Genomic DNA, 55,653 nt, shown 5'->3' with positions numbered 1-55,653 from the left:
CTGCGCGACCAAGTTGGCTCGCCCAGCCGCTTCAGCAACTACGACTGACTGACACCGCCATGAACCACCGTGTATCCGCACTGGCACTTGCCTGCCTGACCAGCCTCGCCTGTGGGGGCGCATTCGCGCAGGGCCTGCGCATGCCGGGCAGCGCCGGGGCCGGCATCGGCCGTCCGGCCGCCGCCCCGGCCCTGAGCCTGCCGGCACCTGCAGCGGCGCAGGGACCGCAATCGGCCGACTTCATCGTGGCGGTGGTCAACTCCGAGCCCGTCACCAACAACGAAGTGCGCGCGCGCCTGGCGCGGGCCGAACAGCAGCTGGCCCAGCAGCAGGGCGGCAACCGCCCGCCGCGCGAGCTGCTGGCGCGCGAGGTGCTCGAACGCCTGATCATCGAGAAGGCCCAGATGCAGTTGGCCAAGGAAAGCGGCGTGAAAGTCGAGGATTTCGCCCTCAACCAGGCCGAGCAGAACATTGCCCAGCAGAACGGGATGACGCTGGACGACATGCACCGGCGCTTGGCCCGCGATGGCACGAGCAAGGAGCGCTTTCGCGAAGAGCTGCGCAGCCAGTTGCTGATACAGCGCCTGCGCGAGCGCGATGTGGACGCCAAGGTCAAGGTCAGCGACCAGGACATCGACCAGTTCCTGCGCGAGCAGCAATCGGGCGCCGATGCCTCGGCCATGGAAATCAACCTGGGCCACGTGCTTATCCTGGTGCCCGAGAACGCCACGCCCACCCAGGTGGCCCAGTTGCAGGCCCGCGCACAGAGCGCGGCCGACAAGGCGCGTGCAGCAGGCAGCGACTTTGCCGCCGTGGCGGCCGAGTTCTCCGACGCGCCCGAAGGCAAGCGCGCCGGCGGCCTGCTGGGCCTGCGTCCGGCCGACCGCTACCCCGATCTGTTCGTCAACTCCGTGCAGGGCCTGCCCGTGGGCGGCATCGTGGGCCCCGTGCGCTCGCCGGCGGGCTTTCACATCCTCAAGGTGGTGGAGCGCAATGTCGCCGGCCTGCCATCGACCGTGGTGCAGAACCATGCGCGCCACATCCTGCTGCGCCCGAGCGCGCAGCTGACTGAGGCGGCCGCCGCCGCCCGGCTGTCCGACTACCGCCGCCGCATTCTGGCCGGCCAGGCCGATTTTGCGACCCTGGCGCGCGACAACTCGGTGGATGGCAGCGCCAAGCAGGGCGGCGACCTGGGCTGGGCCAGCCCCGGCCGCTATGTGCCCGAATTCGAGCAGGCGCTCAGCACGCTCAAGCCGGGCGATATAAGCGAACCCCTGGTCTCGCGCTTTGGTGTGCACCTGATCCAGCTCATGGAACGCCGCGAAGCCAAGCTCACGCAGCGAGAACAGCGCGACATGGTGCGCGACGCCGTGCGCGAGAAGAAGCTGGAAGAGGCCTACGCCACCTGGGCGCAGGAACTGCGCGGCCGCGCCTATGTCGAGTACCGCGAACCACCGCAGTAGGGCCCCCACGCTCCCCGAGGGGGCTGGCCTTGCTTGGGGCGGCCCGGCGCTGCGGCCGTCCCGCCCTCGGACCACGCACTGTGGGTGATCGATCAGGTGAGCTCCGCCGGCAGGGTCTCGGGATCACTGGCCCAGCAGCCCCGCATCTGCGAATGGTGCATCATTCGCCGAAACGCGCTCAGCATCTGGGCGCTTTGCTTCTTTCCCCACGCGGGCCGATAGGTGCCACGTGCACCCTGCAGTTGATATGAAACACATTCCCCGCAAGCGCTTCGGCCAGCATTTCCTGTCCGACAAGGGCATCATCGATGGCATCGTGGACGCGATTGCGCCGCAGGCGGGCCAGCCCATGGTGGAGATCGGGCCGGGGCTGGCCGCGCTGACGCAGCCGCTGGTGGAGCGCCTGGGGCGCCTCACTGTGATCGAGCTCGACCGCGACCTGGCGCTGCGCCTGCGGCTGCACGGGCAGCTCGAAGTCATCGAGTCCGATGTGCTCAAGGTCGACTTCACGCAGCTGGCGCAGGACTGGCGCGCGCGCGTGGAACAGCCGGCCCTGAAGCTGCGGGTGGTGGGCAATCTGCCCTACAACATCTCCACGCCCATCCTGTTCCACCTGCTGGCGCACGTGGCGGTGATCGAAGACCAGCATTTCATGCTGCAAAAGGAAGTCATCGACCGCATGGTGGCCCATCCGTCCACCTCGGACTATGGCCGCCTGTCGGTGATGCTGCAGTGGCGTTACGCCATGGAGAACGTGCTGTTCGTGCCGCCCGAGAGCTTCGACCCGCCCCCGCGCGTGGACAGCGCCGTGGTGCGCATGGTGCCCCGGGAGGCTCCGGTCGCCCTGAACGAGCGCCTGCTGGAAGAACTGGTGCAGGTGGCCTTCAGCCAGCGCCGCAAGCTGCTGCGCCACACCCTGGGCCGCTGGCTCGAAGCCAAGGCTTACCCGGGCGTGTTCGACGTGCAGCGCCGCGCCGAAGAGGTGCCTGTGGCCGAGTATGTGGCCTTGGCTGCCGCGATGGGCCAGAGCACCTGATTGGAGACACCGCACCCAGGCCTGCCTTGCAGGCGTCGGGGTGGGGTGCTGAGGAACTGCCGCCTAAGGCGGCAGGATCATGCCGCGCTGAGCCAGTAGCCCGCGTTGAAGGGGCTGCTCATGCGCAGCGCCAGGGGGGACACGTCCACCAACTTGTCAGTGGGCATCTTTTCGGCGGCGGGGTCGGCGGGGATCTCGATGCCCTGGACCTTGGTCTGTGCTTCGTTAGCCTCGTTCGCCCGTTCTGCTTGGCTGGTGGATGCAGAACGGGCTACAGAAAAGAATAGAAACAGCGGAACGGGATCTTGCGGTCGCCCCAGTAGTCGGCAGCGTCGCGGAAGATGTCCAGAAGCTGCTCACGCGCTTCCTTGTCGAACTTGCCCGTGGCCGGGATCTGCTCCAGCACCACGATGAAGCCGGGCTGCGGGCCCGATTTGTGCAAGGGATCCGTCATGCAGTCGTACAACGCGTCGAAGTTCTTGCCGAAGTGCGACGGGAAGGTGAACTGTCCTGCAATCAGGTCCAGCACATCCTGCTTGGACTGCGCATGGGCCAGATTGGCATAAAGGAAATGTTGACCCAGGGAAGTGGCTGCATCCTGCAGGTCCTGCACGCGGAAGGCGCGAATGGACTGCACGATGTTGGTGCGCACGCCACGAAGTGGCGTTTCCAGGTCTTTACGAAGTGGCGTCTGCATCTCCGCTACTCTTTCTTTATAAAGTCCAAAAACTTCGGGTATCCGCCAGTCCACGGGGGCCGACTGCCGGTTGGGGGATTCAAGAGCGCGCACCGCTCACCGCCGGAAAGACCGGCCGGTACGTGGTGCGTCGGGCGTCATTTTTCGATGATTTCGCGAAAACTAGCGTAGTGGTCGCTGGTGTAGTAGCAGGCGTCCGGTACCCGGGGCTTGCCGCCACACACGATACGCCGGGCTCCCCGGTCGCGCGAACCTGGTGTTCTGACGGTGTACTCACGGTAGTGGCCACGCTTTTGGGCGGGCAACAGCCGTTCTCGATTGCCGAAAACCGATCCGTCCTTGTCGTACGGAAACGGGCCTCCTTCACGGATCAGCGCATACGTTGCACGCCCCTGGGGCGGCAACTCGGCCAGTGCGATAGGGGTGGTCGAACCGTGGGTGGAGGGGGATTGGCGGGCCTGCCCCACCACCGGGGAAAGAGCAAACGCAACACCCACCACACACAAAAACCCTGCTTTGCGCGCCCGGGTGGCTACAGCCTTCAGCATCAACAACACCTTTCAGAAACTACGGGTTAACCCGAAATTTCGAGCCCGTAGTGTGACTCAATGGTCCCCAAAAAGCAAGCGCCTGCACAAAGATTGGGCAGGCGCTGGGGGGTGTTGCAAGCAATATAAGTTAGTGCTTGCTATCTATCAATGGCTTATCGCGATGCGTTCGCATCGGCCACGGTAAGGGCTGTCATGTTCACGATACGGCGCACGGTGGCGCTTGCCGTCAGGATGTGCACCGGCTGCGCCGCACCCAGCAGCACGGGGCCGATGGCGATGTTGCCACCCGCAGCCGTCTTGAGCAGGTTGTAGGAAATATTGGCTGCATCAATATTGGGCAGCACGAGCAGATTGGCGTCGCCAATGAGATCGCTGTGCGGCATGATGGCCGCGCGGGCCTTGCCGTCGAGGGCCACGTCGCCATGCATCTCGCCATCGACTTCGAGCCAGGGGGCCTGCACGCGCAGCAGCTCCAGGGTCTGGCGCATCTTCACCGCGCTGGGCTGGTTGCTGCTGCCGAAGTTGGAGTGCGACAGCAGGGCGGCGCGCGGCTTGATGCCAAAGCGCATCATCTCTTCGGCCGCCATCACGGTGATCTCGGCCAGTTGCTCGGCCGTGGGGTCGTAGTTGACGTGCGTGTCCACCAGGAACACCTGGCGATCGGGCAGCAACAGGCCGTTCATGCAGGCATAGGTGCACACGCCGGCGCGCTTGCCGATCACCTGGTCGATGTAGTTCAGGTGCAGCGATGTGTGGCCCCAGGTGCCCACGATCAGGCCGTCGACCTCACCCTTGTGCAGCAGCATGGAACCGATCAGCGCCAGGCGCCGGCGCATCTCGATCTTGGCGATCTGCACCGTCACGCCCTTGCGCTCGGTCATGCGGTGGTAGGTCTGCCAGAAGTCGCGGTAGCGGTGGTCCTGCTCGACGTTGACGATGTCGTAGTCCGTCCCTTCGCGCAGGCGCAGGCCGAACTTCTCGATGCGCTCGGCGATCACCGCTGGGCGGCCGATCAGCGTGGGGCGTGCGATGCGCTCGTCGACCACGATCTGGGCGGCACGCAACACGCGCTCTTCCTCGCCTTCGGCATACGCCACGCGCTTCTTCGTGGCAGCCTTGGCGGCAGCGAAGATCGGCTTCATCATCGTGCCCGAGGCATAGACGAAGCTTTGCAGCTGGTCGCGGTAGGCGTCCATGTCGGTGATGGGGCGCAGGGCCACGCCGCTGTCGGCGGCGGCCTGGGCCACGGCCGGCGCGATCATCATCATCAGCCGCGGATCGAAGGGCTTGGGGATCAGGTACTCGGGGCCGAAGGCCAGTTGCTCACCCACATAGGCAGCGGCCACCACTTCGCTCTGCTCGGCCTGTGCCAGCTGGGCGATGGCGTGCACCGCCGCGATCTCCATCTCCAGCGTGATGGTGGTGGCGCCGCTGTCCAGGGCCCCGCGGAAGATGTAGGGGAAGCACAGGACGTTGTTGACCTGGTTGGGGTAGTCCGTACGGCCCGTGGCCATGATGGCGTCGTCGCGCACGGCCTTCACGTCTTCCGGCTGGATCTCGGGGTTGGGGTTGGCCAGCGCAAAGATCAGCGGGCGCGGGGCCATCTTGCGCACCATGTCCTGCTTGAGCACACCGCCGGCGGACAGGCCCAGGAACACGTCGGCGTTCTCGATCACCTCGGAGAGCGTGCGCGCCGAGGTCTTCTGCACGAACTGGATCTTGTCCTCGTCCATGAGTTCGGTGCGGCCGTCGTAGACCACGCCGGCCAGGTCGGTCACCCAGATGTTTTCGCGCCGGATACCCAGCTTGACCAGCAGGCCCAGGCACGCCAGGGCGGCAGCACCGGCGCCCGACGTCACGAGCTTGACGTCCTCGGGGTTCTTGCCGGCCACCTTCAGGCCGTTGAGGATGGCCGCGCCCACCACGATGGCCGTGCCGTGCTGGTCGTCGTGGAAGACCGGGATCTTCATGCGCTCGCGCAGCTTGCGCTCGACGTAAAAGCAGTCGGGCGCCTTGATGTCTTCGAGGTTGATGCCGCCGAAGGTCGGCTCCAGGCTGGCGATGATCTCGACCAGCTTCTCGGGGTCCTTCTCGTTGATCTCGATGTCAAACACGTCAATGCCCGAGAACTTCTTGAACAGGACGGCCTTGCCCTCCATCACCGGCTTGCCCGCCAGCGCTCCGATGTCACCCAGGCCCAGCACGGCCGTGCCGTTGGTCACCACGCCGACGAGGTTGCCGCGTGCGGTGTACTTGAAGGCAGCGTTGGGGTCCTTGACGATCTCCTCGCAGGGCGCGGCCACGCCGGGCGAGTAGGCCAGCGCGAGGTCGTGCTGGTTGATCATCTGCTTGGTGGCAGCGATCGCGATCTTGCCGGGCTTGGGAAACTCGTGGTACTCGAGAGCGGCACGGCGCAGCTGGGCGCGCTTGTCCGGATGGTTGTTGTTGTTCTCGGCCGTGGTGTTCTCGGGCATTCAATTGTCTCCAGCTTGGGGGGTGCGCAAGGGGTCAGTCAGCTCTTGTAGGAACATGCTTACACGTTCCGGGGGAAGGGATTGTAGGCCGCGTTCGGTAAAAACCCTAGTAAGCGAATCTGCTTAGTTGGGTGAGACAGCTTTGCGATCCAGGTTGGAAAGCGGCGGTCCCCCACGGGCGCAGGATCACCCAAATCCCTGCACGCCGTTGGGACAAGACCGCGCGCCATGGCCCCGGCGTCTAGCCGAACAGCGCCTCATAGCGCGCCACGTTCGGCGTCCTGGTATCGGGCATGACCGGCACCAGCATCCACTGCACGCGGCCCAGTTCAGAGTGGTCCAGGGTGTAGGTGTCCTGCGACAGCCTGGGCTGGTCGGGGCCATGGAACAGCAGGGAGAATGGGGTGCGAAACTGCTCGGGCAGATGGCCACGTTCACGCTCCGTGGCCTCTGTCAGGACCAGTTCCACGGGACCATGCTGGGTATGCGCGACGAAGCGGCTGCCCACCACAGCGCTGACAGGTTCAAAAGTGGTACTCATCGGTTGCGTTCGTAGGAGAGTGATTCAAAATTTGGACACCGCCCATTCCCTTGCCAGAATGGGCAGGTTTCCACGATCTGCCCAAACATCGTACCGCCGGTAATCCACTGTGTACCTATTGCCAGAACCATTTGCCCTGCGAGAGAGGACCGATGCGGACCACGGGTTCCTGCAGGCGCTGTACTTTTCGAGCCGCGAGGACCTGCAGCAGGCCATGGCGGACACCGCGCTGCTGCAGCAGTTGATGGCCATGCAGCAGAACGCACAGGAGATGGGATTTCGCCAGCACTTCCCCCAGGCCCGCCAGTGGCTGCTGCTGCAATCGGGCCATCCCATCGGCCGCATGGTGGTGGATGCCTCGCCCGCGCAATTGCACCTGGTCGACATCGCCGTGCTGCCAGAGGCCCGCCGCAGCGGCGCGGCGACGGCCGCGCTGTCCGCTCTGCAGGCGCACGCCCTGGCGCGCGGGCTGCCGCTCAGCCTGAGCGTCAGCCACACCAACCAGGCAGCGCGGCGCCTTTATGCGAAGCTCGGGTTCACCACCACCTCGCAGGACGATATGCTCGCGCGGATGGTCTGGCACGGCGATTGCACATGAACACTGTCACGGCACCCACCCCTTACCTGAAGCTGCCTTTTTCCTTCGACTTGGCACGCCTGCAGGAGGACCTGCGCCGCGTGGCCGCGTCCGAATGGATCGGCCACTTCAACACCTCCGCCTACGAAAAGGGCTGGAGCTGTGCGCCGCTGCGCTCCGTGGATGGCCGCACGGACCACATCATGCCGGTGGAAAGCGGCCACTTCGAGGACACCTCGATCCTGGAGCGCTGCCCGTACTTCCGCCATGCCATAGACCAGTTTCACTGTGACAAGACTTCCATCCGCCTGATGTCGCTGGAGGCGGGGGGTGTCATCCACGAGCACCGGGACGAAGGTGGAGCGCTCGAAGACGGCCTGACGCGCCTGCACATCCCCGTGCAGACCTCGCCGCTGGCCACCTTCCGCATCGACGGGGAGGAAATCCATTTCTCCGCAGGCAGCGCCTGGTACCTCAATGCCAGCTGCCTGCACGGCGCGGAGAACCGCAGCCCGCAGGCCCGCATCCACCTCATGATCGACTGCGTGACCAACCCCTGGCTGGCGCAGATTTTTCAGGCGGCCGGCGGGGTCCAGCGGGACCCGCCCCCGTACGGCGACCCGTCCATCAACGATGGCAACGTGCTGCAGATCATTGCCGCACTGCGCGCTGGGAGCCATGCGACCAGCATCCAATTGGCCGACCGACTGCAGGAAACCCATGCTCGAAGAACAGGCGCTGCTGCGCGGCCGTGAGGTAGCGCCGGGACAACTGGCGTCGTTGCATGGCTGGTTTCCCGTCAGCCTGGGCCACGGTCCCGCCACCGTCTCGTGGCGATTCCTCGGAGACAGGCGGTTCGTGGAGCCGTTCTTCGAAGACAGCATCCTGTCGCAGGCGCCGCAAGACCGCAAGGTGTGCACCACCCCCCTGTCCGCGCTGGACGATCTGCCCGAGAGCGTGCCACCGGCGGCCTTCATCTTCCACGTCTCGCGCTGCGGCTCCACGCTGCTCACGCAGGCGCTGGCCACCTTGCCACAGTGCATCGTGATGTCGGAGCCCCCAGCGCTCGATGCCTTCTTCCGGCTGCACCACCGGCACCCGGAGCAAAGCGGCGGCTCTCATACCTTCAGGCGACTGGTGGCTGCCCTGGGGCAGCGGCGCAGCCCCGCCGAACGGCAACTGGTCATCAAGCTCGACTGCTGGCACCTGCCCTGGATTCCCTTCGTGCAGGCCGCGTTTCCGGCCACCCCCATCGTGTTTTTGTACCGCCAGCCCGATGAAGTGCTGGCGTCCCATCGGCGCCAGCGTGGCCGGCAGATGGTGCCGGGACTGATCGACCTGTCGCGGTTGGCGGACCTGGTGCACAGGCCCGGCGCGCCGCAACTGGCTCCCGGCGACCTGGACGGCCATGCGATCCGGGTGCTCGAAAGCCTGTACCGCTGCGGGCTGGAGATGGCAGCCGCCTCAGACCTGGTCCTGATGGACTATGGGCAGCTTCCCCAAGTGATCTGGAACGGGCTGCTGGACACCCTGGGGATGGAGTGCACCCCCACTGAACTGGCCACGCTGCAGGCGCGCTCAGGCTTTCACTCCAAACATTCGGGCAGCCGGTTCCAGGGAGACCCTGCGCCAGCGAGCGCCGCACCGAGCCCGCCAACCCCCGAGCGCCTGGACGACGCGAACCGGTGCTACCGGCAACTGGAGCAGTGGCGGCTGGCGCGCAGCTCGGGCTAATGCCGGGCCTGGCGCCAGTTGTCCTCAGTTGCGAGACGGGAAGATGCCTTCCACGCAGATGATGTAGTTGAGACCCAGGTAGGGCTGCATGATGGATGCCGTTGCGGTCGTCTGCACGGGTACCTGCAGTGGCTGGCCGCCCCCCGTGGTACCCACGGTCACAGCGCCCGTCTCGGCCGCTGTGCTGACGCCACCCAGGTTGACCGGCCCGGTCACCGTAGGGCAGTAAATGGAGGCACTGCCGGGGCCGCCGGGCGACGCACTCAGGTAGGAGCCATTGGCCGGAGAGGTGCTGGTACCGGTCGTGCCGGTGGATGCCTGCAAGGTGGTTTTGATCGCTGTCGGATTCACGGTGGCCGTATGGTCGTGGGCAGGCAGATTGGCAATGGCCAACGTCACCGTCGCCGCGCCCGTGGCAATTACGGTGACATTGTTGGTTCCCGCCTTTTCGCCCTGGGCGACGGTGGCGATGCCCGGTCCGGGGCCCTGGGAGCCGACAGGAACCCTCCCCCGCAGATCCGGCAGGCCAAAAGTGTTCTGACCATCACCGCCATACATCGTCCCCAGCAGTGAAAACAGTGCGGAATTCTGGGCAATGGGCAGCGTTTGGCCATTGCAGAACATCCAGCCGCGCGGCGCGTATTGGAACGCGACCGGCATGATCGTGCCCATAAATGCATCCATGAAGGCTCCTTCAATAAAGTGGGTGAGAGGCGCCGGATGCTATGGCGCTGGCGTGCGTACGGTCAACGAAGAAATTGCCAAATTGCAATGCATGCATTCGACCGTGCAAAGGCCCATGCCCCCCACGCCGGTGAACCGCGAAGGAGGGTCGGGGTGCTCTCGCCCACCATGCATAGCCGGCCATCCCCGCCCATTGACCTTANCCCCCCCCCCCGCAGATCGCCGACGAAAGCTGATACAAAGATTTTTGCGACAGATGAGGGGAGCAGCCCCTGCACGAAAGCACCCCAAAGCCCGCGAGATGCAGTTGTCACATATGTATGTATTTTTGTGATTTGCATCCAGACGTTCTTTTGACCTCATGGATATTGTGTTTTTCTTTCATTTTGTTGCATATGTTTCAACGCAAATGCGGCGTATCGACTGATTTCGAGAAGTTTTCCGCAAATAGAGGGACTTCTGCGAAAACCACGCGAATTTAATGAATTTGTCACGAACGGGATTGAAACTGCCCTTGGACATGAACAAATCAAAAAGTTCCTTGTTAATCTTCGTCCAACGAATCGCAAACACAGCGCGGCACAAAACAGGCAGCGACCTGAATGCGATTAACAGCAAGCAGAACATCAGTGGATTGGACATCTGGAATGAAGCATCTGATTTCTCCCTGGATCGCGGCAGTGGCATTGGCCCCCGCATTCGCCCACAGTGGCGGCAATCAACAGACCGTCGAACTGAGCGGCGGCGCCGCGAACGTGGCCGCCACGGGCGGCACCGCGGTGATGAATATCTCGTCCACCCAGGGCGCCCAGGTCATCAGCGGCAATTCGCAGCAGGTGGTGGTGCGTGGCACCGTGCTCAACGCTGCCACCTTCGGCGCCCACAGCGAATTGAATATCGCCTCCCGCACAGGGCCCGGCGCCGGCTCGGGCAGCCAGGTCATATCGGTCCAGGGCCCTGTCGTCAACCAGGCCACTGGCAAGGGCGTGAAAAGTGTCGTGAATATTGGCGGGAGGTAATCCCGCCAAAAATCTCCGGTCGGTTATTGAAAATCAACCGGATTTCCCCGTGGTAGCCATTATCGATTTGGCGCCTTTCTTTTATCGTTATCAATGGAGTTCATTATGCAAAAGACTTTCGCACTGGCTATTTCCGCTCTGGTACTCGTCGCTGGCGCTGCCCACGCAGAAGTGAAAATCGGCGGCAATAACAACCAGAAGGTGACCGTGCAAAACGGCGCCGTGGCCAACATGGCCTTCGGTGCTTCCACTGCCAAGCAGAACCTGGCTTCCAACAAGGGCAACGTCAAGATCGGCGGCAACAACAACCAGGAAGTCTCCGTGAAGAACGGCGCCGTCGCCAACATGGCCTTCGGTGCTTCCAAGGCCGAACAGAACCTCGCCTCCAACGACGGCAAGTAATTCAGTGGCGCGTTCTGCGCCCTGACCTTCAAGACAGAAGAACAAGGCGTGCAGTAGCGCTGCTGCGCGCCCTGGAAGTACCTGTCCAAAACCTTTTGCGGATCCATCCGGCAGAAGGCTTTGAACAGGTTCTAAAGAGGAGAAGCACCCATGAAAACCCACTGTCTCGCCGCGCTGTGCCTGGCCGGCGCCTGCGCCGCTGCCGCGTCTTCGTCCGTTCTGGCCCAGACGCCCGTCCAGAAGGCCCCGGCCGGGCGCAGCGGGCTCGACCCCGCCTCGCGCACCAAGGTCACCAATGTGCTCTCGCGCACCCGCATCGACGCCGAGGACACCCTGGCCACGGTGGACCGCAAGCTCGTCACCGGCCCCAGCGGCAGCAGCTGCGCCACCAACATCGGCGCGCCCAAGGTGCCCGAGGGCGACAGCGGCATCGGCAACCGCTTCGGCACTGCCAACAACGACCAGGTCATCGTGGTGCAGGGCCCCGTGATCAATCTCTGCAAATAACCCCACCACCATCGGTTTCCAGCATGAAGAACAACAACAGCACCCACCACCCGCGCCGCCCGCGCCACCTTCTGGCCCTGTCGGGCCTGGCGCTACTGATGTCTGGCTGCGCCATACAGCCCAATGTGAGCGACCGCGTGAACATCATCGAGCAGGGCACCGTGGAGCAGGCCCCCCTGGTCACGCCGAGCAAATCGGGCTCCGTGCTGCGCGAAGGCCTGGCCTGCATGGACCGTATGCTGGCCGCCGAGAACACGCCCACCACGCTGATCGCCGTCAAATCCATCCCCGACCCCTCGGGCCTGTTCAGCACGGGCACCAAGGAGATGCTGATCACGGCCCTGTCGCGCATGTCGCGCACCAGCCAGGCCTTTCGCGTGGTGGACTACGAGGTGGACGCCCTGCGCCAAGACACGGTGCAGACCCTCACCAGCCTGCTGCTCAACAACAACCAGATGGAGCTGCGCAAGCCGCAGATCTACATCTCGGGCGCCATCAGCTTCGGCGACAAGACGGTGGTCTCCAAGCGCCAGAGCCTGGGGATTTCCACCGCCGCTACCGACACCGGCTACAGCTGGGACGTGCTGGGCAGCGCAGTCGGGCTGGACCTGCACCTGGGGGACATGAACACGCGCACGCTGTACTCGGGCATCGAGTCGGCCAACGAGCTCATTGTGGCAACCGGCGGCAAGGCGGTGGAGATCGGCGCCAAGGCCACGGGCCTGCCCAAGCACATCTACCGCGTGGGTGTGCAGTACGAAGTGGCGGCCGACAACAACCAGGGCGCGGGCGCCGCCATCCGCCTGCTGGTGGACCTGGCCGCCATCGAACTGGTGGGCAAGTGGGCCAAGGTGCCGTACTGGGATTGCATCGACTACGAGCAGAACCACCCCGAGTTCCTGCGCCAGATGCGCGCCTGGTTCGACGAGGCCAGCGTGGCCGAGCGCTGGACCCTGGCGCAGCGCGTGCTGCAGACCCATGGCATCTGGAACGGCACGGCCGACGGCACGGATTCGCCTGCCTTCCGCAAGGCTGTCACCCAGTACCAGGCCTCGCAGGACCTGACCCCCGTGGGCGTGGTCAATTTCGAGACCTACACCCGGCTGATGCGCAGCTTCGTGGGCATGTCGGCCGAAGGCAAGCTGCGCAAGCCCGAGTACGCCGATGACAAGCTGGTGGCACGCCCCAGCGGCCTGCCGGCCAACGAACCCGACCCGCGCAGCATTGCGCTGAGCATGGTGGGCCGCAAGGACCGCGACCTCAAGGTAGGCGAATCCATCGTGGTGCGAGTGGTGCCGCCGCGCACCGGCTACCTGTACTGCTACTACCAGGACGCGGGCGGCTCCATCAGCCAGGTCTACCCGAACCCGATGCAGCCATCGGCCACCGTGCAGGGGCGCACCAGCGTGCTGATCCCCGACATCAGCAAGCCCAACTCCTTCCTGATCGAGACGGCACGCGGCGGCACCGAAAACATGTTCTGCGCCATGACGGCCCAGCCGCTCAAGGGCCAGATCCCTGCCGCCCTGACCAGCGCCAACCTGGAGCCGATCAAGAGCGTGACCAGCCTGGCCCAGGTGCAGGGCGCCTTCGAGCAGGCCGGCGTCGGCGTGATGAGCACCTCGCTCGACTGGAACGTGCAGGCCCCGGCCGCAGAGCCCATCCGCGGCAATACCCCCAACCGGCCCCGCAAATGAAAACCGCCCCACTGCAACCCCAGGGCGCGCCCGCCGACCGGGCACGCAGGACGGCCCTGCGCTGGTCCCTGGCCGCCTGCTGCGCGGTCGCCGCAGGTGCCGCCCAGGCCGTGATCCAGTTGCCCTCGCAGCCGGCCTCGGCCCCCCAGGGCAGTGCGGCCCGCACGCCCCAGACGCCCGGCGGCTCCCTGCGTCTGCCCTCGGCCAACACCGAGCAGGTGCTCAACAGCCTGATCGAGGCAGCCAACGCCGGCGATGCCGACGCCATGGTGCAGGTCGGCATGTATTACCACACCAACCCCGGCCTGCCCCAGGCCGCAACCACCGCGCGCCGCTGGTGGAGCCGCGCCGCCGATGCCGGCGACGTGCGCGGCATGGCCGGCTATGGCTACCTGCTGGGCGTGGACAATGCCGGCGGCCAGCGCGACCTGTCGGTGGCCCGCGAATGGCTGCAGAAGGCCCGCGCGGCCGGCCTGGTGCGCGCCACCTATGTCGAATCGCTGCTCGAAGGCCAGATCACCGGCCCGCGCAAGCTGCGCGACGCGCGCCGCCTGCTGGAGCAGGCCGCCCAGGACGGGGACCCCCTGGCCATGAACGACCTGGCCGTGGCCTGGGAGCTCGACGGCAGCGTCGAGCGGGCGCGCGAGATGTATGTGCTGTCGGCGGCACAGGGGTACAACCCGGCCCGCGCCAACTACCTGCGCCTGGAGCGCCAGAACCGCTCCAGCGAATCGGCCACCCTGGCCCGGCTGCGCACCCTGTCGGACGACGGCAACGCCGATGCCACCTTGCAACTGGCGCAGCTGTACCACCAGGGCAAGGGCGGCGTGCAGCGTGATTTCGCCCAGGCCATCCAGCTGTACCGGCGCGCAGCCGACGGCGGATCGCGCAGCGCACGCGAATTCCTGGCGCTGATCTTCAGCCGCTCGTCGCGCGACAACTCGGCGCGCGGCGTGGACGCCGCCTGGATGGAAGAGCTGGCTGCGCGCATCAGCGCCAGGACCGATGGCGCGGGCGGCAAGGAAGGCCGGGATCTGATGTCCGACCGCCCCCGGCGCAGCGAAGACCCGCTGTGGAATCTCACCAGCTTACGTTGGACACCGCCTGTTACCGACGCCAGCGCCACACCCCCTTAAAGTCCAGCCCGCGCTCCTGGGTAGGAGCGGGCCTGGACACCGGCCCATCGAACAACCGACGGAAGGAAACCGACACATGACGAACAACACCTTTGCCAGCGCACTGGTCGGCCTGGCCGCCCTGGCCGCCTGCATGCCCATGGCCCATGCCCAGCGCAACCTGGCCTCCAATGGCTCTGGTACGGTGATCGCCGGCGACAACAACGCCTCGGTGATCGTCAACGGCCAGCAGATCATCACCGCCACGGACGGCAATGCCCGCGTGGAAACCACCATCGGCGGCGGCAGCGGCCGCGTGGTGGTGCAGGGCGCGTCGACCACGGTGACCAACTCCTCCAATGCCAAGCCCGGCAAGGGCGGCAAGAGCGGGGACTACGTGAACAGCGACCTCTCGGGCCGCAACTTCGCAGGCGCCCAGCTGGCCGGCCGCAAGTTCACCAACGTGGACCTGTCGCGCGCCAACCTCTCGGGCGCCGACCTGCGCGGCGCCGAGCTGGTCAACGTGAACCTGGAGCAGGCCGACCTGCGCGGCGCCAACCTCTCGGGCGCGAAGATGGTCAACGTGGACCTGGATGCGGCACAGCTCGAAGGCGCGACCTGGACCGACGGAAGGCGCTGCCGCGCCGCCTGTTGAACCAGGCCAGCGCATGAAAAACGGCCCCGAAGGGCCGTTCTTGCGTGGGCACGCCGGGATCAGCGGCTGCTGGGGAAGCTGAACACCGCGCCTTCGCGCACGCCGGCCGAGGGCCAGCGCTGGGTGATGGTCTTGCGCTTGGTGTAAAAGCGCACGGCGTCAGGCCCGTAGGCGTGCAGGTCGCCGAACAGGCTGCGCTTCCAGCCGCCGAACGAATGGTAGGCCACCGGCACGGGCAGGGGCACGTTCACGCCCACCATGCCGACCTGGATGTGGTCGGTGAAATAGCGCGCGGCCTCGCCGTCGCGCGTGAAGATGCAGGTGCCGTTGCCGTACTCGTGGTCGTCGATGAGCTTCATGGCTTCCTGCAGCGTCTTGACGCGCACCACGCCGAGCACGGGGCCGAAGATCTCTTCCTGGTAGATCTTCATGCCGGGCTTGACGTTGTCGAACAGGCAGGCACCGAGGAAGTAGCCCTCCTCGTGGCCGGGCACGGTCACGCCGCGGCCGTCCACCACCAGCGTGGCGCCCTCGGCCACGCCGCTGTCCACATAGGCCTTGACCTTCTCGAAGTGGGGCTTGGTCACCAGAGGGCCCATGTCGTTGCCGTTGTCGGTGCCGGGGCCGACCTTCATCTTGGCGATTTCGACCTTGAGGCCCGCCACCACGGCATCACCGGCCTCGTCGCCCACGGCCACCACCAGCGGGATGGCCATGCAGCGCTCGCCGCAGCTGCCGTAGGCGGCGCCCATGAGGGCGCTCACGGCATTGCCGATGTCGGCGTCGGGCATAACGATGGCGTGGTTCTTGGCGCCGCCCAGGGCCTGCACGCGCTTTCCGTTCTTGCAGCCTTCGGCGTAGATGTACTCGGCGATGGGGGTGGAACCGACGAAGCTCACGGCCTTGACGCGCGCGTCCTGCAGCAGCGTGTCCACAGCCAGCTTGTCACCGTTGACGACGTTGAGCACGCCAGGCGGCAGGCCGGCTTCCAGCGCCAGCTGGGCGATGAACAGCGTGCTGCTCGGGTCGCGCTCGGAGGGCTTGAGCACGAAGGTGTTGCCGCAGGCCACGGCCATGGGCCACATCCACAGCGGCACCATGGCCGGGAAGTTGAAGGGCGTGATGCCCGCCGCCACGCCCAGCGCCTGGAACTCGCTCCACGAGTCGATGCCGGGGCCGACGTTGCGGCTGTGTTCGCCCTTGAGCAGCTCCGGCGCATAGCTGGCGTACTCCACGTTCTCGATGCCGCGCTGCAGCTCGCCGTGCGCATCGCTGAGCACCTTGCCGTGCTCGGCCGTGATCATGGCGGCGATCTTGTCGGCGTTTTCTTCGAGCAGTACCTTGAGCTTGCCCATGACGCGGGCACGCTTGAGCGGCGGCGTGTTGCGCCAGGCCGGGAAGGCCGCCTCGGCCGAGGCGATGGCGCGCTCCACCGTGGCCTTGCTGGCCAGGGCGACGTTGGAGGTGGACTGGCCCGTGGCCGGGTTGAAGACCGGCTGCGTGCGCTCCGTGTCGGCAACGATCTGGCCGTCGATCAGGTGGCCGATGGTGGTGGTAACGTTCTTGTCGTGGTTCATGGCAACAATATTGGAATGGAAAATGGCGGGCTCAAGCGGTCTCTGCCAGGGCATCGCCCAGGGCGTTGACCAGGCGGTCGATCTCGACCTTCTCGCTGATGAAGGGGGGTGCCAGCTGGATGGTGTCGCCACCGTAGCGCACGTAAAAGCCCTTCTTCCAGCAGTTCATTGCAATCTCGTAGGGGCGGCGGGCCGGCTCGCCCGGCAGCGGGGCGATGGTGATGCCCGCGGCCAGGCCGTAGTTGCGGATGTCGAGCACGTGCTTGCTGCCCTTGAGGCTGTGCACGGCCTGCTCGAAATGCGGGCTCAGCGCGTTCACGCGGCCGATGGCGTCTTCGCTCTGCAGCAGGTCCAGCGCGGCGATGCCGGCGGCGCAGGCCACAGGGTGGGCCGAGTAGGTGTAGCCGTGCGGAAACTCCAGCATGTACTCGGGGCCACCCGCGGCCATGAAGGTGTCGTAGATGTCCTTGCTGGCGACCACGCCGCCCAGGGGCTGCGCGCCGTTGGTGACCTGCTTGGCGAAGTTCAGGATGTCGGGCGTCACGCCGAAGGCCTCGGCGCCGGTCCAGGCGCCCGAGCGGCCGAAGGCGGTGATGACCTCGTCGAAGATCAGCAGGATGTTGTTCTGCGTGCAGATCTCGCGCAGGCGCTGCAGGTAGCCCACGGGCGGGATCACCACGCCGGCCGAGCCCGAGAAGGGCTCGACGATCACGGCCGCGATGTTCGAGGCATCGTGCAGCGCGATCACGTCCAGCAGGCGGTCGGCCAGTTCCTTGCCGGTGGGCGGCATGCCCTTGTGGAAGGAGCCAGCGGCCGGCTGGGTGTGGGGCAGGTGGTCGGCTTCGACGCCCTGGCCGAAGAGCTTGCGGTTGGCCGCGATGCCGCCCACCGAGATGCCGCCGAAGTTCACGCCGTGGTAGCCCTTTTCGCGGCCGATCAGGCGCGTCTTGCTGGCCTGGCCCTTGGCGCGCCAGTAGGCACGTGCCATCTTCAGCGAAGTGTCGGCCGCTTCCGAGCCCGAGCCGGTGAAGAACACGTAATCGAGGCCGTCGGGCGTGATGGCCTTGATGCGGTTGGCCAGTTCGAACGAGAGCGGGTGGCCGAACTGGAAGGCCGGCGCGTAGTCGAGCTTCATCGCCTGCTTGCCAATGGCCTCGGCGATCTCGCGGCGGCCGTGGCCCAGGCCGGTGCACCACAGGCCCGACAGGCCGTCGAAGATCTTGCGGCCGTCCGAATCGGTGTAATAGGCACCGCTGCCCTCCACGATCATGCGCGGAGCCGCCTTGAACTGGCGGTTGGCGGTGTAGGGCATCCAGTGGGCGTCGAGCCAGGCGGCGTCCAGGCGGTCACCGCCGGCGTCGGAAGCGGGTTTTTCGATGTTGACGAAGCTCATGGGAATCTCCAGTGCAAAAAACGGCCGCTAAAGCAGGAGCAGGCCGGGCAAAAAAGCAGGTCTCGGTGCGGATTGTTGTCCCCGGTGTTAATCTCTCAAAGAGAGCAATATCAATGTTTACTTGCGGATTTATGCAAGTAAATGGCATTCCCGATGACCACCACCAAAAACCGCGCCGTGCTCGGCCAGCTCAGCGACATGGACCTGCGCCTGTTGCAGGTGTTCAAGGCCGTGGCCGAGTGCGGGGGCATGTCGGCCGCCGAGCTGGAACTGAACATCGGCACCAGCACCGTGAGCCGCCACGTCAAGGACCTGGAGACCCGGCTGGGCCTGACTCTGTGCCGGCGCGGACGCGCCGGTTTCGCCCTCACCCCCGAGGGCCAGCGCGTCTACGACGAGACGCTGCGCCTGCTGGCCTCGGTGCAGGGCTTTCGCAATGCGGTGGACGACATCCATGCGCGCATGGGCGGGCAGCTCGCCGTAGCCGTGTTCGACAAGACGGCCACCAACCCGGCTGCGCGCATCGGCCAGGCCATCGCCGCATTTGCGCAGCAAGCGCCCGGCGTGCACCTGCAGATGCACGTGGGCACCATCAACGCCATCGAGCGCGGGGTGATCGACGGCACCTACCAGGTCGGCATCATCCCGGCGCACCGCGCCTCGCAAAGCCTGCTGTACACCGACCTGTTCACCGAGACCATGCTGCTGTACTGCGGCGTCGGCCACCCACTGTTCGGCACCAGCGATGCGTCGCTCGACTGGGAGGCACTGCGCAACCAGCCCTTCGCCGGCCTGGGCTACCACTCGCCCAACATGGAGTTGAGCCACCAGGCGCGCCTGTCGCGCACCGCCACGGGCTTCGACCAGGAGTCGATCGCCACGCTGATCCTTTCGGGCCGCTACCTGGGTTTTCTGCCCGACCACTATGCCGAGGTCTATGAGCGGCGCGGCCTGATGCAGGCCGTGCAGCCCGCGCTGCTGCGCTACAGCTGCCAGTTCGTGGGCCTGCTGCGCCGCTCCCCCGAGCCTTCGCGCGCGGCGCAGGCCTTCCAGCAATGCCTGGCACAGGCCCACGGTGTGGGCTGACTGCTGGCTTTCCAAGGCTCCGCCATCAAACCACTTGCTGCCGGCGGAACTCCGCCGGGGTGCAGCCCGTTTCGCGCCGGAAGAACTTGCTGAAATTGGTTGCCTCGCCGAAGCCCAGGCGCTCGGCGATGCGTGCCACGGGCACGCCGGTGTGCAACAGCAGGCGCTTGGCTTCCAGGCAGATGCGCGCGGCGATGAAGGCCTTGGCGCTGGTGCCGGCCGCAGCGCTGGTGGCGCGCGCCAGGCTCTTTTCCGTGCACCCCAGCGGGCCGGCGTAGTCCGCCACCTGGTGCCATTCGGCGAACCGCTGCTCCAGCAATTGCCGAAAACGCTCGAAACGCCGCATGGCGCGGTGGTTCGCAGGCTCCCGGTTGTCACCACGCTGGCTGCGCTGGTGGTGGGCGATGGCCAGCCGCGTGAGCAGGGCATAGAGCTGGTAGCGCAGCAGCGCGTGCAGGTCCTGCGCAGGCGCATCGGCCGCCGCGTCCGTGCGCATCTGCACGATGGCATCCGCCACCGTGCGGGCCTCCCCGTCGGCCAGGGCCAGGTGCACGGGAAACCGCTCCAGCCCGACCACCAGGCGCAGGTCGCTGGCCGGCGCAGCACCGGCCGCGAGCAGGAATTCCGGGCGCAGCAGCATGACCCACCCCTCCCAATCCTCTGCCAGCCCGAAGTTGTGGGCCTGCCCGGGCCGGATGGCCAGCAGCGATCCGGATGCGCAGGGCACGGGTTCGAAATCGACCACTTGCGTGCAGCTTCCCCGGGTGACCAGCACCAGCATGTGGAAGGCATAACGGTGGGTGCGGTGGACCTCGCCCTCGGGGCCGCGCTGGCGCAGATCGGACATCGGGAAGACCTCCAGGTCCAGCCCGTAGGCCCCGGGCGGCCGGTAGTCGAACCGTTCGATGTCGGCGTTCCATGCCTGCTTCGGGGCCATACGTTCCTTGGTTGTGTGCTCACTGCATTTTGTCCGATAAGTATCTTTCTATGGCTTGGAGCTATCGTGCTTTCTCGCACCAAGAGTCCAATAATTACCCCATCTTCAACACCTGCAGAGAGCCCCCATGTCCGCCATCGACATCGCCAAGAACTACATCCGAGCCGCCCAGACGGGCGATCAGGCCCTGCTGGCCAGTACCGTATCGCCCACCGTGGTCTGGCACCAGCCCGGCACCAACCGGTTTTCCGGCACCCACCAGGGCCTGGCCGCCGTGGGGGCGATGATCGGCAAGATGATGGAAGTCTCCCAAGGGACGTTTGCCATCACGGAGGCGCGGCACTACATGCAAAACGGGGACTGGGTTGCCGTCACCATCACCTTCCGGGGCGAGCGTGCAGGCGCAAGCCTGGACCAGACCGGTGTGGACTTGCTGCGCATCGCGGATGGCAAGATTGCCGAGGTCTTTCTTTTCTCCAGCGACCCGGCGCAGGAGGACCGCTTCTGGGGCCAGTGACCATTCCGGCAGGATGGGTGGTCTCGCGTGAAATCCGCCAGCGCGGGATAATCCGGCCATCCTTCGCCACCGCGAGCACTCCACCATGGCCTCCATTTCCTCGATCGGCTCTTCCGGCATGCAGGCCGCCCAGTTGCGGCTGGATGCCTCGGCCAACAACGTGGCCAACATGAATACGCCTCGCTACAAAAGCGAGGTGGTGGACCAGCAAGCCGCCCCGGGCGGTGCCGGCGTGACCGGATCCGTGCGCCGCAGCCAGGAAGAGGGCGTGGCGCTGGAGAAGGAAGCCGTGGAGCAGATCTCGGCCACCTACGCCTTCAAGGCCAACCTGCAGGTGGTGAAGACCCAGGACCAGATGATGGGCTCGCTGCTCGACGTGAAGGCTTAATCACCCCCTGAGTCGCTTCGCGCCTTCACCCCTCTCTCGACCCGCTGCGCGAGTCGGGAGGGGGACGCCCCCAGCGCGGCGGGGCGGCCCTTGCGCGGGGGCACTGGCTTGGGCCGCGCCGGTTTCATGCGCGGCGTCCCGGATAGCAGAAATGAAAAAGGCGGCCTCGAAGGCCGCCTTTGTTTTTCCGCTGCGCGGAAGGTCCTCAGCGCAATTCACCGTACTGCGTGCTGCTCAGGTCCGGGCCGCGCTCTTCGGCGCCGGGCATTTCCGTGTCCTCGAAGCCCGTCGCATTGGGCGGCCGGGGGCGGATGGGGCCCGAACGCACCGGGGCGCCGCCGGGGCGTGCCGGAACGACGGGCGCAGGGTTGGTACCAGCGGCATCGGCCAGGGCGCGCTTGAAGGCGGCCACTTCGTCGGCCTCGATGGGCTCGAAGCGCGGCACGGGGCGCGTGGCTTCGTAGTCCACCGGCGCGGGGGGGCGCGGTGCGATCGTTCCCGTCAGCGGGGCCGGGGCTGTTGCCACGGGGGCTGCGGGCCGCAAGGGCGCCGGGCGCGAGAGGGGAGCTGCAGGCGTGGCGGTCAGCGGGGCGGGGGCCGATACCGGCGGCAGCGGGCGCCGCACGGCAGCAGCAGGGGCCTGCTGCGTACCCAGAGGCAGGGCCGCACCCAGCGGGGCAATGCCCTTTTGTGGAATGCCCACCGCCACATGGTCATTGATGCGCCAGTACACGGCGGTCACCAGGATGTCGTAGCGCGTCTTGGCGGTCTGGGCGATCAGCGCCTCGATCTCGGACAGGCGCACGGTCTCGCCGCCGTACTCGCGCGCCAGGTCCATCATCACCAGGAACTGGCGGCCGCGCTGGTCCAGCGAAAGCACCTTGAACTTGTAGCTGGCCGAAAGCACGCCGGCACGCACCATGGCATCGCGCACCACCGTGTACAGCAGCTCGCGCCGCTCCATGCGCTCGTTCTTGCGGTTGGCGGCATGCTCGGGCGGCAAGGGGTCGAGCATGGGCTTGCCCTGGCGGCCTGCGGCCAAAGGCACAGTGGCGTCGGCGTTGAGCAGACCCGAAGTCTCCGATGCCGCATTGGGCCGGGGCTTGGTCGGTGCCGGTTTGCGGCTGAACCAGCTGAACAGTGACATGGCTTGCTTTCCTCGGGGTGCGCCTGCAGTGGGTTGTGCGATTCGAGTGTACCGCGAGCCCTGCGCCCCCAACGATGCCACCGGTCCCGAAAGGGCTGCCGGCCGACAGGGGTGTCAGGTCGCCGCAACGCGACGGCGGCGATTGCCCAGGCGCTTGGCCAGTACCGACCCTGCCGCCATGGCCAGGCCCAACGCAATCGCAGGCTGCCGGTTGGTCAGCTCGGTGAAGCGGATGGCCGTCAGGCTCCACAGCTTGCACGGCCCGCTGGCCTGCACCGTGGCGCTGCGGGCCCGGTGCGAAAAGAAGGCGCCTTCGCCCAGCACCGAACCGGGGCCCACGATGGCCAGGCGCAGGCGCTCTTTTTCGTCCTGGAAGTGCACGCTCAGGCTGCCGCTTTCCACGAAGTACAGGGTGCGGTCGGTCGTGCCCTGGGTGAACAGCACGTGGCCCATGGGGATGATGCAGGGCAGCAGGTAAGAGGCGACGACATCCCACTGCGCGGGCGTCAGCGGGTTGGTCATGCTGTCGTCTGCGCTGGCCTGGGCGATGGCATCGATCAGGCCCTGCAGATCGGCTTTGGTGGCAGCGGGGGAAAGGACATTCATGGTCACCTTAAAGTAACCTTGTTACAGGTTGCGCACAAGCACTGTTTACGTCCGTTTACAACAAAAGAAGGTGCCCGGTACACCGCACCCCGCTACTTGCCGATGCAAAAGCTCGAAAAAATCACGCCCAGCAGGTCATCGGACGTGAACTCGCCGGTAATGGCGCCCAGCGCGTTCTGGGCCAGGCGCAGTTCCTCGGCCAGGATGTCCAGTGCGGGGGCTTTCGCCTGTAACTGCGCATGCGCTTCGTCCAGGTGGGCGGCCACTGCCTGCAGCGCCTGCACGTGGCGGGCGCGGGCAATGTACACGCCCTCGGGTGCCGACTGCCAGCCCGCCACTTCCAGCAGCGTGCGGCGCAATTCTTCCAGGCCCGCTCCCGTGCGCGCCGACAGCCGTACCGAGCGGCCCTCGCCCTGCAGCCGGGCCACCGTGGCCGCGTCCACGCAGTCGGTCTTGTTCCACACGTCGATCACCGGCACCGAAGCGGGCAGCCGCCCGGCCATGTCCCTGGCAATCGCCGCATCGCTGGCCGCGTAGTCCGCCGTGTCGGCGCGCGACAGATCGTGCAGGAACAGCACCGCATCGGCCCCGGCGATCTCGTCCCAGGCGCGGGCGATGCCGATGCGCTCCACCTCGTCCTCGCTGTCGCGCAGGCCCGCGGTGTCGATCACGTGCAGCGGCACGCCCTCAATCTGGATGGTCTGCTGCACCTTGTCACGCGTGGTGCCGGCAATCGGGGTGACGATGGCCAGCTCCGCCCCCGCCAGCGCGTTGAGCAGCGAGCTCTTGCCCGCATTAGGCTGGCCGGCGATCACCACCTTGATGCCCTCGCGCAGCAGCGCGCCCTGCTGCGCGCGCTGGCGCACGCGGGCCAGGGTCTGCTGCAGGCGGTCGAGCTGGCCCTGGGCGTCGGCCTGTTTCAAGAAGTCGATGTCCTCCTCGGGGAAATCGAGCGTCGCCTCCACCAGCATGCGCAGGTGGATCAGCGCATCGCGCAGCGCATGGATCTCGTTCGAGAAGGCGCCCGTGAGCGAGCGGCTCGCACTGCGCGCCGCGGCCGAGGTCGAGGCGTCGATCAAATCGGCAATCGCCTCGGCCTGGGCCAGGTCGATCTTGTCGTTGAGGAAGGCGCGCTCGGTGAATTCACCCGGCTCGGCCACGCGCAGGCCGGCCAGCACCGCCGCGCCCCCCTCGGCCTGCACCGCGGCCGCCGCCTCCAGGCAGCGCGCCACGAGCAGCTGCAGTACCACCGGGCCGCCATGGGCCTGCAGCTCCAGCACGTCTTCGCCGGTATAGGAATGCGGCGCGGGGAAGTACAGCGCCAGCCCCTGGTCGATGGCCTGGCCGTCGGCATCGCGAAACGGCAGGTAGTGCGCCTCGCGCGGGCGCAGGTCGCGCCCGCAGAGGGCCTGCACCAGGGGGGCGACGCCCTTGCCGGACACGCGCACGATGCCCACGGCGCCGCGCCCCGGGGCAGTGGCAATGGCAACGATGGGGTCGGCGTGGCGGGCAAGCATGGGGGTGACTTTAGCGGTAGGGATTGAAAAAGGCCGCTTGCGCGGCCTTTCGGGTTGCTCAGCGATCAGGCAGTGGTGATCACCTGAACTTGGGCAGGTTGAACTGCGGTGGCACGCCCATGCGGGTGTTGATGAGCCACTGCTGCGCGATGGACAGAATGTTGTTCGTCAGCCAGTACAGCACCAGGCCGGCCGGGAAGAAGAAGAACATCACGCTGAAGATCAGCGGCATGAACCACATCATCTTGGCCTGCAGCGGGTCGGGTGGTGCAGGGTTCAGGGCCGTCTGCAGCAGCGAACTGGCCGTCATCAGAAGGGGCAGGATGAAGAACGGGTCCGGTGCCGAGAGGTCGCGGATCCAGAGAATCCACGGTGCGTTGCGCATTTCCACGCTCGACAGCAGCACCCAGTACAGCGCAATGAACACGGGGATCTGGATCATGATGGGGAAGCAACCGCCCATGGGGTTGACCTTCTCCTCGCGGTAGATGCGCATCATCTCCTGCTGCATCTGCTGCGGCTTGTCCTTCAGGCGCTCGCGCATCTCCATGATCTTGGGGTTGATCGACTTCATCTTGGCCATGCTCGAATAGGCCTTGGCGTTGAGCCAGTAGAAGGCGATCTTCAGCAGCAGCACCAGCGCCACGATGGCCCAGCCCCAGTTGCCCAGGATCTTGTGCAGTTGGTCCAGCAGCCAGTACAGCGGCTTCGACAGAATGGTCAGCCAGCCATAGTCCTTGACCAGCTCCAGGCCAGGGCTCAGGGCTTCCAGTGTCTTCTCGACCTGGGGGCCGGCGAACAGGCGTGCGTCCAGCGTCTTGCTGGCGCCGGGGGCAATGGCGCCCAACTGGGTGATCATGCCCACCGAGTACAGGTTGGTGTCCACCTTGCGCATGAACAGGTTGCGCTGCACGCCGTCGGCCAGCAGCCAGGCGGTGGCGAAGTAATGCTGCACCATGGCGGCGTAGCCGTTGGTCGCATCCTTCTGGATGTCGACCTTGCCGGCCTCGATGTCCTTGAACTCGACCTTCTGGTACTTCTTGGCCTCGGTGTAGACCGCAGGGCCGGTGAAGGTGGAGTAGAACGACGACTCGCCTGGCGGCTTGTTGCCGTCGCGCACCAGCTGCAGGTACAGCTCGGGCGACACGGGGGCCGTGCCGGTGTTCACCACTTCATGCTTCACGGCGATGTCGTAGGCGCCGCGCTTCACCGTCCAGGTCTTGACCAGCTTCACGCCGCCCTGCTCGGGCGACTCGAAGCGGATGGTCAGCTCGTCCTGTCCGTCCGTCAGCTCGCGCGGGCCGGGCACGGCCGTCATCAGCGTCTTGTGCGTGGGGAAGTTGCCGCCGATCAGGCCGGTCTGCGCCACGTACACGCGGTTTGCGCTTTCGTCGAGCAGCAGGAAGTTCTTGCCGCTCTTGTCGCCGATGTCGGCGTGCTTGAGCAGCTCGGCGTGCGTCAGCGAGCCGCCCTCGCTGTCGAAGGTCAGGCGGTAGACGTCGGTCGTCACCTGCACGCGCTCACGGGCAGCGGGTGCAGCCGTGGGGGCGGGTTGGCCGGGCACGGCCGATGCGCCCTGGGCCGATGCGGTGGCGGGCGCCGACGCATTGGTGGTGGCAGGCACGCTCGCAGCGCCTGCCGAAGCGGCAGAGGCGGTGCCCACAGGTGCAGGCGCGACCACGGGGGCTGCGGTGGGGAAGAAGGTGGCCTTGTTGCCGTTGTGCAACTGCCACTTGTCCCACAGCAGAACCATGGAAAAGCCAAAAATCACCCACAGTATGGTGCGGCGAATGTCGTTCATGAAGACTTCTTTGGTGAAGATGATGTGGAAGGTTGAAGCCGCGAGAACAACCGCATGCTGCGCGGCAATTCCTGCGGGACCGGGTCATGGCCCCCGTCACACCAGGGGTGGCAGCGTACCAGCCTGCGCACCGTGAGATAGCTGCCGGCCGCCGCACCGTACTGCTCCAGCGCCTGCAGCGAGTAGACAGAGCAGGTCGGCTCGAAGCGGCAGGCCGAGCCCAGCCAGGGGCTCAGAAACAGGCGGTAGCCCTTGACCACCCCGATGAGCAGCGCACGCATCATGGCGCAGTCACCGACACCCGTGGCGCGCTGGGGCTTTTGTCGGTTCTGCTACCGCCGCTGGCTTTGCCCGCCTCGCCACCGATGCCCTGGCCCTTGTTCTGGCCAGGGCCCGAACGCTTGGCGGCGTAGCCGAACAACTGCAGCAACTCGGCCCGCACCGCCTCTTTGAGCTGGTCGGACGTGGCGCTGATGAACTGCTTGCGGTCGAACGTGCTGCGCAGGCGCACCACGTGCGCGGCCTGGGGCAGGCGCTCCTCGAAGGTGGCGCCCACGGTGTAGATCTGCCGCTTGATGGCGTTGCGCGTGACCGCACGGCGCGCCCAGCGCTTGGGCACCATGGCGCCCAGCCACACGTCAGGAACGGCAAACAGGGCCTGCGGCGAAGCGCCGGGCCCTGAAGGGGGTTCCGTCTTTGCGGCTTTCGCTGCTGGCGCATCGGTAACCGGAGCCACCGATGCCGCACTGGTATCGCCAGACGCAACAACGGCACCGCCAGTCGTGGCAGTGCCGTCGGCGCCCAACACCAGGCGGTGCAGCGCAAAATGGGCGGTACGGGAAACGGTGCCCCCCGCCATGGCGGCCTGGAACTGCGGACGGGTTTTCAGCCGTTGCATGCAAACGCCCCGTTTGGTACCTGACGGTGCAAACCGGGGTGCAGCGAAGTGCAGACCCAGACCTGGCCGGCCTTAGACGGCCAGGCGCTTGCGGCCCTTGGCGCGGCGTGCGTTGATAACGGCACGGCCACCGCGGGTCTTCATGCGAACGAGGAAGCCGTGGGTGCGCGCGCGGCGGGTCTTGGAGGGTTGGTAAGTACGTTTCATGGTGCTCTATTCCTTGAGGTTCAGTTCCGGACTGTTGCGCAGAAATAGCGGCACGCCGGGTCAAATCACCCTGAACACATTCAGGGAAACCCAAAATTATCGCAGGCTTCTGTGGTGCTGGCAATGCCCCTCTGCGGGAAGACCCTGTGGCGTGCCCGAATCAGGGGTTCAAAATGTACTTTCGGCCCGCCTCCCCCAGGCCCTGATCCCCTCTGTCAGGGGGCCTTTCCAAATTGTGGATAACTCCTTGACAAGCTACAATGCGAGGCCAAGCTCCGTTCCTCCTATCCACAACAAGAATCCGCCTATAAATGACCGAGGAACCCTCCAGCAGCTCCGCATCCAACCCCGGGGCTGACGCCGGCCAGGGCCTGTGGCAGGCCTGTATCGAACAACTGGCGCAAGACCTGCCCGAGCAGCAGTTCAACACCTGGATCAAGCCCCTGGTGGCCCAGGTGACCGAAGACTTCTCCAAGGTGACGCTGTTCGTCGCCAACCGCTTCAAGCTCGACTGGATCCGCGCGCAGTACGGCAAGCGCATCTCGCTGCTGCTCGAAGACCTGTACGGCCAGCCCGTCACGTTGGAGTTAGCGCTCGCTCAGCGTGAAGCCGTTACCCGCACTTATGTGCGCCCCAACGCAGCGGGCACGCAAACCCCTGTTTCCCACAATGACCAGCAGGGCCAGGGGCAGGGCAGCCATGGCAACAACAACAGCTCCGGCAATGGCAACAGCAGCAACAGCGGCAGCAGCACCTCCGACGAATCGGCCGGTGCCTTCCGCAACCGCCTGAACGCCGGCCTGACCTTCGAGACCCTGGTGGAGGGCACGGCCAACCGCATGGCGCGCTCGGCGGCCATGCACGTGGCGGGCATGCCCGGCCACCTGTACAACCCGCTGTTCATCTACGGCGGCGTCGGCCTGGGCAAGACCCACCTCGTGCACGCTGTGGGCAACCGCCTGCTGGCCGACAAGCCCGACGCCAAAATTCTCTACATCCACGCCGAGCAATTCGTGTCGGATGTGGTCAAGGCCTACCAGCGCCGCACCTTCGACGAATTCAAGGAGCGCTACCACTCGTTGGACCTGCTGCTCATCGACGACGTGCAGTTCTTTGCCAACAAAGACCGCACGCAGGAAGAATTCTTCAACGCCTTCGAAGCCCTGCTGGCCAAGAAGAGCCACATCGTGATGACCAGCGACACCTACCCCAAGGGCCTGGCCAACATCCACGAGCGGCTGGTTTCGCGCTTCGACTCGGGCCTCACCGTGGCCATCGAGCCGCCCGAGCTCGAGATGCGCGTGGCCATTTTGATCAACAAGGCCCGCGTCGAAGGCACCGAGATGCCCGAGGAGGTCGCCTTCTTCGTGGCCAAGAACGTGCGCTCCAACGTGCGCGAGCTCGAAGGCGCGCTGCGCAAGATCCTGGCGTACTCGCGCTTCAACCAGAAAGAGATTTCCATCCAGTTGGCCCGCGAGGCGCTGCGCGACCTGCTGTCCATCCAGAACCGCCAGATCTCTGTGGAAAACATCCAGAAGACCGTTGCCGACTACTACAAGATCAAGGTGGCGGACATGTACAGCAAGAAGCGCCCGGCCAGCATTGCCCGCCCGCGCCAGATTGCCATGTACCTGGCCAAGGAACTGACGCAAAAGAGCCTGCCCGAGATCGGCGAGCTGTTCGGCGGCCGCGACCACACCACCGTGCTGCACGCCGTGCGCAAGATTTCGGGCGAGCGCCAGCAGCTCACCGAGCTGAACCAGCAGCTGCACGTGCTGGAACAGACCCTCAAGGGCTGATGACCGTGCAATACGACCAGCCCGTTTTTGTAAGAACCTGTTCCGCGCCACACGGACAAATAGAACACGTCCTTACAAGGCAAAATGGGGGTTTATGGGCAGCAGGGGGGCACAACCCGTGCCGCTGCCCGCACCGTTCCAAAAAAGATCCACAAGCAAGGGGTTGATGACATGATCGTCCTGAAGGCAACACAAGACAAGGTACTCGCGGTTCTGCAATCGGTGGCTGGCATCGTGGAGCGCCGCCACACCTTGCCCATTTTGGCCAACGTGCTGATCCGCAAGACCGGCAACGCGCTGCAGCTGACGACCAGCGACCTCGAGATCCAGATCCGCACCACCGCAGAGCTGGGTGGCGACACGGGCGACTTCACCACCACCGTGGGTGCGCGCAAGCTCATCGACATCCTGCGCACCATGCCCAGCGACCAGACGGTGAGCCTCGAATCCGCCCAGTCCAAGCTGATCCTCAAGGGTGGCAAGAGCCGCTTCACCCTGCAAAGCCTGCCGGCCGAGGACTTCCCGCTGGTGCAGGAGTCGGCCGCCTTCGGCCCCGTGTTCGCCGTGCCGCAAAAGACGCTGAAAGACCTGCTGGGCCAGGTGTCGTTTGCCATGGCGGTGCAGGACATCCGCTACTACCTCAACGGCATCCTGTTCGTGGCCGAGGGCAAACAGCTCAGCCTGGTGGCCACCGACGGCCACCGCCTGGCCTTTGCCAGCGCCACGCTGGATGTGGAAGTGCCCAAGCAGGAAGTCATCCTGCCGCGCAAGACCGTGATCGAGTTGCAGCGCCTGCTGTCCGACGCCGGCGGCGAGAACCAGCCCCACATCGAGATGCAGTTCGCCAACAACCAGGCCAAGTTCACCTTCGGCGGCATGGAGTTCGTGACCAAGCTGGTCGAGGGCAAGTTCCCCGACTACAACCGCGTCATCCCCAAGAACCACAAGAACAGCATCACCCTGGGCCGCGCCCCGCTGCTGGCCAGCCTGCAGCGCACGGCCATCATGACCAGCGACAAGTTCAAGGGCGTGCGCCTGAACCTGGAGCCCGGCACCCTGCGCGTGGCGTCGAACAACGCCGAGCAGGAAGAGGCCGTGGACGAGCTCGACATCGACTACGGTGGCGACACCATCGAGATCGGCTTCAACGTGACCTACCTGATCGACGCCCTGGCCAACATGGGCCAGGACATGGTGAAGGTGGAGCTCTCGGACGGCAACAGCTCCGCGCTGCTGACCATCCCCGACAACGAAAGCTTCAAGTACGTGGTGATGCCGATGCGCATCTAGCCCTGCGCCGTGCCCCCGCCATGCGCACCGGGCACCCCGCATGAGCTATTGATTTGATAGCTGCTCGCCCCCATATGATGGGGACCAGAGCCCTATTTGAACCTTTTTCGACAGACACATTGGAAGCCGACCCCGGCTTCCCCGGATCCCAAGGCCCACCATGACCGCTGACAACAACCTGCCCGAGCAAGAAGAACCTACCGGCACTGGTGAGCCCGTTCCGCACAAGATCGACACCAACCAGGCTGGCGCCAGCGAAAGCTACGGCGAAGGCTCCATCACCATCCTCGAAGGCCTGGAGGCCGTGCGCAAGCGCCCCGGCATGTACATCGGCGATACGTCCGACGGCACCGGCCTGCACCACCTGGTGTTCGAGGTGGTCGACAACTCCATCGACGAGGCCCTGGCCGGCCACTGCGATGACATCGTCGTCACCATCCACTCCGACAACTCCATCAGCGTGACCGACAACGGCCGCGGCATCCCCACCGGGGTGAAGATGGACGACAAGCACGAGCCCAAGCGCAGCGCCGCCGAGATCGCGCTGACCGAGCTGCACGCCGGTGGCAAGTTCAACCAGAACAGCTACAAGGTATCGGGCGGCCTGCACGGCGTGGGCGTGAGCTGCGTGAACGCTCTCAGCATATGGCTGCGCCTGACCGTGCGCCGCGAAGGCAAGGTGCACCAGATCGAGTTTTCGCGCGGCTTTGTGCAAGACCGCCTGCTCGACAAAATTGACGGCGTCGAAGTGTCGCCCATGCGGGTGACGGGCGACACCGAAAAGCGCGGCACCGAGGTGCACTTTCTGCCCGACACCGAGATCTTCAAAGAGAACAACGACTACCACTACGAGATCCTGGCCAAGCGCCTGCGCGAACTCTCGTTTTTGAACAACGGCGTGCGCATCCGCTTGAAGGACGAGCGCACCGGCAAGGAAGACGACTTCTCGGGCGCCGGCGGCGTGCGCGGTTTCGTCGAGTTCATCAACAAGGGCAAGACGGTACTGCACCCCAACTCGTTCTACGCCGCAGGCGAGCGCCCGGCCGAGACCTACGGCGGCATCCCCGGCACGCACATCGGCGTGGAAGTGGCCATGCAGTGGAACAGCGCCTACAGCGAGCAGGTGCTGTGCTTCACCAACAACATCCCCCAGCGTGACGGCGGCACCCACCTGACCGGCCTGCGCGCCGCGATGACCCGAGTCATCAACAAGTACATCGAAGAGCACGAGTTCGCCAAGAAGGCCAAGGTCGAAGTCACCGGCGATGACATGCGCGAAGGCCTGTGCTGCGTGCTGAGCGTGAAGGTGCCCGAGCCCAAGTTCAGCAGCCAGACCAAGGATAAGCTGGTGTCGAGCGAAGTGCGCGCCCCCGTGGAAGACATCGTGGGCAAGCTGCTCACCGACTACCTGCAGGAGCGCCCGGCCGACGCCAAAATCATCTGCGGCAAGATCGTGGAGGCCGCCCGCGCCCGCGAAGCCGCCCGCAAGGCCCGCGAAATGACCCGCCGCAAGGGCGTGCTCGACGGCATGGGCCTGCCCGGCAAGCTGGCCGACTGCCAGGAAAAAGACCCCTCGCTGTGCGAAATCTACATCGTCGAGGGTGACTCCGCCGGTGGCTCTGCCAAGCAAGGGCGCGACCGCAAGTTCCAGGCGATCTTGCCGCTGCGCGGCAAGATCTTGAACGTGGAAAAGGCCCGCTACGAAAAGCTGCTGACCAGCAACGAAATTTTGACGCTGATCACCGCCCTGGGCACCGGCATCGGCAAGGCCGGCGGCACCACCGGGGGCGATGACTTCGACGTGGCCAAGCTGCGCTACCACCGCATCATCATCATGACCGACGCCGACGTTGACGGCGCCCACATCCGCACCCTGCTGCTCACCTTCTTCTACCGCCAGATGCCCGAGCTGGTGGAGCGAGGCCACATCTACATTGCCCAGCCACCGCTGTACAAGGTCAAGGCCGGCAAGGAAGAGCTGTACCTGAAGGACGCGCCCGCGCTCGACGGCTTCTTGCTGCGCATTGCGCTGAACCACGCCAGCGTGAGCACCGGCGGCGACAACCCGCAAACGCTGAGCGGCGACACCCTGACCGACCTGGCCACCAAGCACCAGGTGGCCGAGAGCGTGATTGCGCGCCTGAGCAACTTCATGGACCCCGAGGCCCTGCGCGCCATTGCCGACGGCGTGGCCTTGAACCTGGACGCCGCCGCCGAATCCGAAGCCAGCGCCGTGGCCCTGCAAGCCAAGCTGCGCGAGCTGAACACCACCGGTGCCCCGGCCGAAGTGGCCAGCGAGTTCGACGAACGCACCGACAAGCATGTGCTGCGCATCAGCCGCCGCCACCACGGCAACATTAAGAGCAGCGTGATCACGCAAGACTTTGTGCACGGCGCTGACTATGGCGCCCTGGCACTGGCCGCCAACACCTTCCGCGGCCTGCTGGGCGAGGGCGCCAAGGCCCTGCGCGGCGAAGGCGAAAAGCGCAAGGAAGAAAAAGTGGGCGACTTCCGCCAGGCCATGAAGTGGCTGATCAGCGAAGCCGAACGCAGCACCAGCCGCCAGCGCTACAAGGGCCTGGGCGAGATGAACCCCGAGCAGCTGTGGGAAACGACCATGGACCCCAACGTGCGCCGCCTGCTGCGCGTGCAGATCGACGACGCCATCGAGGCCGACCGCGTGTTCACCATGCTGATGGGCGACGAGGTGGAGCCGCGCCGGGACTTCATCGAAACCAACGCGCTGCGCGCGGGCAATATCGACGTGTAAACCCGCCAAATTGTAGTGACGAACGAACAAACGCCCGGCCAACACCCGGGCGTTTTTTTATAAGGCCGTTCATGTCCCAAGACCCCATCGCACCACCAACTTCAGCCGCAGGAACGGAAGCTGAAGCACCCGCCACCACGCTGCAGCAACTGGCCCTGCGCCTGCAGGAGTTCGCGGAGCAGCGCGACTGGGGCCAGTTCCATTCGCCCAAGAACCTGGCCTCGGCCCTGATCGTGGAGGCCGGCGAGCTGCTGGAGCATTTTCAGTGGCTGACCGAAGAACAGAGCCGGAATCTGCCTGCGGACAAGAAGCAGGCGGTTGCGCATGAGATGGCGGATGTGCTGCTGTACCTGGTGCAGATGGCTACGGCGCTGGATGTGGATCTGATTGAAGCGGCGAATGCCAAGGTGGGGATCAATGCGGAGAAGTATCCGATCTGAGTAACCATCCCCCGGCAAAGCCGCGGGCTTTCGAGATGTGAGCCGCTCAAAGCGGCTAAACGGGGTCGCTAACGCGGCCCCAACTCTTTGCGCCACCTATTCGGTGGCCTCTACATCCACAACCCAAGCTGTTCCAATCTCGCCTCCTCCTCCTCTTGGTGCCTTATGTAGTTTCGGATCACCTCTTCGTCTCGTCCCACCGTCGAAACAAAGTGCCCTCGCGCCCAAAAGTGTTGGCCTACATAATTCCTTCTGCGCTCTGCGTACACCCTGGCCAGATGGATCGCGCTCTTGCCCTTGATGTACCCCACCACCTGCGACACCGCGTATTTCGGCGGTATCGACAGCATCATGTGCACGTGGTCCGGCATCAGATGCCCCTCTTCTATCTGGCTCTCTTATTGACTCGCCAATGTCCGAAACACCTCCCCCAGGTGCTTTCGCAGCTCCAGGTACAGCGTCTTTCTTCGACATTTCGGTATGAACACCACGTGGTACTTGCAGTCCCATTTCGTGTGATTTAGGCTTTCTATCTTGTCCATCCAGTTCTTCCTTTCGTTTGCTTGGCGGCTCACGATTGGCAGTTTCTGCGATGGACATCCACACCTACGAATACGTCAAACTTCTACTGCCTCCCCGGCAGAGCCGGGGGGTCTCCCAACGGACTAGCCCGGTAGTGCGGTGAGTTCAACATATTGCTGGGCCTCGATCAGGACCAGCGTCAGACAAATGCAGTCCAATTGGACGTTAAGTTCTCACAGTACCTTTCGGCCGTTGAGCCACCATTCACGATGCGCCTGCTGCCTTGCAGTCCGCTGTTCTGAATCATCAAAAAAGGCCAAAAATTTCGTGCGCATCTCGCGTAGCTCTGCAACGGCTCGCCTCCGCTCATCAATCCCTGATCGGCATGCCTGCTGCTCAACGAGTTCGCCCATGGTACTTGCTAGTTGATTGCGCTCGCTCTGCAAATGCGCTTCTTGTTGAACGCACTCTGATAGCTCTGCCTCAAGACTATGGCACCGATAACCTTGGTCTTTTAGGTCGAACATGCGCTGTCTCCCTTCTTTGACCGAATTTATGGACGCGAAAACACTGCTCAAGGCCGTTTGATTCTCGTCCCGGAGGAGTTTGTTAGTGCTTTGTTTGGCCACAATCTTTGCGAGAGCAGCCTTGCACGTTCCAACTTCCTTAAAAGCACGTTCGCGGTCAGCCTTGAGACTTTCGAGATCGCCAAAGCTCTGTCCAAACAGGGCTCGATCAGGCAGACGCTTTCCGCCATTGCCAAAAAGCCATGGTGTCCGCTTAGACTTCTCGTACCAGCTGTCGATCAACGATTTTGCTTCTCTTAAGTCCCCATGGGCCACATCAAGCTCTTCTCGAGCTATGGACCGCTCCTTCTTCAAGGCTCTCATCTGATCAAGCAGCACCTCCTTCGCGTCAAGCAGGCTTGCCTTCTTTTCGTGGAGCTGGCTAAGCTCCTGTCCGAAATCTCGGGCCATAAGCTCAACCCGCGTACGGACTTGGCTTGTTGCCAGATGGAGCGAGCTGATCGAAGACTCTAGCAAACCGATGCGAGCGCCATAGACCGCACATCCTTCGGCTTCTGCCGCTCGCAGAATCGCCGTAATCTCGTGATCGAGCTGCGAGGTATCAAAACGCCGTCTCGCGCTCGCCTCGTGAGCTGAACGCGCTTCCAATTCGTAGCGCGGGAAATCGGCGTTGATACGGATGTCTTGGACAAAGCGCTGAACACCTCGCCATTTTTCCCCAAGGAACGTCACAATCGCTGGTCCTTAACTTGACTATCAAATTCCCCACCTATGCGCGGGAAGCCTAGACGCCTCAAGAAGAGCATGTTTAGGCGAGACAACTGCCAAGCCGTTGTCAAACTTGTCGCTTGAGCCTCTGCCGGTTTTGCCCGTCTCGACCAGAGAGCACAGGCAGTACTTGCTGAGGGACTGGGCAATTGAAAATTCGCCGAACTTCAATCTGAGCAAATAGATGACTACTACGGGTAGTGCAAGGCAGAGATCTTCCGAGAAAATTGATGGGCTATGGCGCTTGGAGTCGCGCGGTCGCTGGGTCATAAACCATATCGGTGATGGTCCCGTCCAGCAAGCGACACACCGCCTCATCTATGACGTGGAGAGGCACCAAAAACCACTCCCTTGGTTTGACCGGATTCCCGAAACGATCTTCAATCATTAGATCAAGCTGAGCAGCACCAAAAAGGCGATGGAAGATATTTTCGAGCCTGGTGCGATTCAAGTTGTGCAACTTGTAGGTTGCGACAACTTCGACGTCTGCCAGTAGGTACGTGGCGTCCTTATCGGCACCGGCAATGCGCGCTTCCACCTTGCCACCGGTCACCCCGATTTTATGGATCAGTTCACGATGCTCCACCACGAACGGATGGTTGGACTTGCTTCGTAACACATAGATCATGCCTGACTCAATGTCGTCAGGTTCAGCTTCGCCACCGAACAGCGGGCCCATGTCAGGGTCGGAAAGCCGCCGCCCTGTCTCGTCCTTGTAGAGGGCTCGTTGCAGTGAGCGGCGGAGAAGATTGCTTTCGGTGCCGTTCGCGTAGATAACGCGCAAGCGCGCGTCGCTTTCACCATTCGGGGCTTTGATCGGGTCACCCACCTCGGCCACGTAGGCGAGTTGACCGCCCAGAATGAAGTAGTTGCCATTGAACACACTGGCATCGCGCCCAAAGGGTAAGGCTTTGCGAGCGCCCGATTGCAGCTCACGCTCAACCTGCTCGAACAAAGGTTGGAAGCGCTCAAAGTCCTCGCAAGGCGTGCGGTCTGCAACTACCTCGGCAGCCTGCCTGTCGACACTGGGCCGGACATGCCGCAGTACAGTTATGTCGTCGTTGGTAGCCTCAGTGCCAAGGCCCAGTTCCGCCAGCAGGGCGTCTTCGTCCAAAGCATCAACGTCGGTACTCGTGTGCTTGGCACCTTCCAGCAGCCCTGGTGTATCCAGTTCCGCCAGAAGGGTTAGAGCTTCCGGCAACTTGCGCAATTGATCGAGTCTCACCGCGTAAAGCCGCTCGAAAATGTCTCCGGCTTCACCATGCTGGGGTGCCCGTCCGTGCGCTTGGTAAAAGCGCAAGATATCCTCGAAGCCCGCGATGATGCGTTCTTCGCGAGGCGTGCGACTTGAAGCCTTGAGTGGGGTGAGTTCAATCCCCAAGGCACCCAGCAGTTCGTCGTCGTCGAGCTCAGCCATTGCCAGACTCCCCTTGAACCTGCGCAGCTTTGGCCTGCGCGCGGTAACGCGCGAAAGCAGCCACGCCTTCAGCCATGCGCTTTTCCCAAGCGTCGGCCGAATTGATGTCGGGCAGGCGGCCACGTTCGTTCTTGAACTGCAAGGCCCGCTTCGAAAGATCGCGCGCTTCCTCCTCGGGGATGCTCACTTTCTTGGCCGCGATGGCGGCCTGCACCTGGCGCAGCGACTTCTCATCCATCGCCTTGGCCAGCACCGAATAGGCAGCATCAAAGGGATTGATGCTGTCGATCAAGTCGATGTCCAGGTCACGAACGTTGACGAACTTGCGCACACCGACCAGCAATGCCATGCTGCCTTGCGCTGGCCCGCTGCCACTAGCATCCGCCTGAGCCAGCGCCAGCTTCGCCTGCTGGGTGATGTTCATCGCCGCAATGGCATGTTGACGAATGGCTTCTTGGTCGCCTTCGCTCAGATTTGGGTAGCGCTCGCGCACGATCTTGCCCATGCGCAGCTGCGTCAGCTCTTCGGGTACGGTGTTTTCCTTGTCGAACAGGCCGCGTTCCAGCGCGGTCTTGTCCTGCAAAAAACTGGTCACCACCTCGTTCAAATCTTCCTTGCAGATGCGGGTTGCCTCTGGCGTCTCAGGCTTCGCCAGGCCATTGATCTCGACGTGGTACTGGCCTGTAGCCTCGTTCACCCCTACGTTGGTGCCGCCTTCCTGATAGCCCTCGCCGCCGTTGTAGACAAAGCCATCCTGGGCGCCCGCATTCTTGGGCGTGAACTCGTAGCGCGGCGCCAGCACCTGCTCCATCAGTAGGCTTGCAGAAATTGCCTTGAGCATGTCGTTCACGGCCTCGGTCACGGCGGATTGCTCGGCCGTGGGCTCGGCGATCAGGTTGGTGAAGCGCGAGCGCTCCTTGCCCTTGGCGTCACGCGTGGCGCGGCCGATGATCTGCACGATCTCGGTCAGGCTGCTGCGGTATCCGATGGTCAGCGCATGTTCGCACCAGATCCAGTCGAAGCCTTCCTTGGCCATGCCCAGCGCGATGATCACGTCCACGTGGTCGCGGTTGTCCTTTTGTGCCGGGTCTTTCAGCGCGCCCAGCACCCGCGTGCGCTTGGCGGCGTCGCTGTCATCCACCAGGTCAGCCACCTTCAGCACGCGGCCCTCAATGCTCTGTACAAGATGAAAGCCTGTGGTGGGGTCTACGCCCGTCCATGTGCCCAGGCCGTGCATGATCTCGTCGACTTCGCGCTGCTTGTCCTTCAGGCTTTCGCGCGCGTTGACGTTGGGGATGTGGACGATGGTCTTCAGCGCCGGGTCCAACACCTTGGTGACGGCATCTACATACGGCCCGGTATAGAAGAAGTAGCCAATGTCCAGCGACTTGAGCCACTGGTAGCCATTGAGCTGTTCGTAGTAGGTATAGGTGATGGTTTCGAACCGCGATTCGTCCGCAGGGCCTAGCACCGCCTCGCTGTCACCACGGAAATACGAGCCGGTCATCGCAACCAGGTGCACTCTGTCGCGAGCGATGAAGGCGCCCAACTGGCTGCCCAGCACGTTGTCTGGGTTGCTGGAAACGTGGTGGAACTCGTCGATCGCGATTAGCCGGTTGTCAAAAGCCGCGATGCCCATCTCTTCCACCGCAAAGCGGAAGGTCGCATGTGTACAGACCAGCACCTTGTCGCTGCTGACCAAGAACTGGCGCACTGCGTCCACCTTGGACTTGGCCGCACGGGGCTCGTCACCACCGGGCGCGTTACACAGGTTCCACTGCGGGGCCACGTGCCAGTCCCAGTAGAACCCAAAGCGGGTCAAGGCTTCATCCGCAAAGCTGCCTCCAATGGATCGCTCCGGCACGACCACGATAGCCTGCTTCAGACCTTGGTTATGCAGCTTGTCCAACGCAATGAACATCAGCGCGCGCGACTTGCCAGATGCCGGCGGCGACTTGATCAGCAGGTACTGTTCACCGCGCTTGGCATAGGCGCGCTCCTGCATGGCGCGCATGCCAAGCTCGTTGGCCTTGCTGGATGCACCTGTGCGCGCAGTGGCAATGGACACCGACGGCACGGTGTATGCATTGGTCGGGTTCGTGGCGTGATCGCTCATGAAGTTTTCTTTCTCCCCTTGGCTGCCTTTGAGGCAGGCTTGATCTTTTCTGCGGTCGCCATTTTTGTGTACAACTCAAATAGCTTTTCCAGGCGCTCCGTGTCGTTCTTGAAGCGCCGGCCAATGTAGATGCGCTCCAGCACCTCATCATTGCGCTCGTGGGCGTGACGGAGGTTGTCCGGCATGGTTTCGGGGTCGTATAGGTCGGCGATGGTGGAGGGGAAGTGCGCCTCGCGGGCCAGCAGGATGTCCTCTGCGCATCGTGTGAGATCGGCCTTGTTTTGTTCGGTCAGCAAGGGCACTGGGAAGGTGTTCCAGCCAAGGGTGTTTGAATAGCGAAAATCTGTTTTCATTTTTCCGCAAACAGTAGCAATCCACACCAAATGGAGTCGCGACGCAACAAGCGACATATTCCATATTGGAGCGTCGTACATTCCAAAAGCGTAATTAACAATCGAACCGCGAGGTAAAAATCCGACCGGCAAGAACTCCCTGTTTTCAGAACTCACAATTGGAATCACCAATGCATCCACATACGCTGGCGATCTAATTTCTACAAAACGGTGAGGCCTTGAGCTCCACTCTGCAGTGGCCGGCTTGGGACTTGCCAATCTATTTGCACGGACCTTGTCAAAGCGCTTGAGTAGTGTTTCACTTTTGCAAGCTTGGGCAAGTTCACCTTCAGAAATCCAGAAGCAAAATCTGCTTATCCCTTTGATGAATTCTTGCCCCCCAAACATCGGTCGGAGAAATCTTTTTGCAATCTCATCAAGATCACTGATTTCGTGATGATCACAAATCAATTCCCCACCATCTTTAGCAAAGTTACCCAGAAGCATTTCGGAAATAGCAGAGAGCGGCTTGGGACGGGCTCTCACATATATCGGCTCTCCCGCAATCATATAGGGCGAGATGGCCTCCACCTTCCGCGCAACATCTCCCTCGAATATCACAGGTTTGCTAGTTTTATTGGATGGACATATTCCGATAACCACACAAATTACGCCAGCATTATTGGATGCAAGATTTGACCACTTGAAAGATTTAATTGCGAAGCTAATTTTCGTACTGTCTAGCGCCAACGGCCAGAACTCAGACACCTGTACGCCTTGCGTAACTGAGTTCGTAGACACGAATGCGCAGGCACTTTCTTCCACAGAACCGACATATTTCGCGGCTTTGAAAAAGAAACCGCAGACATAGTCAAAGGAGCGCCAGCGCCTCGAAACAGAGACAAAGATGCTTTCCATATCACCTTTTTGCTCTTTGGACTGCTTTTTGTCCCCAACATAAGGGGGGTTTCCACAGATGTAGGTTTCACCACCTTCGTTTTCAAAATCAATTTGAGCTTGATCCAAAGGCGTTCCAAACAGGTCGTCTGCTACCAACCTGACACCAGTCCCCGATGGTGGACATATACGCAACCAGTCGAGCCTTAGTGCGTTACCACAGACGATCCAATTTTGTGCGTCTAGCGGCAAGAATTCCGCCAGAGCGTCCTTTTGGCCCCGATACAGTACGTCACACTGAAACTCTGCAATGATCAGTGCCAGCCGGGCAATCTCGGCTGGAAAGCTGCGCAACTCAATACCTCGAAAGTTGGTCAGCGGAATCTCGCTACCCAGGTGTAGCTCACCCCTACGACGGTTGATCTCCGCCTCGATCTCGCGCATCTGCTTGTAAGCGATGACAAGGAAGTTGCCCGAGCCGCAGGCGGGGTCAAACACTCGAATGCGCGCCATGCGCTTGCGTAGGTTTAACAGCTTGCGATCGTTGTCGCCGGCCTCGGCCAGTGCGGTGCGCAGGTCGTCCAAGAACAGCGGGTTCAACACCTTCAGGATGTTTGGCACGCTGGTGTAGTGCATGCCCAGGGAGCCGCGCTCTTCGTCGTCGGCCACCGCCTGGATCATGCTACCGAAAATGTCGGGATTGATCTCGCGCCAGTTCAGCACGCCGGCGTGCAGCAGGTAAGTGCGCGCCATCTGGGTGAAGCGCGGCACCTCAGTGCTGCCCGAGAAAAGCCCACCGTTCACGTAGGGGAAGGAATTGGCCCAAGCCGGCAGGCGGGGAGTGACAGCGCCCCGCTCAGACGGCTTGATGTTCATGGCTCGGAAGATCTCGGACAGCACCTCATGGGCGTTGCCACCGCTGCGCTCGCTCCAACGGTCCACTGTCTGGGTGAACAGTCCCACGTCGCTGAAGATCCCGGTGTCTTCGGCGAAGAAGCAGAACACCAAGCGCGCCATGAAGTGGTTCACGTCGCTGCGGCGCTCGTCCGTGGCCCAAGCCGGGTTCTCGCGCAGCAGTTCGACGTAGAGCTTGTTCAGGCGCCCCGTGGCACGCACGTCGATGGGGTTGTCCTTGATCTCCTTGATGGTCGAGATGCCGGCCAGCGGTAGCAGGAAACCGAAGTGATTCGGGAAGTCTGCAAAGGCGCTGGCGATGGTTTCGCCGCTGGCCAATTCTTCAGCCTCCAGGGTCTGGCCATCCGTGGCGAGGATGAACTTGGCCTTGGCTTTCGTTGTGGCCAAGCTGGAGCGCAGCGCCTTGAGGGTGTCTCCGACGGCGCCGGCCGCGCACACGGCGAGGTGGATGTTGTTGCGCAGAAGCACACCACCGGGCACGTCCGAGACATTGTTATTGCCCGTACGCAGGCGCTTGAGCGTGGTGTCCTTGTTGCCGAAGGCGGCAAGAAACGTGAACGGGAATTCCGCTGCGTCAAAGGGTTGCAGAGCCAGCTCTGAAATAGCTTGTTCGATTTCTACTGCGTTCATGGCGACATCTTGACTAAGCGATTCATCTATTTACCGGGTCAAGACTTCGAAAAAGGAAATGAATTGTCACACGGGCGTGCGCGACTTTGTCGTGCTCAAAAGCCACAATGTTTTTGCAGATTCATTCCCCATTTGGCTTCGCCATGTCAACTTATCCATGACCCCAAGCACCACCGAGGACACCGACGACACCGCCCCCGGCTGGGACGCTATCTCCGCACGCCTGGACCAGCTCTACCCCGGCCAAGAGCCCAAGCACTTTGGCACGCTGATCTCATACAGGCTGGGCGGGCCAGACCCGCTCAATGGCATCAGCGCATGGCGGCGCAACGACCCTGTGCCGCACTGGCACTTTGTCACCTATGGGTTCAGCGAGCTGTATTCCAAGGAGTCGGACGACCCCGAGGTGAGCGGCTATGGGTTTGAGCTGACCTTCAGGCTGGCGATTGCGCCCGAGGCAGCGGCCGATGCCGAGCCCCCAATGTGGGCGATGGGCTTTTTGCAGAACCTGGCGCGCTATGTGTTCCAGAGCGGTAACGTGTTCAAGGATGGGGACTGGATGACGGCCAATGGCCCCATTGCGCTGGGGCAGGCCACGCAGATCTGCTCCATGGGCTTTGCCACCGACCCGGAGCTGGCCGAGCCGCTGGCCACGCCCAATGGGTCCGTGGCCTTTTTGCAGGTGGTGGGCCTGACGCTGGACGAAGAGCGCGCGGCCAAGCAGTGGCGCACGCGCAACCTGCTCGATGCGCTGCTGCCGCACATGCCGCTGTGGGTGACGGACCTGGGCCGCGCCTCCCTGCTAACCAACCCAGCGGTGAAACAGCAGGTGGACGAGGGCGCGCGGCGGGATGGGTCGTCTAGCGGGTACCTGTTTACCGATGTGCTCGGCCTCAAGCAAGTAAAGCGCCTGCTGCGCAAGCCGCTGACGCAGGTGACCCTGGGTGCCCGCCAGGTGGAGGAGCTGGTGGCCCTGCTGCCGCTGCGCCTGCCGTTTGGCCGCACGCTGCGCGTGGCGGGGCACGAGTGGCAGTTGCTGCTGGAGCCCGCGGGTGCCGATGGCCAGAACGCGGTGGAGTGGCCGGGCGAGGGGGAGGGTGCTGTGGTGCTGCGCGTAACCGACGCCACGGTGCAGCAGTTTGCGCAGACGGTGCAGCCGCGTGAGGGCAGCTATGTGCTGCCGCTGCTGCCCGAGGTGGAGTGGCAGGTGAAGAAGACGACGATCACGGATTCGACCGGCAAGGTCGTCGAAGTGATCGGGTGACCAGACCAGCCGTTCAGTCAATCACGCGCTGCGGCCAATCGACCTCAGGCTCGAGTACCCCAACGGGTTTGCATTCGACCGTATGACTAGACGGGGTGCCGCAGACAGTGCTGTAGCACGGCAAGGCGCCCCAACGACGTCAGGCGGTCGAAGGCAAAGCCGTGCTTACTCTTGCTTGGTTTGCTTCCAAATGCGGTCGGCGCGCTCCCAGGCGGCCTTGGCTGCGGGCTCGGCGTCCTTCCAATCCAGGCGGCTGGTTTCGCGGTCAGACTCCCAGCGCGTCTGCAGATGGCCGCGCGCTTCGTCCCAGTCGCTGCGGCCGTCGATCACGCTCTGGTAGCCGTGGCGATAGGCAGGCGCATAGTCGTCGTAGGTATACGCGTCGGAGTAGTAGGGCTGGCGGCCATGGGCGTCGCGCCAGTAGGCGTCTTCAGCAGTGGGGTTGACGGCTTCTGCCGCGCCCTTGCCAGCCAGGCCGCCCACGACGGCGCCGACCACGGCCCCCACTGCGGTGCCGATGGGGCCGCCGACGGAGCCAACGGCCGCGCCGGTGACTGCACCGCCCGCCGCGCCGATGCCGGTGCCGACGGGGTGGGCACCGGGTGCGCCGGTGATGGGATCAGGGTTGAGGTCTGGGTTGATGGTGTCTCGGGCCATGGTGTGCTCCTGGTGTTGTCGGGTGGAACTCCATGGTCCATGCACCCGCGCTGGCGTGGCGTAGGCAAACGGCCCAATGCCGTGCCAGAGGGCAGGGCCTACCTACAACACCCTGCGCGGCGCAGCCGTGGCCGCATCGCCGCTGTTGGGCGTGCCGGTCGATTCGATGAGCAGGATATGCGCCTCGGCACTGGCGCGCGGGCGGTGCTGCACGCCCTTGGGCACCACATAGAGCTGGCCTGGGTGCAGGGTGACCATGGCGCCGCCGGGCAGGTCGATCTCCACCGTGCCTTGCAGCACCAGGAAGAAGTCGTCGGTGTCGGGGTGGCTGTGCCACTGGTACTCGCCCGCGATCTTGGCGACCATGATGTCGTGGCCGTTGAACTCGGCCACGGTGCGTGGGGCCCAGTGCTCGGTGAACTGGGTGAGCTTGTGGGCCAAGTCGATGGCGGGGACGGAGGTGGGGGCGTTGGTGGTGTCAGGCATGGGGTAAGTTGGCTGTATGGCTTTGCTATACCGCGCCGATGGGCGGGTTGCTGTCTGCAGTGTCGTCACCGGGCGCGGGGCGGTCTTGTACATTTGTTGCATGCATGCCGGGGACCCAAACTCCTCCTCCTCCTCTTCTCCCGCGTCGCCCAGCCAGCGCGACTGGGCCGAGATACGGCCCCTGGCCTCGGGCGGGGTGACGCTGCTCAACGCGCATTTCACGCAGCACCGGTTCGAGCGGCACAGCCACGAGACGTATTCGATTGGCGTCACGCGCTCGGGGGTGCAGACCTTTGCGTGCCGGGGTGCGCGCCATGCCAGCTTGGCGGGCGATGTGATTCTGTTCAACCCCGATGAGCCGCACGACGGCAGCCGGGGCACGGAGGCGGGGTTCGGCTATTCCATGCTGTACATGGATGCCGCGCTGGTGCATGCGTGGATGGGTGACTGTGGCGCGGCCGGTGGCGGCGCGCACGACCGCAGCGGCATGGCCACCCGCTACTTCAAGGCGCCGCTGGTGCATGACCCGCAGGGCGCGATGCTGCTGCAGCAGGCCGTGGCGGCGGTGGCCGAGCGGCAGGAGTCGCTGCACGGCGAGGAGCGCACGGCCGCGGCCATGGTGGCGCTGCTGGGCCGCCATGGCGAGCTGCGCCGGCCCTGGGCGGCCACCAGCCAGGACGCGGGCCGCGCCCGCATGGCCCTGGTGCGCGAGTACCTCCATGCCCACTTTGCCGACGACGTGACGGTGCAGGCCCTGGCCACGCAGGCCGGCCTTTCGCGCGCGCACCTGACCCGGGCGTTTACCGCCACCTACGGCATGGCGCCGCATGCCTACCTGAACATGGTGCGCGTGCGCCAGGCGCAGGGCGCCCTGCGGCAGGGCGGCGCGGTGGCCGATGTGGCGGCGGCCTGCGGCTTTGCCGACCAAAGCCACCTGACGCGGCGCTTCAAGGGCCAGGTGGGCATGGCGCCGGGGCGGTGGCTATTGCACATGCAGGCTGGCTGATCAATCGCCAAAAGGGGGGTGTTGCGCCCACCGCACAGCCCATGGGTACCCGCACCTAAGTTGCTGTACCCCGCTGTAAGCAGTTGCAACCCGATGCTAGAGTGCGCGGGCGGGTTTGCCCGCCTGCGTGGGGAGCGCAGTACCACCCAACAACGAATCCAACATCCATCATGCGTTTCCTGACGAGATACTTCCGCGCGCTGGTTCTGATCACCGCTGCGCTGGCCCTGGTGGGCTGCACCGCGCCCCGGGCCAAGCCGGACGCCGACCTCAAGGCCAAGCAGTTCACGCCCCAGGCCGAAACGGCTTCGCTCTACATCTACCGCAGCGAGATGACCGGCGCATCCGCCCCGATGACGGTCAGCGTCAACAACCAGTCGCTGGGCAAGACCAACGCCCGCACCTACTACAACCTGGAGGTGGCGCCGGGAAGCTACACCGTGGTTTCGTCGGCCGACAACACCTCTTCGGTCACCGTCGAGGTCGAGGCAGGCAGGAGCTATTACGTGTGGCAGAAGGTCACGATGAGCATGGGCTCGGGCACAGCGCGCGCCCAGGTGTCGCTGGTGAGCGAGGCGCAGGGCCAAAAGGGCGTGCTCGCCAGCAAGCTGCTGACGACCAAGGTGCGCCCCAGCGCGTTTGGCGTCGCCCCGGCAGCTGGCAGCCCGCCGGAGGCGCCGGCAGCCGCACCGGTGGCACGCCGTGCAGCAGCAGGGCCAACGCCTGCGTCACCCACGGCAACCGCCGCGATGTCGATGCCGCATTTCGTGCCCGACGCCAAGCCAGTGAGCCGCGTCGCCAGGCCAGCAGCAGCACCAGCACCAGCACCAGCCGCGCAAAACGTGCCCACCGCCGCCACCGTGCCCGTGGCGAGCCCTGCCCAGCCCGCACCCGCAGCAACGGCTGCCGCCGCAGCGCCTATGCCGGCCAACCAGAAGGAATCGCGCCTGCAATGGCTCAAGCAGATGCGCGATGCCAACCTGATCTCGTCGGGCGAGTACGAGACCAAGCGCCAGCAGGTGCTGAGCGCGCCCTGATCAGCCCATCCTTTCCTACCGACCAGCGATTTCGACAGGCAGGCGGCCCCAGCGGGTTCGCCTGGCTGCGCAGGAAGCGTGAAGCCACCCAACCAAGAGTCCAAGAATCATCATGCGTTTTCTGACAAGATATTTCCGCGCGCTTGCCTTGTTCATTGCTGCGCTGGCCCTCGTGGGCTGCGCCCAGGTGCCCCGAGCCGGCGTGACAGAAGAGGCCAAGGCCAAGCAGTTCGCACCCCAGGCCGAAACGGCTTCGCTCTACATCTTCCGCGACGAGCTGTTCGGCGGTGCGATCTCCATGCCGGTGAACCTCAACAACCAGAACCTGGGCTATACGGGACCCAAGAGCTTCTTCTACCTGAACGTGGCACCGGGCCGGTACACCATCGAGTCGATGGCTGAGAACCAGGCCTCCATCAGCATCGACGTGCAGGCGGCCAAGAACTACTTCGTGTGGCAAGAGGTGAAGATGGGCCTGTTCCAGGCGCGCAGCAACCTCACCCAAACGGACGATGCCAGGGGCCGCCAGGGGGTGCTGGCCTCCAAGATGATCGCGGTGAAGCCAGGCATTGCCTTCGGAACGGCGGGCGGCGTGCCGATGGCGGTTGCACCCGCACCGGCTTTGGTAGCGACACCCGTACCGGCACCTGCATCCGCCCCATCACCCGGTACCGCGCCCGCCCCCGGGTCTGCGCCAGCGCCGGCAGGCGCCACGGTGATGATGCCTTTCGTGCCCGACTCCAAGCCGTTGGCCCGCGCCGCAGCGCCCGCAGCAGCAGCGCCAGCGCCTGGGCCAAGGCCTGCGTCACCCACGGCAACCGCCGCGATGTCAATGCCTTTCGCGTCCGACTCCAAGCCGGTGGGCCGCGTTGCCCCGCCAGCACCAGCAGCAGCCCCCGCAGCGCAAAGCGTGCCCGCCGCCACCACGGTGGCGGTGGTGAACCCGGCCCAGCCCGCACCCGCAGCAACGACAGCTGCCGCCGCGCCCATGTCCGCCAGCAAGAAAGAGTCGCGCCTGCAGTGGCTCAAGCAGATGCGCGATGCCAACCTGATCACCTCGGGCGAGTACGAGACCAAGCGCCAGCAGGTGCTGAGCGCGCCCTGATAAGACCAGGGCAGTCCACAATCAATGCATCGAAGGGCCCCGCAAGGGCCCTTTTCTCATTGCGCGCTGGGCGCACCTGTAGGACGATGCGCACCCGCATTGCCCGTGGCATCCGACCCCAGCGGGGGCACCCGCGTGGTCCGATAGTTCCTTTGCATTTACAGGAGCCAAACCATGTCTGAAAAGAAAGCCAGCGTTCATTGGGAAGGTGCGGGCAAGACCGGCCAGGGCCAGGTGAGCACCGAGACCGGTGCGCTCGACAAGCACCCCTATGGCTTTGGCAGCCGCTTTGGCGATGACCGCAAGGGCACCAACCCCGAGGAGATCGTGGGGGCGGCGCATGCCTCGTGCTTCACCATGGCGTTTGCCTTTGCGGCTGAAAAGGCGGGCATTGCCACCGAGGTGATCGACACCACGGCTGCGGTGCGGCTGACCAAGGAGGGCGATGGCTTTGTCATCGACCGCATTGCGCTCACCCTCAAGGCCAAGGTGCCGGGCATGGACGAGGCGGCCTTTCAGAAGCTGGCGGCCGAGGCCAAGGCCAACTGCCCGCTGTCGAAGGCGTTGGCCGCAGTGCCGGAGATCACGCTGACGGCGACGTTAGTGCCGTGACGCGGTGCAGCTGGGCGCGGGCGGGCTGCGCCACGCCATCGCGCAGCTCGCGCCGCAAAATCTTGCCCACGCTGGACTTGGGCAAGGCATCGACAAACACGATCTGCCGGGGCACCTTGTAGGGGGTGAGCTCCCGGCGGCAGTGCTCGGCAATGTCCTGTGTGCTGACGCGCACCTCGGGTATGCGCACCACGTACAGGCGCAGGGCCTCGCCGGTCTTGTCGTCGGGCACGCCAATGCATGCGCATTCGAGCACACCAGGGCAGGCGGTGGCCACGGCCTCGACCTCGTTGGGGAAGACATTGAAGCCCGAGACGAGCACCATGTCCTTCTTGCGGTCCACGATCTTGAGAAAGCCGCGCTCGTCCATTTGCCCCACGTCCCCCGTGCGAAAGTACCCGTCTGCCGTGAAGGCGGCGGCATTGGCCTCGGGCTTTTGCCAGTAGCCGGACATGACCTGCGGGCCTTTCACACACACTTCTCCTGCTTCGCCCACGGGCACTGGCTGGTCGTTGTCGTCGAGCAGTTGCACGTCGGTAGACGGCAGGGGCAGGCCGGTGGTGACGGTGAACTCGCTGACATAGGCGGGGTTGAAGGTGACGACGGGGCTGGTTTCGCTGAGGCCATAACCTTCGCGGATGAACTGGCCCGTGAGGGCCTGCCAGCGGGCAGAGACCGAGGCGATGATGGCGGAGCCCCCGCCGCCCGCCAGCCGCAGGTTGGAAAAATCGATCTCTTGCGTGCGCGGGTGCGCGGCCAGGCCTGCATACAAGGTGTTGACGCCCATGAACACGCTGGGATGCGCGGCCTTCATCACGCCGATCAGGGCGTCGAGGTCGCGCGGGTTGGGCACCAGCCAGTTGTGCGCGCCCACCGAGAAGTAGGTGACCAGGTTCACCATCAGCGCGAAGATGTGGTACAGCGGTATGGCCGTGACGATGGACTCCAGCCCGGGGCGAAGGGCATCGGGCATGAAGGCCTTGAACTGCTCCACGTTGGCCACCAGGTTGCGGTGCGTGAGCATGGCTCCCTTGGACAGGCCCGTGGTGCCGCCGGTGTACTGCAGAAAGAGCAGGTCATCGCCCGCCAGCCGCACGGGCTTGAAGGCCAGGCCAGCGCCCTGTGCCAGGGCCTTGCCCAGCGCGGTGGTGGGCAGCGCCAGGCCAGCATCCACCGGCAGGCCGGGCAGCGCTGCCGGGCTACCGTCGCCAGGCGCCACGGTAACGATGCTGTGCAGGTCCACCCGGCCCTGGATGGCCGCCAGCGTGGCGGTGGCGCCGGCATAGATGACGAGGACCTTGGCGCCGGCATCGAGCAGCTGGTGCTCCAGCTCGCGCGGGGTGTACAGGGGGTTCACGTTGACCTGCACAGCGCCGGCCCGGGCAATGCCCAGCAGCACGATGGGGAAGGCCAGGAGGTTGGGGCACATCACCGCGATGCGGTCGCCCTTGCGCACCTGCAGCACGTTCTGCAGGTAGGCTGCGAACGCGCGCGAGAGGTGGTCCACGTCGGCATAGGTCAGCGTCTGCCCCAGGCAGGTAAATGCCGGGTGGTGGGCGTAGCGCAGCATGGCCACGTCGAGCAGGTGCACGACGGAGCGGTGCGCGTCGGCGTTGATGTGGGCGGGGATGGTGCCGTAGCTGGCCAGCCAGGGTTGGGGGTGCATGGGGGAGGTCTCCTTGAGCGGTGTCTTCTTGTGGACAAGCGCAGCCCCGGCCATGCGGGGCTGCGCATGGGTCAGCGCTCAGCGCAGAGCACCGGCCAACGCGGCAAAGGCCAGGCGGTCATAGTTGTGCGTGAAGGCGGTGTTGGGCACGGGGTGCGACGAGAGCTTGACCACCACCAGCTGGGCGGCCGGGTTGATGTGGATGTGCTGGCCCATCAGGCCCTTGGCCTCGTAGCTGCCGTCCACGTCGTGCGGCAGCCACCAGTGGTTGTGGTACGAGTAGCCGTTGCGCATGGTCTGGCCGGAGGCCTTGAACTTCTCGGGGTCGGCGCCCTTGCGCAGCTCGGCCACGGTGGCGGCGGAGATGACCTGCTTGCTGTTGAAGTGGCCGTTGCGGCGCAACATTTCGCCCAGGCGGCCCAGGTCGCGCAGTGTGGCGTTGATGCCCACGCTGGTGGACTGCGCGCCCGTGGGGTCGGCCCACACATAGCCGTCCTGCTCGGCACCCAACGGGGTCCAGAGGCGCTCGGACAGCAGGGTGGCAAAGGTCTTGCCGGTCACGCGCTGCAGGATCCAGCCGATGACCTCGGTATCCACCGACTTGTAGTTGAAGCCCTTGCCGTGCTCGCCCTCCTTCTGCACGGTGGGCAGGTAGTCGAGCATGGCCTTGGCACCGGGATAGTTGGCGGGCGCGGGCACCAGGCCGGCGGCGATGAGGTACTGGAAGATGCCCGATTGGGGATCGGCAAGGTCCTCGGCGTACTTGACGCCGGTGGTCATGTCCAGCGTCTGCTGCACGGTGGCGTCGGCCCAGGCGCTGCTGGCCAGCTCGGGCAGGTAGCGGGTGACGAGGGCGGAAGGGTCGATGAGGCCTTCGTGGATCAGCTCGGTGGCCAGCAGGCCGGTGAGCGACTTGCTCATGGACCACAGCACATGGGGCACGTGCGGCTGGTTACCGACGTAGTGGCGCTCGTACACCACGCGGCCCTGGTGGATAACCAGCAGGCCGTCGGTATAGGTGGCCTTTTGCCAGTTGGCCAGCGTGGTCTTGGCGCCCTTGTCGTCGAGGAAGGGCAGGCCCTCGAGTTCGAGCGGCGTGGCCTGCATCTCGCTTGCGGGGCCCGGGCCGCGCGCTATGTTGGCGGTGGGGCCCAGTTCGCGCAGGTGGTGCAGGGCCCAGCGGGCGTTGGGGTACTTGAGGATGGTGCCCAGCCGCACCTGCTTGTCGGGCGCGGGCGGAAACCCCTGCATCAACTTGAGCGCCACGGGGTCGGTGGCGTCGGGCGGCGGCAACGCAGGCTGCGCGTGGCTGGCCTGGGCCAGGGCGAGGAGGGCGGTGGCAACGGCCAGCGACAGGGCGCGGCGGGGAGGGTGCATGGTGGAGTTCTCCAGGGAAAGAAAGGCTTGGACAGGGGAGGAGGGGCGACGGGGAAAATGAAGGGGCGCGGCTTCGGCGGGAGGAGGTCGGGTCACTGCAGGGTCATTGCTGGGCCATGGCGGGCGCAGGCCCTGCGGGCGGGGGCCGGCGCCAGACCTGCGTCTTGCCGAACAGCGCGATGCCCACGTAGGCGTGCACGCGCAGCTGGTCGGTGCCGACGGGGGTGAGGGTGGCGCTGTAGGTCTTGGCGTTCTCGCGGTTGTAGATCTCGCCCTGGTGTTCGTTGGCACCGCTTGGCTTGAAGCCCGAGAGAAGGGTCATGCCCAGGGCCGGGCGCTTGTCGGCAAACTCACCCGCCTGGCCGGGGCCGGCCATGGAGCGGTTGGCCATGACCTTGACGACCTTGCCGCACAGGGTGGCGCTGCCGCTGCTGCAGGGAGCGACCTCGACTTCGAGATTGCCGCTTTCGGTGACCCAGCGGCCCAGCGGGGCGCGGGCTTCGGCGCCTGCCTGCTGGGCACCGGCGGGTGGCAGTGCGGCGTACAGGGTGAGCGCGGCCAGCAGGTGGAAGGCGGTGGCAGACTGCGGTGTCATGAAGGAGCCCTCGTGGTGAAGTTCAGGAAGACTGCATTGAAGCCAGTCCAGGTATCGGGCATTTGTCCTGGCAGGGGCTTTTGGTGTGCGCAGGTGTCGCAGCTGCGTGCGGACAAGTTGGGATACAAACCCTCTGCGGGCGCGCCCGCATTGCCCGGAGAATCGACCCATGCAGCAGCAGCCTGAAGACCACGTACTGATCGTCGACGACGACGCCGGCATCCGCGAACTGGCGGCCCAGTACCTGCGCAAGCAGGGCCTGCAGGTGAGCGTGGCGGCCGATGGGCGGCAGATGCGTGCGGTGCTGGCGGGCACGCGCATCGACCTCTTGGTGCTGGACCTGATGCTGCCCGGCACCGACGGCATTGCGCTGTGCCGCGAGCTGCGCAGCCCGGGCGCACCGGCGCTGCCCATCATCATGCTCACCGCGCGCAGCGACGAGGCCGACCGCATCCTGGGCCTGGAGCTGGGGGCCGACGACTATGTGACCAAGCCCTTTGCCGCGCGTGAGCTGCTGGCGCGCATCCACGCGGTGCTGCGGCGCACGCGCATGCTGCCGCCCAACCTGGCAGTCACCGAGCCGGCGCGCGAGCTGGCGTTTGGCGACTGGCGGCTGGACACCACGGCGCGCCACCTGCTGGACGCCAGCGGCGCGGTGGTGGCCCTGTCGGGTGCGGAGTACCGGCTGCTGCGCGTGCTGCTGGACCACCCGCAGCGCGTGCTGACGCGCGACCAGTTGCTGCAGCTGACGCAGGGGCGCGATGCCGAAGTGTTCGACCGCTCCATCGACCTGCTGGTGAGCCGCGTGCGCCAGCGCCTGGGCGACGGCGTGCGTGGCTCGCGCTACATCAAGACGGTGCGCAACGAGGGCTATGTGTTCTGCGCTGCGGTGCACGCCGCGCAGGCAGGGGCGGGAAGCGCATGAAGCGCTGGTGGCCGGGCTCGCTGTTCGGGCGCATTCTGCTGGTGCTGGCGCTGGGCCTGGCGCTGGCGCATGCGCTGACCTTCATGCTGGCAGTGACGGAGCGCAGCATGAGCATGCGCAACGCCATGGTGGGCTACCTGGCAAGCGACGTGGCCAGCTCGGTGGCGGTGCTGGAGCGGCTGCCCGCCGGCGAACGCGGCCAGTGGCTGGCGCGCCTGGCGCGGCGCAACTACCGCTTCGTGCTGGCCGAGCCGCTGCCGGTGCCCGCCAGCCAGTCGGCCCTGGCGCTGCTGGTGGCAGGCGCCGTGGCAGAGGCGCTACCGCCCGGCCGCACGCTGCAGGTGGTGGACCCCGGTGTACCGGGCACCGAGCTGCGGCTGCAGCTGCGCCTGGCCGACGGTACGCCGCTGGCCGTGGACATGGACGAGCCCCGGCTGCAGGTGTCGCGCTGGGTGCTGGCGGCGCTGGCGCTGCAGCTGGCGGTGCTGGTGGGCCTGTGCGCCTGGGCCGTGCGCGCGGCCACCCGCCCCTTGAACGCGCTGGCCGACGCGGCCGATGCCCTGGGCGCCGCGCAGGCGGCGGTGCCCCTGGCCGAGGACGGTCCGCGCGAGGTGGTGCGCGCCGCCGCCGCCTTCAACCGCATGCAGCAGCGCATACAGGCGTACCTGCAGGAGCGCATGCAGATCCTGGCGGCGGTGTCGCACGACCTGCAGACGCCCATCACGCGCCTGCGGCTGCGCGCCGACCTGCTGGACGAAGCGCCCCTGCGCGACAAGCTGCATGCCGACCTGGCCGAGATGCAGTCGCTGGTGGAGGAGGGCATTGCCTACGCGCGATCGCCCCAGGCCGTGCGCGAGCCGCTGCAGCGCGTGGACCTGCGCGCGCTGGTGGAAAGCCTGGCCATGGACTACGCCGACGCGGGCATGCCGGTGCGCGTGCTGCACGCAGCGGACGGAATCTGCGACACACGCCCGCAGGCGCTGCGCCGGCTGCTGTGCAACCTGGTGGACAACGCGCTCAAATTTGCGGGCAGTGCCGAGCTGGCGCTGGAGGCCGACCCGCAGGGCCGGTGGTGCGTGCGCGTGCTGGACCGCGGCCCGGGCATACCGCAGGCGGAACTGGCCACCGTGCTGCAGCCCTATGTGCGGCTGGAAGACTCGCGCAACCGTGGCACCGGCGGCACGGGCCTGGGCTTGGCCATTGCGAACGAGCTGGCCCAGGCGCTGGGCGGGCGTCTGGTGCTGGCGCCACGCGAGGATGGCGGCGAGGGGCTGGAGGCACGGGTGGAGTTGCCGGCATAGCGCTGTAGCCGGGCCGCGCTGGTACAGTGCCCTTTCCGTGGATTGACTCGTGACAGGGAACGCCATGACTGACAGCAGCAACAGCAAGCAGCAGCACATCCGCATCGGCATCGGCGGCTGGACCTTCGAGCCCTGGCGCGGCAACTTCTACCCCGCAGGCCTGTCGCACGCCAAGGAGCTGCACTACGCCAGCCGCCAGCTCACGGCCATCGAGGTCAACGGCACCTACTACAGCACCTTCAAGCCGCCCACCTTTGCCAAGTGGCATGGCGAGACGCCCGATGGGTTCATGTTCTCGCTCAAGGCCAACCGCTTTGCGACCAACCGGCGCGTGCTGGCCGAGGCGGGCGATTCGATCGCGCGCTTTGTCGACAGCGGCATCTCCGAGCTCAAGGACAAGCTCGGCCCCATCGTCTGGCAGTTCATGCCCACCAAGCAGTTCGAGCCAGGGGATTTCGAGGCTTTTCTAGCGCTGCTGCCCAAGGCGGTGGATGGGCGCACGCTGCGCCATGTGCTGGACGTGCGGCACGAGAGCTTTGCCACACCGGCCTTCATCGAACTGGCGCGCCGCTACGGCTGCGTGCCGGTGCACACCGATTCGGAAAAATTCCCGGCCATCGCCGATGGGGCGGCCGATTTTGCCTACCTGCGGCTGATGCGCAGCCAGGCCGACGTGCCCACAGGCTATACGCCCGAGGCCATTGCCCAATGGGCCCAGGGCGTGCGCAGCTGGACGGGAGGCGAGCGGCCACGCGATGTGTTCGTGTACTTCATCAACGGCGCGAAGGAGCGGGCGCCGGCGGGGGCGATGGAGTTGATCAGGCAGCTGGGACTCGCCTTGCCAAAGGCCGAGCAGGGCACAACACCCGGGTTGTTCTAGACCGTTTCGCGCTGCCTGAAGCCCTGCGGTGGCTCACCGCCATCGGGCACATTGCCCACCACCACGCGCTCCACCTGCGCCTGCGCCGGCCCCTGGTGCGCCCAGTCGACGAGGGCCTGCACGGCCTGTGGAGTGCCCCAGGCGCAGGCCTCCACCCGGCCATCGCTGCGGTTGCGCACCCAGCCCTGCACGCCCAGGCGCTTGGCTGCCTGGGTCATGGACCAGCGGTAGCCGACCCCCTGCACATGGCCGGTGATGAGGAGGTGGCGGGTGATGAGGTTGTCGGAGTCCATGGCCGGCACTGTACCGCGAGCCTTGCAGGGCAGGCACGCCGGGGGCACACTGCCCGTATGAGCACAGCCCCACGCAAGGCCCTGCCCGCCATCGACACCGACCGCTGCACCGGCTGCGGCTGGTGCATCGCCGTGTGCCCGCCGCATGTGCTGTCGCTGCAGGTACAGGGGCCGCACAGCTGGGGGCCCAAGCGATCCAAGCTGCACGACGAGCCGGGCTGCACGGGGTGCGCGCTGTGTGCGGTGCGCTGCCCGTTCGATGCGATACGCATGGTGCGAACCACGGGCCATGCAACGACCCCTTGACGCCCCCCACGCCCAATCCGCTACACTGGCAGCCATGTCGTACACCTCCATCCACACCGCATTTGCTGCCGCTGCCCCCATGGGCATGGCCATGATGCTGCCTGCGTTCACGCGGGCGATGGGTGCACGAATGATTACCACCATTACCCCCGCGGCCACCTGAGCACGCGCAGGTGGCCGTTTCGGCAGCCACCTGGTGATCGCTCTCTCCCTCCTCCCCGGAATGAACGAATGAAACCCAGCTCTGGCAGCTGGGTTTTTTGTTTTGTTCGTTTGTTTTTTGGCTGCCTGGCAGCCAGCAACCCGGAGAAGGAAGCTCTTTATGTACCGCGATCCCGTCCAGTCCCTTCAGCCTGCACAGCACAGCATTGCCACGACCATGGCCATGCCTGCTGCCACCCGCCCGCTGCGCGTGGGCATGATCGGCATTGGCACCGTAGGCGCAGGAACTTTCCGCGTGCTGGCACGCAACCAGGACGTGGTTGCGGCCCGCG

General features: G+C 65.0%; 54 protein-coding genes and 2 pseudogenes (2 of these 56 only partly in view). 30 read left to right on the top strand and 26 right to left on the bottom strand.

What is annotated here, in order from left to right; translation table 11 throughout:
- The 3 genes from ASE28_RS13330 to rsmA all read left to right on the top strand — a co-directional run.
- A protein-coding gene (locus ASE28_RS13330) for an LPS-assembly protein LptD (RefSeq protein WP_369818168.1) crosses the window boundary here: on the top strand, positions 1–48 show its 3' portion. 2,364 nt of this gene lie to the left of the window's left edge; the window shows 48 of its 2,412 coding nt (coding positions 2,365–2,412); its start codon lies off the left edge, out of view; the stop codon is at positions 46–48.
- 11 nt (positions 49–59) lie between these two features.
- The gene (locus tag ASE28_RS13325) at positions 60–1,463 is read left to right on the top strand and encodes a peptidylprolyl isomerase (RefSeq protein WP_057200516.1); all 1,404 of its coding nucleotides are present in this window, start codon (positions 60–62) and stop codon (positions 1,461–1,463) included.
- A 247-nt stretch (positions 1,464–1,710) separates the two neighbouring features.
- Entirely contained in the window at positions 1,711–2,499 is a 789-nt protein-coding gene (gene rsmA / locus ASE28_RS13320) for a 16S rRNA (adenine(1518)-N(6)/adenine(1519)-N(6))-dimethyltransferase RsmA (RefSeq protein WP_057266932.1), read from the top strand.
- 271 nt (positions 2,500–2,770) lie between these two features.
- Here the strand turns inward: rsmA and ASE28_RS13315 are convergent, their stop codons facing one another.
- The 4 genes from ASE28_RS13315 to ASE28_RS13305 all read right to left on the bottom strand — a co-directional run bounded on the left by ASE28_RS13315 (position 2,771) and on the right by ASE28_RS13305 (position 6,762).
- Entirely contained in the window at positions 2,771–3,196 is a 426-nt protein-coding gene (locus ASE28_RS13315; RefSeq protein WP_057200514.1) for a barstar family protein, read from the bottom strand.
- A gap of 137 nt (positions 3,197–3,333) precedes the next feature.
- Complete coding sequence (locus ASE28_RS31395) at positions 3,334–3,744, bottom strand: ribonuclease domain-containing protein (protein ID WP_082608074.1); 411 nt, start codon at positions 3,742–3,744, stop codon at positions 3,334–3,336.
- A gap of 155 nt (positions 3,745–3,899) precedes the next feature.
- Positions 3,900–6,221 (bottom strand): NADP-dependent malic enzyme, encoded by a 2,322-nt coding sequence (locus tag ASE28_RS13310; protein ID WP_057266931.1) that lies wholly within the window; start codon positions 6,219–6,221, stop codon positions 3,900–3,902.
- 241 nt (positions 6,222–6,462) lie between these two features.
- Positions 6,463–6,762 carry a hypothetical protein gene (locus ASE28_RS13305; RefSeq protein WP_057200512.1) on the bottom strand — a complete coding sequence of 100 codons (300 nt, stop codon included), beginning with the start codon at positions 6,760–6,762 and terminating at the stop codon, positions 6,463–6,465.
- Between the two features lie 118 nt (positions 6,763–6,880).
- On the opposite strand from ASE28_RS13305, the gene ASE28_RS13300 reads away from it, so the two are divergent.
- The 3 genes from ASE28_RS13300 to ASE28_RS13290 are packed head-to-tail and all read left to right on the top strand — an operon-like array spanning position 6,881 to position 9,073.
- Entirely contained in the window at positions 6,881–7,360 is a 480-nt protein-coding gene (locus ASE28_RS13300) for an N-acetyltransferase (protein WP_057200511.1), read from the top strand.
- Complete coding sequence (locus ASE28_RS13295; RefSeq protein WP_057200510.1) at positions 7,357–8,094, top strand: aspartyl/asparaginyl beta-hydroxylase domain-containing protein; 738 nt, start codon at positions 7,357–7,359, stop codon at positions 8,092–8,094. Before ASE28_RS13300 ends, ASE28_RS13295 begins: the two co-directional genes overlap by 4 nt.
- Entirely contained in the window at positions 8,060–9,073 is a 1,014-nt protein-coding gene (locus tag ASE28_RS13290; RefSeq protein WP_057266930.1) for a sulfotransferase family protein, read from the top strand. Before ASE28_RS13295 ends, ASE28_RS13290 begins: the two co-directional genes overlap by 35 nt.
- Positions 9,074–9,097: 24 nt before the next feature.
- On the opposite strand, the gene ASE28_RS13285 is transcribed toward ASE28_RS13290, so the two are convergent.
- On the bottom strand, positions 9,098–9,757 hold the full coding sequence (locus tag ASE28_RS13285; RefSeq protein WP_057200508.1) for a phage tail protein: 660 nt from the start codon (positions 9,755–9,757) through the stop codon (positions 9,098–9,100).
- 647 nt (positions 9,758–10,404) lie between these two features.
- Between ASE28_RS13285 and ASE28_RS13280 the strand changes: the two genes are divergently transcribed.
- The 6 genes from ASE28_RS13280 to ASE28_RS33445 all read left to right on the top strand — a co-directional run bounded on the left by ASE28_RS13280 (position 10,405) and on the right by ASE28_RS33445 (position 15,152).
- The gene (locus ASE28_RS13280) at positions 10,405–10,776 is read left to right on the top strand and encodes a hypothetical protein (RefSeq protein WP_057200507.1); all 372 of its coding nucleotides are present in this window, start codon (positions 10,405–10,407) and stop codon (positions 10,774–10,776) included.
- Positions 10,777–10,881: 105 nt separating this feature from the next.
- Positions 10,882–11,178, top strand: coding sequence for a hypothetical protein (locus ASE28_RS13275; protein ID WP_200961075.1), 297 nt, complete (start codon positions 10,882–10,884; stop codon positions 11,176–11,178).
- Positions 11,179–11,328: 150 nt separating this feature from the next.
- Positions 11,329–11,685 carry a hypothetical protein gene (locus tag ASE28_RS13270; RefSeq protein ID WP_057266929.1) on the top strand — a complete coding sequence of 119 codons (357 nt, stop codon included), beginning with the start codon at positions 11,329–11,331 and terminating at the stop codon, positions 11,683–11,685.
- Between the two features lie 23 nt (positions 11,686–11,708).
- Positions 11,709–13,382, top strand: coding sequence for a DUF4384 domain-containing protein (locus tag ASE28_RS13265; RefSeq protein ID WP_057266928.1), 1,674 nt, complete (start codon positions 11,709–11,711; stop codon positions 13,380–13,382).
- Positions 13,379–14,518: a tetratricopeptide repeat protein gene (locus ASE28_RS13260; protein WP_057266927.1), complete on the top strand. Its 1,140-nt coding sequence runs from the start codon at positions 13,379–13,381 to the stop codon at positions 14,516–14,518. Before ASE28_RS13265 ends, ASE28_RS13260 begins: the two co-directional genes overlap by 4 nt.
- A gap of 76 nt (positions 14,519–14,594) precedes the next feature.
- Entirely contained in the window at positions 14,595–15,152 is a 558-nt protein-coding gene (locus tag ASE28_RS33445) for a pentapeptide repeat-containing protein (protein WP_057266926.1), read from the top strand.
- A 59-nt stretch (positions 15,153–15,211) separates the two neighbouring features.
- Here the strand turns inward: ASE28_RS33445 and ASE28_RS13250 are convergent, their stop codons facing one another.
- Positions 15,212–16,729 carry a CoA-acylating methylmalonate-semialdehyde dehydrogenase gene (locus tag ASE28_RS13250; RefSeq protein WP_057266925.1) on the bottom strand — a complete coding sequence of 506 codons (1,518 nt, stop codon included), beginning with the start codon at positions 16,727–16,729 and terminating at the stop codon, positions 15,212–15,214.
- Positions 16,730–16,760: 31 nt separating this feature from the next.
- Positions 16,761–18,122: an aspartate aminotransferase family protein gene (locus ASE28_RS13245; protein ID WP_057266924.1), complete on the bottom strand. Its 1,362-nt coding sequence runs from the start codon at positions 18,120–18,122 to the stop codon at positions 16,761–16,763.
- 153 nt (positions 18,123–18,275) lie between these two features.
- Here ASE28_RS13245 and ASE28_RS13240 point away from each other — a divergent pair, with 153 nt between their 5' ends.
- Entirely contained in the window at positions 18,276–19,208 is a 933-nt protein-coding gene (locus ASE28_RS13240; RefSeq protein WP_057266923.1) for a LysR family transcriptional regulator, read from the top strand.
- Between the two features lie 25 nt (positions 19,209–19,233).
- On the opposite strand, the gene ASE28_RS13235 is transcribed toward ASE28_RS13240, so the two are convergent.
- Positions 19,234–20,145 carry an AraC family transcriptional regulator gene (locus ASE28_RS13235; RefSeq protein ID WP_057266922.1) on the bottom strand — a complete coding sequence of 304 codons (912 nt, stop codon included), beginning with the start codon at positions 20,143–20,145 and terminating at the stop codon, positions 19,234–19,236.
- 127 nt (positions 20,146–20,272) lie between these two features.
- Here ASE28_RS13235 and ASE28_RS13230 point away from each other — a divergent pair, with 127 nt between their 5' ends.
- Positions 20,273–20,662 carry a nuclear transport factor 2 family protein gene (locus ASE28_RS13230; protein WP_057266921.1) on the top strand — a complete coding sequence of 130 codons (390 nt, stop codon included), beginning with the start codon at positions 20,273–20,275 and terminating at the stop codon, positions 20,660–20,662.
- A gap of 85 nt (positions 20,663–20,747) precedes the next feature.
- The gene (locus ASE28_RS13225; protein ID WP_057200496.1) at positions 20,748–21,050 is read left to right on the top strand and encodes a flagellar basal body protein; all 303 of its coding nucleotides are present in this window, start codon (positions 20,748–20,750) and stop codon (positions 21,048–21,050) included.
- A 205-nt stretch (positions 21,051–21,255) separates the two neighbouring features.
- Here ASE28_RS13225 and ASE28_RS13220 read toward each other — a convergent pair whose 3' ends face one another.
- The 7 genes from ASE28_RS13220 to rpmH form a co-directional block, all read right to left on the bottom strand.
- Complete coding sequence (locus ASE28_RS13220) at positions 21,256–22,197, bottom strand: hypothetical protein (RefSeq protein WP_057200495.1); 942 nt, start codon at positions 22,195–22,197, stop codon at positions 21,256–21,258.
- Positions 22,198–22,311: 114 nt separating this feature from the next.
- A complete protein-coding gene (locus ASE28_RS13215; protein ID WP_057200494.1) occupies positions 22,312–22,803 on the bottom strand; it encodes a Crp/Fnr family transcriptional regulator in 492 nt (163 codons plus the stop codon).
- Between the two features lie 92 nt (positions 22,804–22,895).
- The gene (gene mnmE, locus ASE28_RS13210; RefSeq protein ID WP_057200493.1) at positions 22,896–24,320 is read right to left on the bottom strand and encodes a tRNA uridine-5-carboxymethylaminomethyl(34) synthesis GTPase MnmE; all 1,425 of its coding nucleotides are present in this window, start codon (positions 24,318–24,320) and stop codon (positions 22,896–22,898) included.
- A 79-nt stretch (positions 24,321–24,399) separates the two neighbouring features.
- A complete protein-coding gene (yidC, locus tag ASE28_RS13205) occupies positions 24,400–26,121 on the bottom strand; it encodes a membrane protein insertase YidC (protein WP_057266920.1) in 1,722 nt (573 codons plus the stop codon).
- Positions 26,118–26,405, bottom strand: coding sequence for a membrane protein insertion efficiency factor YidD (gene yidD / locus ASE28_RS13200; RefSeq protein ID WP_057266919.1), 288 nt, complete (start codon positions 26,403–26,405; stop codon positions 26,118–26,120). The genes yidC and yidD overlap by 4 nt, the downstream gene beginning before the upstream one ends.
- Positions 26,402–27,019, bottom strand: coding sequence for a ribonuclease P protein component (locus tag ASE28_RS13195; protein ID WP_057266918.1), 618 nt, complete (start codon positions 27,017–27,019; stop codon positions 26,402–26,404). Before ASE28_RS13195 ends, yidD begins: the two co-directional genes overlap by 4 nt.
- 72 nt (positions 27,020–27,091) lie before the next feature.
- Positions 27,092–27,226 (bottom strand): 50S ribosomal protein L34, encoded by a 135-nt coding sequence (gene rpmH, locus ASE28_RS13190; protein ID WP_005798102.1) that lies wholly within the window; start codon positions 27,224–27,226, stop codon positions 27,092–27,094.
- A 311-nt stretch (positions 27,227–27,537) separates the two neighbouring features.
- Between rpmH and dnaA the strand changes: the two genes are divergently transcribed.
- The 4 genes from dnaA (at position 27,538) to ASE28_RS13170 (ending at position 33,525) form a co-directional block, all read left to right on the top strand.
- Positions 27,538–29,025, top strand: a complete 1,488-nt coding sequence (gene dnaA, locus ASE28_RS13185) for a chromosomal replication initiator protein DnaA (RefSeq protein WP_057200489.1) — start codon at positions 27,538–27,540, stop codon at positions 29,023–29,025.
- 171 nt (positions 29,026–29,196) lie between these two features.
- Positions 29,197–30,315 (top strand): DNA polymerase III subunit beta, encoded by a 1,119-nt coding sequence (gene dnaN, locus ASE28_RS13180; RefSeq protein WP_007854794.1) that lies wholly within the window; start codon positions 29,197–29,199, stop codon positions 30,313–30,315.
- Between the two features lie 160 nt (positions 30,316–30,475).
- A complete protein-coding gene (gyrB, locus tag ASE28_RS13175; protein ID WP_057266917.1) occupies positions 30,476–33,085 on the top strand; it encodes a DNA topoisomerase (ATP-hydrolyzing) subunit B in 2,610 nt (869 codons plus the stop codon).
- Between the two features lie 71 nt (positions 33,086–33,156).
- Positions 33,157–33,525 (top strand): nucleotide pyrophosphohydrolase, encoded by a 369-nt coding sequence (locus tag ASE28_RS13170; RefSeq protein ID WP_082608055.1) that lies wholly within the window; start codon positions 33,157–33,159, stop codon positions 33,523–33,525.
- 110 nt (positions 33,526–33,635) lie between these two features.
- Here the strand turns inward: ASE28_RS13170 and tnpA are convergent.
- The 5 genes and pseudogenes from tnpA to ASE28_RS13145 form a co-directional block, all read right to left on the bottom strand.
- Positions 33,636–34,067, bottom strand: a pseudogene (tnpA, locus tag ASE28_RS13165) (IS200/IS605 family transposase).
- 213 nt (positions 34,068–34,280) lie between these two features.
- Positions 34,281–35,306, bottom strand: coding sequence for a hypothetical protein (locus ASE28_RS32020; RefSeq protein WP_157421960.1), 1,026 nt, complete (start codon positions 35,304–35,306; stop codon positions 34,281–34,283).
- A 271-nt stretch (positions 35,307–35,577) separates the two neighbouring features.
- Positions 35,578–36,759: a GIY-YIG nuclease family protein gene (locus ASE28_RS13155; protein ID WP_057266915.1), complete on the bottom strand. Its 1,182-nt coding sequence runs from the start codon at positions 36,757–36,759 to the stop codon at positions 35,578–35,580.
- Positions 36,752–38,875 carry a DEAD/DEAH box helicase gene (locus ASE28_RS13150; RefSeq protein WP_057266914.1) on the bottom strand — a complete coding sequence of 708 codons (2,124 nt, stop codon included), beginning with the start codon at positions 38,873–38,875 and terminating at the stop codon, positions 36,752–36,754. Before ASE28_RS13150 ends, ASE28_RS13155 begins: the two co-directional genes overlap by 8 nt.
- The gene (locus ASE28_RS13145) at positions 38,872–41,649 is read right to left on the bottom strand and encodes a DNA methyltransferase (protein WP_057266913.1); all 2,778 of its coding nucleotides are present in this window, start codon (positions 41,647–41,649) and stop codon (positions 38,872–38,874) included. The genes ASE28_RS13150 and ASE28_RS13145 overlap by 4 nt, the downstream gene beginning before the upstream one ends.
- Before the next feature lie 157 nt (positions 41,650–41,806).
- Between ASE28_RS13145 and ASE28_RS13140 the strand changes: the two genes are divergently transcribed.
- Positions 41,807–42,913: a suppressor of fused domain protein gene (locus ASE28_RS13140; protein WP_057266912.1), complete on the top strand. Its 1,107-nt coding sequence runs from the start codon at positions 41,807–41,809 to the stop codon at positions 42,911–42,913.
- A 338-nt stretch (positions 42,914–43,251) separates the two neighbouring features.
- Here the strand turns inward: ASE28_RS13140 and ASE28_RS33575 are convergent.
- Positions 43,252–43,570 (bottom strand): annotated as a pseudogene (locus ASE28_RS33575) (glycine zipper domain-containing protein); the annotation flags it as partial.
- A gap of 102 nt (positions 43,571–43,672) precedes the next feature.
- Entirely contained in the window at positions 43,673–44,056 is a 384-nt protein-coding gene (locus tag ASE28_RS13130; RefSeq protein ID WP_057266910.1) for a cupin domain-containing protein, read from the bottom strand.
- A 100-nt stretch (positions 44,057–44,156) separates the two neighbouring features.
- Between ASE28_RS13130 and ASE28_RS13125 the strand changes: the two genes are divergently transcribed.
- From ASE28_RS13125 to ASE28_RS13110, 4 genes are all read left to right on the top strand, one after another.
- A complete protein-coding gene (locus ASE28_RS13125; RefSeq protein ID WP_235516114.1) occupies positions 44,157–45,062 on the top strand; it encodes an AraC family transcriptional regulator in 906 nt (301 codons plus the stop codon).
- 170 nt (positions 45,063–45,232) lie between these two features.
- Positions 45,233–46,099, top strand: a complete 867-nt coding sequence (locus ASE28_RS13120; protein ID WP_057266909.1) for a DUF2846 domain-containing protein — start codon at positions 45,233–45,235, stop codon at positions 46,097–46,099.
- A gap of 112 nt (positions 46,100–46,211) precedes the next feature.
- Positions 46,212–47,204, top strand: coding sequence for a DUF2846 domain-containing protein (locus tag ASE28_RS13115; protein WP_082608054.1), 993 nt, complete (start codon positions 46,212–46,214; stop codon positions 47,202–47,204).
- 174 nt (positions 47,205–47,378) lie between these two features.
- Positions 47,379–47,816 (top strand): OsmC family protein, encoded by a 438-nt coding sequence (locus ASE28_RS13110; RefSeq protein ID WP_057266907.1) that lies wholly within the window; start codon positions 47,379–47,381, stop codon positions 47,814–47,816.
- Here ASE28_RS13110 and ASE28_RS13105 read toward each other — a convergent pair.
- The 3 genes from ASE28_RS13105 to ASE28_RS13095 all read right to left on the bottom strand — a co-directional run bounded on the left by ASE28_RS13105 (position 47,788) and on the right by ASE28_RS13095 (position 51,454).
- A complete protein-coding gene (locus tag ASE28_RS13105) occupies positions 47,788–49,482 on the bottom strand; it encodes an AMP-binding protein (RefSeq protein WP_057266906.1) in 1,695 nt (564 codons plus the stop codon). The genes ASE28_RS13110 and ASE28_RS13105 overlap by 29 nt on opposite strands.
- A 78-nt stretch (positions 49,483–49,560) precedes the next feature.
- Entirely contained in the window at positions 49,561–50,859 is a 1,299-nt protein-coding gene (locus tag ASE28_RS13100) for a serine hydrolase (protein WP_057266905.1), read from the bottom strand.
- Positions 50,860–50,962: 103 nt separating this feature from the next.
- On the bottom strand, positions 50,963–51,454 hold the full coding sequence (locus ASE28_RS13095) for a DUF2147 domain-containing protein (RefSeq protein ID WP_057266904.1): 492 nt from the start codon (positions 51,452–51,454) through the stop codon (positions 50,963–50,965).
- A 169-nt stretch (positions 51,455–51,623) separates the two neighbouring features.
- Here ASE28_RS13095 and ASE28_RS13090 point away from each other — a divergent pair, with 169 nt between their 5' ends.
- The 3 genes from ASE28_RS13090 (at position 51,624) to ASE28_RS13080 (ending at position 54,560) form a co-directional block, all read left to right on the top strand.
- Complete coding sequence (locus ASE28_RS13090; RefSeq protein WP_057266903.1) at positions 51,624–52,379, top strand: response regulator; 756 nt, start codon at positions 51,624–51,626, stop codon at positions 52,377–52,379.
- Positions 52,376–53,680: a HAMP domain-containing sensor histidine kinase gene (locus ASE28_RS13085; protein WP_057266902.1), complete on the top strand. Its 1,305-nt coding sequence runs from the start codon at positions 52,376–52,378 to the stop codon at positions 53,678–53,680. The genes ASE28_RS13090 and ASE28_RS13085 overlap by 4 nt, the downstream gene beginning before the upstream one ends.
- 64 nt (positions 53,681–53,744) lie before the next feature.
- Positions 53,745–54,560 (top strand): DUF72 domain-containing protein, encoded by an 816-nt coding sequence (locus ASE28_RS13080; protein WP_057266901.1) that lies wholly within the window; start codon positions 53,745–53,747, stop codon positions 54,558–54,560.
- Here ASE28_RS13080 and ASE28_RS13075 read toward each other — a convergent pair.
- On the bottom strand, positions 54,557–54,853 hold the full coding sequence (locus tag ASE28_RS13075) for an acylphosphatase (protein ID WP_057266900.1): 297 nt from the start codon (positions 54,851–54,853) through the stop codon (positions 54,557–54,559). The two genes, ASE28_RS13080 and ASE28_RS13075, sit on opposite strands and share 4 nt — an antisense overlap.
- A 57-nt stretch (positions 54,854–54,910) precedes the next feature.
- Between ASE28_RS13075 and ASE28_RS13070 the strand changes: the two genes are divergently transcribed.
- The 3 genes from ASE28_RS13070 to ASE28_RS13065 form a co-directional block, all read left to right on the top strand.
- Positions 54,911–55,159, top strand: a complete 249-nt coding sequence (locus tag ASE28_RS13070) for an ATP-binding protein (RefSeq protein ID WP_057266899.1) — start codon at positions 54,911–54,913, stop codon at positions 55,157–55,159.
- 34 nt (positions 55,160–55,193) lie between these two features.
- Positions 55,194–55,322: a hypothetical protein gene (locus ASE28_RS33370; RefSeq protein WP_255361074.1), complete on the top strand. Its 129-nt coding sequence runs from the start codon at positions 55,194–55,196 to the stop codon at positions 55,320–55,322.
- 159 nt (positions 55,323–55,481) lie between these two features.
- Positions 55,482–55,653: the beginning of a homoserine dehydrogenase gene (locus ASE28_RS13065; RefSeq protein WP_057266898.1), read on the top strand. It continues 1,223 nt past the right edge of the window; the window shows 172 of its 1,395 coding nt (coding positions 1–172); it begins with the start codon at positions 55,482–55,484; the stop codon falls past the right edge of the window.

This window comes from Acidovorax sp. Root219 (genome assembly GCF_001428665.1).
Lineage (GTDB): Bacteria > Pseudomonadota > Gammaproteobacteria > Burkholderiales > Burkholderiaceae_C > Acidovorax.
This window is presented reverse-complemented; position numbering and strand designations above follow the sequence as displayed.

Coding starts and splice junctions, on each gene's coding strand:
- ASE28_RS13325 (WP_057200516.1), top strand. CDS start 60: ATGAACCACCGTGTATCCGCACTGGCACTTGCCTGCCTGACCAGCCTC.
- rsmA (WP_057266932.1), top strand. CDS start 1,711: ATGAAACACATTCCCCGCAAGCGCTTCGGCCAGCATTTCCTGTCCGAC.
- ASE28_RS13315 (WP_057200514.1), bottom strand. CDS start 3,196: ATGCAGACGCCACTTCGTAAAGACCTGGAAACGCCACTTCGTGGCGTG.
- ASE28_RS31395 (WP_082608074.1), bottom strand. CDS start 3,744: ATGCTGAAGGCTGTAGCCACCCGGGCGCGCAAAGCAGGGTTTTTGTGT.
- ASE28_RS13310 (WP_057266931.1), bottom strand. CDS start 6,221: ATGCCCGAGAACACCACGGCCGAGAACAACAACAACCATCCGGACAAG.
- ASE28_RS13305 (WP_057200512.1), bottom strand. CDS start 6,762: ATGAGTACCACTTTTGAACCTGTCAGCGCTGTGGTGGGCAGCCGCTTC.
- ASE28_RS13295 (WP_057200510.1), top strand. CDS start 7,357: ATGAACACTGTCACGGCACCCACCCCTTACCTGAAGCTGCCTTTTTCC.
- ASE28_RS13290 (WP_057266930.1), top strand. CDS start 8,060: ATGCTCGAAGAACAGGCGCTGCTGCGCGGCCGTGAGGTAGCGCCGGGA.
- ASE28_RS13285 (WP_057200508.1), bottom strand. CDS start 9,757: ATGGATGCATTTATGGGCACGATCATGCCGGTCGCGTTCCAATACGCG.
- ASE28_RS13280 (WP_057200507.1), top strand. CDS start 10,405: ATGAAGCATCTGATTTCTCCCTGGATCGCGGCAGTGGCATTGGCCCCC.
- ASE28_RS13275 (WP_200961075.1), top strand. CDS start 10,882: ATGCAAAAGACTTTCGCACTGGCTATTTCCGCTCTGGTACTCGTCGCT.
- ASE28_RS13270 (WP_057266929.1), top strand. CDS start 11,329: ATGAAAACCCACTGTCTCGCCGCGCTGTGCCTGGCCGGCGCCTGCGCC.
- ASE28_RS13265 (WP_057266928.1), top strand. CDS start 11,709: ATGAAGAACAACAACAGCACCCACCACCCGCGCCGCCCGCGCCACCTT.
- ASE28_RS13260 (WP_057266927.1), top strand. CDS start 13,379: ATGAAAACCGCCCCACTGCAACCCCAGGGCGCGCCCGCCGACCGGGCA.
- ASE28_RS33445 (WP_057266926.1), top strand. CDS start 14,595: ATGACGAACAACACCTTTGCCAGCGCACTGGTCGGCCTGGCCGCCCTG.
- ASE28_RS13250 (WP_057266925.1), bottom strand. CDS start 16,729: ATGAACCACGACAAGAACGTTACCACCACCATCGGCCACCTGATCGAC.
- ASE28_RS13245 (WP_057266924.1), bottom strand. CDS start 18,122: ATGAGCTTCGTCAACATCGAAAAACCCGCTTCCGACGCCGGCGGTGAC.
- ASE28_RS13240 (WP_057266923.1), top strand. CDS start 18,276: ATGACCACCACCAAAAACCGCGCCGTGCTCGGCCAGCTCAGCGACATG.
- ASE28_RS13235 (WP_057266922.1), bottom strand. CDS start 20,145: ATGGCCCCGAAGCAGGCATGGAACGCCGACATCGAACGGTTCGACTAC.
- ASE28_RS13230 (WP_057266921.1), top strand. CDS start 20,273: ATGTCCGCCATCGACATCGCCAAGAACTACATCCGAGCCGCCCAGACG.
- ASE28_RS13225 (WP_057200496.1), top strand. CDS start 20,748: ATGGCCTCCATTTCCTCGATCGGCTCTTCCGGCATGCAGGCCGCCCAG.
- ASE28_RS13220 (WP_057200495.1), bottom strand. CDS start 22,197: ATGTCACTGTTCAGCTGGTTCAGCCGCAAACCGGCACCGACCAAGCCC.
- ASE28_RS13215 (WP_057200494.1), bottom strand. CDS start 22,803: ATGAATGTCCTTTCCCCCGCTGCCACCAAAGCCGATCTGCAGGGCCTG.
- mnmE (WP_057200493.1), bottom strand. CDS start 24,320: ATGCTTGCCCGCCACGCCGACCCCATCGTTGCCATTGCCACTGCCCCG.
- yidC (WP_057266920.1), bottom strand. CDS start 26,121: ATGAACGACATTCGCCGCACCATACTGTGGGTGATTTTTGGCTTTTCC.
- yidD (WP_057266919.1), bottom strand. CDS start 26,405: ATGATGCGTGCGCTGCTCATCGGGGTGGTCAAGGGCTACCGCCTGTTT.
- ASE28_RS13195 (WP_057266918.1), bottom strand. CDS start 27,019: ATGCAACGGCTGAAAACCCGTCCGCAGTTCCAGGCCGCCATGGCGGGG.
- rpmH (WP_005798102.1), bottom strand. CDS start 27,226: ATGAAACGTACTTACCAACCCTCCAAGACCCGCCGCGCGCGCACCCAC.
- dnaA (WP_057200489.1), top strand. CDS start 27,538: ATGACCGAGGAACCCTCCAGCAGCTCCGCATCCAACCCCGGGGCTGAC.
- dnaN (WP_007854794.1), top strand. CDS start 29,197: ATGATCGTCCTGAAGGCAACACAAGACAAGGTACTCGCGGTTCTGCAA.
- gyrB (WP_057266917.1), top strand. CDS start 30,476: ATGACCGCTGACAACAACCTGCCCGAGCAAGAAGAACCTACCGGCACT.
- ASE28_RS13170 (WP_082608055.1), top strand. CDS start 33,157: ATGTCCCAAGACCCCATCGCACCACCAACTTCAGCCGCAGGAACGGAA.
- ASE28_RS13155 (WP_057266915.1), bottom strand. CDS start 36,759: ATGGCTGAGCTCGACGACGACGAACTGCTGGGTGCCTTGGGGATTGAA.
- ASE28_RS13150 (WP_057266914.1), bottom strand. CDS start 38,875: ATGAGCGATCACGCCACGAACCCGACCAATGCATACACCGTGCCGTCG.
- ASE28_RS13145 (WP_057266913.1), bottom strand. CDS start 41,649: ATGAACGCAGTAGAAATCGAACAAGCTATTTCAGAGCTGGCTCTGCAA.
- ASE28_RS13140 (WP_057266912.1), top strand. CDS start 41,807: ATGACCCCAAGCACCACCGAGGACACCGACGACACCGCCCCCGGCTGG.
- ASE28_RS13130 (WP_057266910.1), bottom strand. CDS start 44,056: ATGCCTGACACCACCAACGCCCCCACCTCCGTCCCCGCCATCGACTTG.
- ASE28_RS13125 (WP_235516114.1), top strand. CDS start 44,157: ATGCATGCCGGGGACCCAAACTCCTCCTCCTCCTCTTCTCCCGCGTCG.
- ASE28_RS13120 (WP_057266909.1), top strand. CDS start 45,233: ATGCGTTTCCTGACGAGATACTTCCGCGCGCTGGTTCTGATCACCGCT.
- ASE28_RS13115 (WP_082608054.1), top strand. CDS start 46,212: ATGCGTTTTCTGACAAGATATTTCCGCGCGCTTGCCTTGTTCATTGCT.
- ASE28_RS13110 (WP_057266907.1), top strand. CDS start 47,379: ATGTCTGAAAAGAAAGCCAGCGTTCATTGGGAAGGTGCGGGCAAGACC.
- ASE28_RS13105 (WP_057266906.1), bottom strand. CDS start 49,482: ATGCACCCCCAACCCTGGCTGGCCAGCTACGGCACCATCCCCGCCCAC.
- ASE28_RS13100 (WP_057266905.1), bottom strand. CDS start 50,859: ATGCACCCTCCCCGCCGCGCCCTGTCGCTGGCCGTTGCCACCGCCCTC.
- ASE28_RS13095 (WP_057266904.1), bottom strand. CDS start 51,454: ATGACACCGCAGTCTGCCACCGCCTTCCACCTGCTGGCCGCGCTCACC.
- ASE28_RS13090 (WP_057266903.1), top strand. CDS start 51,624: ATGCAGCAGCAGCCTGAAGACCACGTACTGATCGTCGACGACGACGCC.
- ASE28_RS13085 (WP_057266902.1), top strand. CDS start 52,376: ATGAAGCGCTGGTGGCCGGGCTCGCTGTTCGGGCGCATTCTGCTGGTG.
- ASE28_RS13080 (WP_057266901.1), top strand. CDS start 53,745: ATGACTGACAGCAGCAACAGCAAGCAGCAGCACATCCGCATCGGCATC.
- ASE28_RS13075 (WP_057266900.1), bottom strand. CDS start 54,853: ATGGACTCCGACAACCTCATCACCCGCCACCTCCTCATCACCGGCCAT.
- ASE28_RS13070 (WP_057266899.1), top strand. CDS start 54,911: ATGAGCACAGCCCCACGCAAGGCCCTGCCCGCCATCGACACCGACCGC.
- ASE28_RS33370 (WP_255361074.1), top strand. CDS start 55,194: ATGTCGTACACCTCCATCCACACCGCATTTGCTGCCGCTGCCCCCATG.